This is a genomic window from Halorubrum hochsteinianum, assembly GCF_023702125.1.
Classification (GTDB): Archaea; Halobacteriota; Halobacteria; order Halobacteriales; family Haloferacaceae; genus Halorubrum; species Halorubrum hochsteinianum.
In genome coordinates, this window is record NZ_CP098415.1 from 1115700 (window position 1) to 1171134 (window position 55435).

The following is a 55435-nucleotide window of genomic DNA, read 5'->3' on the forward strand; positions in this document are numbered from 1 at the left end:
GCGGCGACGACGCGGTCACCGTCGACGACGTCGACCTCGCCGAGGGGGACGGCCGCAACGGGATCCCCGTCACCTACGCCCGCGACGCGATCGCCGACCTGCTCGCGACGACCGCCGACCGGAGCCACCCCGACCTCCCGGTCGAGCGCGTGGTCACCCCGACGGACGTGCTCGCGGCGCTCGCCAACGGCCTCGCCGACGCCCCCGTCTTCTCGCGGGCGGAGGCCGCGGAGTTCGAGGGGCGGCGCGGGCCGGTCGCGTCGCGGATCCGCGAGCGGCAGCGCGAGGACGTGATCGACGCGATCCTCGCGGAGGAGACCGTCCCCGCCGAGACGGTCGCCGAGTACGTCGAACACGTGTACGCGTGGGACGACGCGGACCCGACGGCGCGCGGCCGCGACGACGAGCCGCCGGACCCGCTCGTCATGAAGGTGTTCGAGACGGAGACGCTCGGACGGTTCGACGAGGGCGACTACCGCGGGACCGAGCCGGGCCGCGACGTCGAGCGCTTCCGGCGCGAACGGGTCATCCGCGGGCTCACGCGCTACGCGTGGCGCAACCGCGACGACGCGTTCAGCGTCGACGAGATGGACCTCGGGGAGGTGCCCGAACTCGAGTCGGTGATCGACGCCAACGAGCTCGCCGACGTGAAGCGCCGGTTCCCCGACCTCGACCCGGCGGCGTGGCCGGACCCGCCCGACGACACCGAGACGGCGCGGGTGAAGGCGGCGGCGATCGACCGCCTGTGCGAGCGCGGCTACAGCCGCGCGTCCGCGGAGCTGACGAGCCGCGCCGTGATGGAGGACGTCCGCGAGGAGTGGGCCGAGGTCGGCGACCCGGCGAGCGACGGCGGGCGGCCGGGCGACGGCGGTCCGAACGGGGGTGAGAGCCCGTGGGACTGACCGAGGACCGCGAGCGGTTCCGGGAGGTCGGCGAGACGCGCCGCGAGGACCTCGCCGAGTTCATCAGTCACGGCGACCTCGGCGGCTCCGGCCCCGACCGGATCCGGATCCCGGTCAAGCTGATCGATCTGCCCGCGTTCGAGTACGATCAGCGCTCCGCGGGCGGCGTGGGGCAGGGGGGCGACGGACAGCCGCAGCCCGGCCAGCCGGTCGACCCCGAACCGGGGGACGGCGACGAGGAGGGCGACCCCGGCGAGGAGGGCGGCGACCACGAGTACTACGAGATGGACCCCGAGGAGTTCGCCAAGGAGCTCGACGAGGCGCTCGGCCTCGACCTCGAACCGAAGGGGAAGCGGGTGGTCGAGGAGGTGGAGGGCGACTTCACCGACACCGCCCGCTCGGGGCCGCGGGGCACCCTCGACGTCGACGAGTTCTTCAAGCGCGGGCTGAAGCGACACCTCGCGACGGACTTCGACGAGGCGTACGTCCTGGAGGGGCTGTTCGTCGACGGTGCCGACGTCGACGACGTGTTCGCGTGGGCGCGCGGCGACGGGGTCCCCGTCTCCCGGGCGTGGATCGCGGACGCGGCCGCGACGCTCGAAGCCGAGCGGGGCGAGCCCGTGACCGCGCTCGACCGCTGGGCGAGCTTCGACGCGCTCGCCGACGGGGTCGAGCGCGACTCCGTCACGCGCCGGATCCGCGAGGAGGGGCTCGACAGCGTCCCGTTCCGGCGCGAGGACGAGCGGTTCCGCCACCCGGAGGTGATCGAGGAGCGCGAGCGCAACGTGGTCGTGATCAACGTCCGCGACGCCTCCGGCTCGATGCGCGAGACGAAGCGGGAGCTGGTCGAGCGGGTGTTCACCCCGATGGACTGGTACCTGACTGGGAAGTACGACGCCGCCGAGTTCCGGTACGTCGTCCACGACGCCGAGGCGTGGGAGGTGGACCGCGAGGAGTTCTTCGGGATCCAGTCCGGCGGCGGAACCCGGATCTCCAGCGCGTACGAACTCGTCGCGGAGATCCTGGAGGAGTACCCGTACAGCGAGTGGAACCGATACGTGTTCGCCGCGGGCGACTCCGAGAACGCGGGCAGCGACACGACCGAGTCGGTGATCCCGCTGATGGAGTCGATCGACGCCAACCTTCAGGCGTACGTCGAGACCCAGCCCGGCGGCGGCGCGGCAAACGCCCGCCACGCCGACGAGGTCGAGGCCGCCTTCGACGACGGCGACGGCGTGGCCGTCGCGCGCGTCTCGGAGCCCGACGACGTCACCGACGCGATCTACGAGATCCTCAGCACCGAGTCGAACGCCGAGTCGGACGGAGCGGGGGCCGGCGGCGCGGGCGGGGCCCCCCGCGGGCGGACCGACGGGGGTGACCGCCGATGAGGGACGACCGCGTCGAGGCGAAGCGCGAGGCCGAGGCCCTCGACGAGCCGGCGCGCGAGGCCCGCGACCTGGCCGAGCGGCTCGGGTTGGAGCCGTACCCGGTGCGGTACTGGGTGGTCGACCACGACCAGATGAACGAGCTGATCGCCTACGGCGGCTTCCAGCGCCGCTACCCGCACTGGCGGTGGGGGATGAACTACGAGCGACAGCGCAAGAAGGACCGACACGGGCTGGGGAAGGCGTTCGAGATCGTCAACAACGACGACCCGGCCCACGCGTTCCTCCAGGAGTCGAACGCGCCCGCGGACCAGAAGGCCGTCATCACCCACGTCGAGGCGCACGCGGACTTCTTCGCGAACAACGAGTGGTTCGGGCTGTACGCGGACCGCGGCGAGGACGGGCCGAACGCCGCGGCGCGGCTGGAGCGCAACGCGGACCGGATCGCGTCGATCGCGTCGCGGACGGACGTCGACCGCGACGAGGTGGAGCGACTGATCGACGCCGTGAGCGCCTTGGAGGACACGATCGACCAGCACAGCCCGGTCGACGCCGCGCGGTCGGTCGAGGAGCCGGGCGTCGCGGACGACGTGAGCGGCGACGACGACCCGCTCGCGGCGATCGAAGAGCGGATCGACGACCTCGACCTCTCCGAGGAGGTTCGCCGCGACGTGTTCGACGACGAGTGGCTCGAAGCGCGGGGCGAGGGGGTCGAGCCGGAGGACCCCCGCCCCGACGTGCTCGCGTTCCTGCGCGACCACGGCAAGCGATACGACCCCGAGAGCGGCAAGGCGGTCGACCGCGAGCCGTGGGAGACGACCGTCATCGACGCGATCCGCGAGGAGGCGTACTACTTCGCCGGACAGAAGCAGACGAAGGTGATGAACGAGGGGTGGGCGACGTACTGGGAGTCGGTGATGATGGGCGGCGAGGGGTTCGCCGGTCCCGACGAGTTCCTCACCTACGCCGACCACATGTCGCGGGTGCTCGGCTCGCCCGGCCTCAACCCCTACAAGCTCGGCTTCGAGCTGTGGACTCACGTCGAACTCCGCGCGGCGCGGCGGGACGTGATTGACAAGCTGCTCCGCGTCGAAGGGGTGACGGCCGAGAACTTCCACTCGCGGATCGACCTCGACCGCGTCGCGGAGCTGCTCGAACCGCACCCGGCGATCGCCGCTGCCGGGCCGGCGACGCTCGACGCGCTGGCCGACCTCGCCGCCGACGGCGACCCGCGGGTCGACGCCGAGGCGGTCGACCGCGCGCTGTCCGCCCGGGGCGGCGACCCGAACGCCGATCCGGACCCGGACGGCGAGGACGGCCCGGACATCGAGCGCTACCCGTGGAAGCTGCTCACGCGCGAAGGGCTCGCAGAGCGCCACTACGTCCTCTCGCGGCCCGAACACCGCGGCGCGCTGCGGAACGTCTCCCGGGAGTCGCTGGCCGAGCGGGCGCGGTACCTGTTCGACGTCGACCGCTACGAGACGGTCGAGGCGGCGATCGAGGACGTCGACCGCGCGGCCGGCTGGGACCGGATGGTCGACGTCCGCGAGAGCCACAACGACGTGACGTTCATCGACGCGTTCCTCACCGACGAGTTCGTCCGAGAGGGGAACTACTTCACCTACGAGTACAGCCGGGCCGCAGACGAGTACCGCGTCGCGAGCGTCGACGCCGACGACGTCCGCAAGAAGCTGCTCCTCCGGTTCACGAACTTCGGGAAGCCGACGGTCGTCGTGTTGGACGGCAACTTCCGGAACCGGGGGGAACTGCTCTTGGGCCACCGGTACAACGGCGTCGCGCTCGACGAGGAGGCGGCGAAGGAGACGCTGAAGCGCGCGTTCGAACTGTGGGGCCGTCCGGTCAACCTCGCGACGATCCGCGTCGAGTACGGCGACGGTGCCGTCCGGCGCGCGAAGCGGCGGGGGGAGGAGCCCGAGGGCACCGAGGTCGGCGTGCGCTTCCAGTACGACGGCGGCGAGGTGACCGAACACGACCTCGACGACGACGTCGAGGCGCGGATCGCGGCCGACGAGGTCGACTACGACACGAAGCCCGACGACTGGCTGGCGTGAGCCGACGCGGAGCCCGCTTTCGGCTCAGGCGAGGTCGGCGACCATCGCCGACACGGCGTCGACCTCGTCCTCGTTGATCCCGTGGCCCATCCCCGGGTAGATCCGCTCGTCCACGTCGCCGCCGAGCGCCTCCAACACTTCGGTCGTCTCGTGGACCCGCTCCTCGGGGATGTGCGGATCGGTGTCGCTACAGCCGACGAACGCGGGCGTCCCGGCGAGGGGACCCTCGTCGCCGTCGGTCGACGCCGCCCCGTCCGCCGCGTCCGCGAGGTAGTCGTCGACGTCGACCGACTCCCCGATCAGGCCGCCGCTGAAGACGGCCAGCCCGCCGTACCGCGCCGGATTCCGCGCGACGAACTCGCTCGCGAGGCACGCGCCCTGCGAGAATCCGCCGACGAGGACGCGGTCGCGGCCGATCCCGGCGTCGACCGCGCGGTCGACCGCCGCGCCGACCGCCCGCAGTCCGGAGGTACGACCCGGCTCGTTGTCCGCGACCGGAGAGAGGAAGGAGTTCGGATACCAGGTGTTGCCGGCGGCCGCGGGCGCGAGGATCGCGACGTTGCGGTCGTCGGCGAGTTGCTCGCCGAGATCGACGACGCTGCGGGCGGTCGCGCCGCGACCGTGGACGAGCACGAGCGCGGCGTCGGCGTCGTCGAGGGGCGTCCCGCCGGTGACCAGCGGCTCGTCGCCGTGCGGGTCGTCGCCGTCGTGTCCGGGGGCTCGACCGGCCATCTCAGACACCGACGCCCGCGTCGGCGTCGGGCAGGTCGTGTTTGTTCACCGGGATGCCGAGCTCTTCGAGCGCGGCCTCCATGTGGCGGTCCTGCGCGAAGTCGGCCCCGTCCTCCTCCCGGAGGCGCTGGGCGGTCGCGAGCACCTCGCCCTTGCGGCCGTCGGGGATCTCGTACTTGTCCGCCGACAGCTCGATGACGAGGCCGTTGTTGTCCTGGGTGTAGATGGAGTGGAAGATGCCGCGGTCGAACACGTTGTACCCCTTCCCGGCCTCCTCGAGGGCCGCCATGATGTCCTCGTACTCGTCCGGTTCGACGCCGAAACACAGGTGGTGGACCGCGCCGGTGCTGACGCGCTGCCCGCGGGCGGACGCGCGCTCGTCGCTCACGAAGACGGTGAGGATCCGGTCGTCGCCGGTGTCGAAGAAGAGGTGGGTCTGCGAGGGGTCGTCGAGGTTCGGCTGCCGCAACACGAGCGGCATCCCGAGCAGGTCGCGGTAGAAGGCGAGCGTGTCCTCCTCGTTGCTCCCCCAGACCGTGATGTGATCGGTTCCGCTGGTGTGGAACGGTGCGTCCGGACGCTCCGGCGTGACCGGAGCCGGGTTCTCGTCGCTCATACCGATCCGAAGGCGACCGAGCCGTATAAAATCGAGAGGGACGGGACCGTGACCGGCTAACACCGGTGTTGTCGGTCCGCGAGTCGGCCGTCGGCCGAGAGTCGACGGCCGCCGTACCGACGGGGTTTAGCGAGACGGGGCTCGACCGGGGGTATGGAACTCGTGTCCGTCGCGAGCCTGTTGTTACACACCGGTACGGAACACCCGGACGCGCTGTGGATCGCGCTCACCGGCGTCGTCGCGTTCGCGCTCGGCGTCGCCGTCGGCGTCTACGGCCGATCGATGCCGCGCCCCGTCGGAGACGGAGACGGCGAATAGGCGGCAGAGCCGGGGCCCGGACCGAAACCGTCAGCGATCGCTCGGGCCCGGGTCAGCCCCCGTACTCCGCCCGGAACCGATCGATGAGCCACCGCGTCGCGCGCTTGCGGTGCCCGTCCGGCACGTAGACGAACGGGATGGGGCTGTCGAACGCCCGCTCGCCGTACAGCCCCCAGTCGCCGGCCGAGCGCGTCGTCCCGCCGTAGGCTATCGGGATGTCGGCCAGTTCGGAGGGCTCGTACTCGGGCACGTACGACCGCTCGATCCACACGTCGTGGACCGGGACGCCCAGTTCGTCGGCGAGGCCGCGTTCGAGGCGGTCGTCGCCGGAGACGAGCCACTCGCCGAACGCCTCGCGGTCGACGTCGACCCGGTCCGCGTAGGCGATCCGGTGTTTCCAGCAGGTCGTCGGGAACCGCCGCGCCCGGTACCGGTCGTACAGGGTCGCGAACGTGGTGTCGGGCCGGTCGCGCGCGAGCCGGCGCAGCCGCTCGGCGACGGTGTTGTCGTCGATCTCGCCGTCGATCACGCCGTCTATCGTCACTGGCGGATCGCCCGTCAGCGCGGCCGCCCGCTCCGTGAGGTCGCGGAGCAGCGCGTTCGCGTACACCGACTTATGGTGTTGGGTCACCCACATGTACAGCGCGATCCGACCTTCGAGGTAGTTGCCGAGCGTCGAGAGCGCCTTCTCGGAGAGCGCCAGCCCCTCGTCGGGGTGGGCGGTGTAGGCGTCGACCATGCGGTCGGTGTCGAAGTTCAGCACGTTCGCGCCCGTCATCCAGTTGTCCCGGGAGATGTAGTCGAGCCGATCGACGTCGACCGGCGAGTGGAGCAGCTGCGCGCCCAGCCCATGCTGCCACGGTCCTCCGCGTTCGTACACCAGACTGTACCCCAAGACGTACGCGCACACCTCCTCCGGGTCGACCGACAGCGACCGCAGCGCGTCGTCGAAGCGGTCGAGGATCAACAGACAGCTCACGAGTTCGTGCGGACTCGCCTCGCGGACCGGCGCGTCGCCCAGTCCGGCCTCTCGGAGCGACGCGACGAAACCGCGGTCCGCGAGCCGGTCCCGTAGCTCCGCCGGGTCGAAGAAGCGCTCGCAGACGTGCGAGAAGGGCGGATGACCCACGTCGTGGAGCAGACACGCGCACTCCAGCGTCGACTGTATCTCGTCTAACGTCTCCGCCGACGTCTCCCGAGTGAAGTACGGCTCCTCGCGGAGGTTCTCGAAGACGCGACGGCCGAGATGGTACACCCCGAGGCTGTGCTCGAACCGCGTGTGGTTGGCGGCGGGATAGACGAGATGGGTCGCCGAGAGCTGTTTGACGTACCGAAGCCGCTGGAACGCCGACGTGTCGATCACGCGATCGACGAGCGGGTCGGCGAGTTCGATGTACCCGTGAACGGGGTCTTTGATCTGTGTTGTCATCTGCGTACGAGTGTCACCGCCGCCAGACCGGCGGTGCGACGCCGAGCGCCCGCACGGCGAACGGGTAGCCGAAAGCGATGGCCAGAACGAGCGCCATCGACGCTGCGAATCCAAACCCGCCGACCGTGCGGTCGACGACCGCCAGCGCGACGAACATGGCGACGAACATCACCGCCCAGTGAGGGGCGAGCTGTCGCACTTTCTCCGTTGTCGGACTCATGATCGAGATAGCGGTCCCGCCGGGTAGTGGCTGTCGATGAGAAATCGGTGGCGAACGGGGCCGACCGCGGTGTCCGGTCGACGATCAGTACCGCGAGGGCATGAACGCCGCCCCGGCGAGCATGATCGACGACAGAACCGAGAGGATCAACACGCGCGAGAGGCCGGTGTTATACTGGTTGAACTCCTCTATCTCGGCCGTCTGGGACTCGTACGCCTCGATGTCCGTCGTCAGCTGAAGCGTCGACGCGTCCGGGAAGTGGGCGACGTACTCCGTGCCGTCGACGGTCACCGTCGAGTGCTGTTCGATCTCGACCGTCTCCGTCTGCGTGGTTTCCCACACGACGACGGCCCCGTCCGCAGTCACGTCGTCGACGGTGACCGCGTTCCCGCCGTACTGGAGCGTGTCCCCGGGCGCGTACGACCGCTCCTCGGGTTCGGGGAAGTACTCGTCAGCCGGGACCGACGTCGTCTCGCCGGACTCGTCGGTCACCAGAACGAACTCCTCGCCGTCCTCGGACGTGACCGTCTGGTTGTCGGCCGAGTCGTCGGCCTCGAGGATAGCCTGCCGGTCGAGCACCTCGACGAGCGTGAACTCCGAGGGGCTCTCACCGGTTATCTCGACCCCCCACTGGCGGTCGTCGACCGACACCGTCGAGCCGTTCGTCCACGTCTCCGACGTCTCCGCCGTGAACTCCCGTTCGAGCGTGCCGGTGATCACGGTCGTCGCTCCGCCGCCGTGGCCACCGCCTCCCTCCTCGCTCTCGGAGACGCTCACGGCGTACGATTCGCCACCGATCTGGACGGTGTCACCGTCGGCGGCGTCTACCTCCGGGTTCTCGAACGCGATTTCCGGACTATCGGCCGTCGCGGTCAGCGCGCCCGCCACGCCCGCGACGGCGAGGAACAGCGCGACGAACACGGCCACAGCGCGTCGTTGCATAGTTCACGCATGGGTCACCCGGTGTTTAACGGTTACTAAGCGGGGCAGTTCGCGAGTGGGACTCGACGTTCCGCCTCGAACGACAACAGAAAGCCAAGGGCCGGATTTGAACCGGCGTTGGGCGGCTCTGCAGGCCGCTGCGTCTGACCGGACTCTGCCACCTTGGCACCAGCCGAACGTACCGCTGTCGAGCGTTTAAGCTTAGCGGTCGCGTGCGAGACCGCGAGCGCGGGGCTCGCGAGTGCGTGAAATGAAATGAAAACAGCCCGCGGGCATTACGCCCGCGGGCTGAAAGTGAGAGCGGTTCGCTCTCGTATGAATGGCGAGGCGGCGACTCGTGGTTCCCAGAGGATCGCTCACTCCAGTACTTCACGATACGCTGGTGGGCTTAACTTCCGTGTTCGGAATGGGTACGGGTGTTTCCCCACCGCTCTGGCCGCCTTCATGCCGACTCTCGGATTTGAACCGAGACCCTCCATGTCTCCGCGCGGAGACACAGAGAGACTCCTGTGTCGGTGTGGTCCGATACCAACCGTGTATAATCGTGCGATCCAGTTACCGCCTGAACTCATGCGAGTCGTGGCGCGTCAGCGCCAATGAATGTGGCTCGGTCTGTTAGTTCTCGTGGGCTTAACACCTCGTTGCCTCGGTGCGTACACCCCGAGTCTATCGAACTCGTCTTCTACGAGTGACCTCTGTGGTACCTCTTTTCCATGTGGGTTTCGAGCTTAGATGCGTTCAGCTCTTACCCCGTGTCGCGTGGCTACTCGGCAGCTGCCCTTCCGGACAACCGATACACCAGTGGCGACCAAACGTAGTTCCTCTCGTACTATACGTTCGTTCACGTCAGGTACCTCACACCCCCAATAGATAGCAGCCGACCTGTCTCACGACGGTCTAAACCCAGCTCACGACCTCCTTTAATAGGCGAACAACCTCACCCTTGCCCGCTTCTGCACGGGCAGGATGGAGGGAACCGACATCGAGGTAGCAAGCCACTCGGTCGATATGTGCTCTTGCGAGTGACGACTCTGTTATCCCTAAGGTAGCTTTTCTGTCATCTACGGGTCCCATTCCGGAACCTCGTAGGTTCGCTAGACCACGCTTTCGCGTCAGCGTTCCTCGTTGGGAAGAACACTGTCAGACCATCTTTTGCTCTTGCGCTCTTCGCCGGATTCCCGACCCGGCTGAGATGATCTTCGGGCGCGCTCGATATCTTTTCGAGCGCGTACCGCCCCAGTCAAACTGCCCGGCTACCGGTGTACTCCTCCCGGAGTGAGAGTCGCAGTCACCGACGGGTAGTATTTCAATGTTGACTCGGTGGCGCGCTAGCGCGCGTACCTGTGTAGTGTCTCCTACCTATGCTGCACATCGGCGACCACGTCTCAGCGACAGCCTGCAGTAAAGCTCTATAGGGTCTTCGCTTCCCCTTGGGGGTCTCCAGACTCCGCACTGGAACGTACAGTTCACCGGGTCCAACGTTGGGACAGTGGCGCTCTCGTTTATCCATTCATGCAAGCCGCTACTGAAGCGGCAAGGTACTACGCTACCTTAAGAGGGTCATAGTTACCCCCGCCGTTGACGGGTCCTTCGTCCTCTTGTACGAGGTGTTCAGATACCCGCACTGGGCAGGATTCAGTGACCGTACGAGTCCTTGCGGATTTGCGGTCACCTGTGTTGTTACTAGACAGTCGGAGCGCCCGAGTCACTGCGACCTGCTCTGTAGAGAGCAGGCATCCCTTCTTCCGAAGGTACGGGACTAACTTGCCGAATTCCCTAACGTCGGTTCTCCCGACAGGCCTTGCCTTGCGCTGGCAGAGCACCTGTGTCGGATCTCGGTACGGACATCGTGCTTGCCTTTTCACGGGCCCTATGTACGGCTGACTTTCGCTGTTTCGCGTTTCGCTCGCTTCGTGCCGTGACGGCGTCCACGAGTTTCCACGATTCGACCGGGCGAATGCCCGGCTCAGCGTTCCACACGGCGTCGGCGTTTACTGCATAATGGCGCTGGAATATTAACCAGCTTCCCGTCGGTGTAGTCAAGTTGTGGTACACCTTAGGACCGGCTAACCCTCGGCTGAACGGCAGTGCCGAGGAACCCTTGCTCTTCAGGCCGTCGAGGTTCTCACCCGACTATCGCTGCTACTGTGACCAGGATTGTCGTTACTGGACGGTCCACACGAGCTCTCGCCCGGGCTTCCGTCCGACCAGTACGCCAACCTACGCGGTTGCCCTTGTCAAGGGCACGGCCAGGTCTCGGTGGTAGATTTGAGCCCCGATCATTTTGGGCGCCTCAAACCTCGGCCGGTAAGCTGTTACGCTTTTCTTAGCGGGTAGCTGCTTCTAAGCTCACCTCCCGGCTGTTTAGGGCTTGAGACCACCTTCGAATCGCACTTAATCTACACTTTGGGACCTTAACCCGGCTCTGGGTTGTTCCCCTCACGGTACACAGGCTTACCCCGCGCACCGGACTCCCTTCGTCTACAGCGCCTGCGGGTTTGGAGTTCGACAGGATGGCCGACTCCTCTCGGAGGCGGGTCATCCAATCGGTAGCTCTACCCCGCGGGCTACCTCGGAAGAGGTCATGCTTCGACATGTTTCGGTTGGAACCAGCTGTTGCCAGGCTCGATGGGCCTTTCACCCCTACACACGAGTCACGAGAGGGTATTGTAGAACACCAACTCTAACAGGCCTCCACGTGGCTTTCGCCACGCTTCACCTTGCTCGCGCGTAGATCGCCTGGTTTCGGGTCGCACCCAATTGACTCCCCGCGCTTGAACACGGTGGCCCTCGCAATGCTGCGGCCGTATCGGTTTCCCTGCGCCTTCCCCGGTTCACGGGTTAGACTCGCCAATCAAGTGCACTCCCTGGGTCGTTTTTCAAAACGCACGACACGACGCCGGCTCGATTCTCTTCCTACTGGAGGATCGCTCCTCGGTCGTTTTGAGAATCGCCTTGTACGCCCTGTCGCTCGATCGCCAGCTGATTTCAGGCCCTATTGCACCGCCCTTTTCGGGGTGCTTTTCAGCGTTCGCTCACGCTACTTGTTCGCTATCGGTCTCGAGGAGTGTTTAGCCTTCTCAGGGGATGCCTGAGATGTTCACAGAGGATATCCGACCCCTGCTACTCTGGATTTGACGCCATCCGTACTGACTCATCTTACGGGGTTGTCACCCTGTTTCACGCTCCGTTCCAGGAGACTTCAGATGAGTTGTCGAGATTTGGTTGTCAACCCGAACACCACATTGGTCCGAAGACCTTCGGTTTGGGCTGTGTCGCGTTTACTCGCGGTTACTGACGACATCGCGTTTGCGTTCTTTTCCTACCCTTACTGAGATGTTTCAATTCAGGGTGTTCCCTATTGCGCGTGGCAATTGTTGAACGGATTCCGATTGGGAGATCTCGTGTTCTTTCCCTCCATGCGGGTCCCACGAGCTTTTCGCAGCTTGGCACGTCCGTCGTCGGCTCTCGAGCCGAGCCATTCACCAGCTGGCACAGTAGCCAGTAGTGTGTCAACATGCTCTCGAAGGAGAGCGTGTTGACGGTGTCAGAAACACTCGTCAGAGTGTTCCGACTGTATATGGTTCACTGACGTTCCACGAACTCGGATGAGTTCAGTGGACGTCTGGATCGCACGTATACACGGTTGTCATTGAATCGCCCCGGGTGTGACGGGGCGTTCGTCGAACCCTTCCCATCCGCGGTTTCCCGGGATGGTGCATCGGTCGTCGTGTTCTGTCCGAGTCGCGTCTCCCACTTAAGGGGACGGATTCGGACCGAACGGACATGGACTCACTGGGATTCGAACCCAGGGCATCCTCCTTGCAAGGGAGGCACTCTACCGCTGAGCTATGAGCCCACCTTCCCTGGTGGGAAGGTTTGGTGTCTCGCGTGTTGTGTGAGCCGTGGTCGTTCTGAGGTGTCCAAGCCGGTGGGTGGCGGACGGTACACAGTCCAATGCGAATGAGTAGTGACCGTTCTGGTGAACGGTCTAAGGTGAGCCTCCCGTGTGGGAGGTCTCGGGTCGGTGGAGGTGATCCAGCCGCAGATTCCCCTACGGCTACCTTGTTACGACTTAAGCCCCCTTGCGAAGCCCAGATTCGACGCGCGTGGCGCGCCTCATCCGGACCTCACTCGGGTGCTTTGACGGGCGGTGTGTGCAAGGAGCAGGGACGTATTCACCGCGCGCTTGTGACACGCGATTACTACCGAATCCAGCTTCATGTGGGCGAGTTGCAGCCCACAATCCGAACTACGATCGAGTTTCTGAGATTACCGTCTCCTTTCGGAGTTTGGAACCTTTGTCTCGACCATTGTAGCCCCGCGTGTTGCCCAGCACATTCGGGGCATACTGACCTACCGTTGCCCGTTCCTTCCTCCGTGTAGCCACGGCGGTCCTCCTACTGTCCCCAGCTATCTCGCGATACTGCTGGCAAGTAAGAGTGCGGGTCTCGCTCGTTGCCTGACTTAACAGGACGCCTCACGGTACGAGCTGACGGCGGCCATGCACCTCCTCTCCTGAGACTCGAACAAGGACATCAACCTGGTCGTCATTATCACAGTCGATGCTGGAGAGATCCGGCGTTGAGTCCAATTAAACCGCAGGCTCCTCCGGTTTATAGTGCTCCCCCGCCAATTCCTTTAAGTTTCATCCTTGCGGACGTACTTCCCAGGCGGTCTGCTTAGCGGCTTCCCTACGGCACAGCACCCACTCGTAGTGTGGAGCCACACCTAGCAGACATTGTTTACGGCCAGGACTACCCGGGTAATCTAATCCGGTTCGAGACCCTGGCTTTCGTCCTCTCACTGTCGGATCCGTTCTCGCGACGTGCTTTCGCCATCGGCGGTCCGTCCAGGATTACGGGATTTCACTCCTACCCCGGACGTACCCGTCGCGCCTTCCGGTCCCAAGCCACGCAGTTTCTACCGGCGCCCACCTGTTGGGCAGGTGGATTTCCCGATGGACTTGCGTGGCCAGCTACGGACGCTTTAGGCCCAATAAGATCGGCCATCACTTGGGCTGCCGGTATTACCGCGGCGGCTGGCACCGGTCTTGCCCAGCCCTTATTCTGGTACCGCCTTAGGGTACCGAAAAGCACAGGCGCTATGCCTGTGCACTTGGGATCCCCCTATCGCACTGTCGTACAGTGTAAAGGTTTCGCGCCTGCTGCGCCCCGTAGGGCCCGGAATCTTGTCTCAGATTCCGTCTCTGGGTTCTCACTCTCATGACCCATACCGATTATTGGCACGGTGGGCCGTTACCCCACCGTCTACCTAATCGGCCGCAGCCACATCCTTCGGCGCCGGAGCGTTTGGCATACCACTCATTCCAGTGGTGGTATGGTATGTACTATTAGCCTCAGTTTCCCGAGGGTATTGTGCTCCGAAGGGTAGTTTGGCCACGTGTTACTGAGCTATTCGCCACGAGTATGAACTCGTACGACTAGCATGGCTAAATCGGATCCCAATAGCAATGGCCTCCGGCAGGATCAACCGGAATGAATATCCTTCAGGCCTGATTCCCGGCCTGAAGGGGGTGTTGGCGGGTGTCAACTTCGTGGAAGCGAAGATTGACACACCATTGCATTGGTCTGTGTGGTGTCCGGGGCCAGCCAGCAGCTTGGATGGCACCGAACGACCACGGCTCACATCAGATCACCGCTTACGCCGGAGCGCAGGGGGCGTGATCCTCATCCTTCGCGGACCTGAACGTACCGGACGACGGGTCATAAACCCATCGAAACGGTACGGGTCCAGCGAAACCGGGCCGAGTTGAACGGCCCGAGTCCGCGTTGCGTTCTTCGCATTTCTTCAAATGCCGGGGTTATACTTAACCCCGTCGAACCATCTGCGCCACGTCATGCGGTTTCATGCCGACCTCGTCGGTCGTCTCTCCCGTTCGGGGTCAAGGAGGAACCGTGGTCCGAGACGGCGTCTCCGCGGTGATCCGAGTCCGTTCGGCCTGCGGCTAAAACGAGAAGTTGGAATCGGCGCGCCCGGAGAGGACTACTCCTCGTCGAGGTACTCGATGCCCTGCTTCGAGACGTTGGCCTTGGTGATGTCGTCGAGGTCGTTGAGCCAGAAGTCGTCCTCCGCCTCGTCGACCTCCGGAGCGCTGTCCTTCCAGGCCCACCCCTCGTACTCGTGGACCTTTCGAGTCCCTTTCTCGCGGAGCCGGAGCGTCGTCCGTTCCGCCTCGTCCTCGGAGGGTGCGGGGTCCAGCGTCCGGGCGGCCTTGAGTGCCGCCTGACGCGGCATATTTCCCGAGAACTCGCTCGGCTCCGATCCGTCTTCCTCCCGAAGGGCAAAGTTTCGCTTACCGTCTTCACGTACCATGGTTTTGCCTCCATGAGACACCAGCACACAGCGTGTAATAAATATATCGGGGAAATGAAAGCTGTGCGGCACAATATTTATATACGATACCGGCTTCTGGTTGCGGTTTCGAGACGGAGACGGGCGCGACGGCGTTGAAATTCGGCCGAGTCGCACCGAGAGTCGGACACGCGCGCGAAGACGGGTCCGGGGGATCGGGGCGGTGTTCAGATAAGGTTTGAAAGGTGAGGCGGTGCGTTTTCAAAGTGATCTATGCCCGAAAACGACCGCCTCAGCGGCTGTTTAGACGAGATCAACTTAGAGTTTGTGGAGCGAGAGGCAACACCGAAACTGTTGATGAAGCTCAGTATTCAGCTCCATTTGTCTGGACTGTCGCTTTCGAATACTGTTTCATTTCTTGAGGTATTCGGTGTTGATCGAGTTCGATCCACCGTTCATAACTGGGTACACAAAGCCGATCTACAGCCGGAAGCTGGTCGGAGCCCGAATCACGTTGCGGTTGACGAGACTGTGATTCAGCTCGATGATGAACAATACTGGCTGTACGCTGCTGTCGATCCTCAGTCAAACGATTTGCTACATACAAAGCTTGAGCCAACAAGAACGAACGTGATCGCAGATCAGTTCTTCACGGAACTCCGCGACAAACACGACGTAGATGACGCGATCTTTCTCGTTGATGGTGCGGTTCCACTCCACCGAGCTTGTGACAAACACGGCCTCGATTTCAGATACGAACGACATGGAAATCGAAACAGCGTCGAACGTGTTTTTCGTGAGATAAAACGCAGAACTACCAGTTTCTCAAACTGTTTTAGCAACGCCAAAGCAGAAACAGCAAACGAGTGGCTCAGATCGTTCGCCTTCGCATGGAATCAGCTTATCTGAACACTGCCGGGGATCGGGTAAACAACACTTATGTGTCTGCTATGGCGAAGTGCGACAAGCACACCCGCGATGGTCCGTAAAAAGAAGCTCAGCCCCAGTGGCGCGAAGGACGACGAGGGGGAGTATCACAACGTCCACGTGAACCTCCACGAGGACGAGCTCGCCGTCGCCGGCATGGACATCGGTGACGAGGTGTTCGTCCGGGTCCGAGACGGCAAGATAATCATCCAGAAGGCGGACGCGAATCCGGACCAGCTCGAACACGACTTCTGACCCGAACGCGGGACTACGCCTTGAAGACGCGTCCGGGCGGCCGCGTCGGTCGCTGTCGGCGGATTGATTGTCGCTCGTGACGAGACCCAGACGATGGGCGCGTACGACCTGTTGAAACCGGCGCTGTTCCGGCTTCCGCCGGAGACGGCACACGGACTGGTTCATCGACTGCTCGGCGGCGTCCAAGGGACGCCGGTCGGGTCGGCGCTCGCCGCCCGGTACGCGGTCGACGACGATCGGCTCGCGGTCGACGCGTTCGGGTCGGCGTTCCCGAATCCGGTGGGCGTTGCCGCCGGGTTCGACAAGAACGCGGAGGTGCCCCGGGCGCTGGCGTCCCTCGGGTTCGGACACGTCGAGATCGGCGGCGTCACCGCCGAGCGCCAGCCGGGGAACCCGCGCCCGCGACTGTTCCGACTGCCGGAGGACGAGGCGCTCGTCAACCGGATGGGGTTCAACAACGAGGGCGCGGACAGGGTCGGGGAACGCCTCGACCGCGACCCCCTCCCGGACGTCCCCGTCGGGATCAACATCGGGAAGTCCAAGTCGACGCCGCTGGCCGAGGCCCCGGACGACTACCTCTACACGTACGAGCGCGTCGCGGACGCGGGCGACTACTTCGTCGTCAACGTCTCCAGTCCCAACACGCCCGGACTCCGCGAACTCCAGAACCGCGAGGCGTTGGAGCGCATCCTCGGAACGCTCGACGACGCGGGTGCCGACCCGCTCCTCGTGAAGCTCTCCCCCGACCTCCCCGAGCCGGCCGTCGCGGACGCGCTCGCGGTGGTCGACGACCTCGACCTCGACGGGGTCATCGCGACCAACACGACGACGTCGCGCCCGGACTCGCTGCGAGGCCACAACCGGGCCGAGCGCGGCGGGCTCTCGGGGAAGCCGATCGAGTCGCTCGCGACCGAGCGGGTGCGGTTCGTCGCGGAGCGGACCGACGTTCCGGTGATCGGCGTCGGGGGCGTCTCCGACGCCGCGGGGGCGTACGAGAAGATACGGGCGGGTGCCTCGCTGGTTCAGGCGTACACGGGGCTCGTCTACGAGGGGCCGGGACTCGCGCGCGACATCAACGAGGGACTCCTAGAGCTGCTCGACCGCGACGGGTTCGACTCCGTCGAAGACGCGGTCGGCGCAGACCTGTGACCGAGTCGGGAATCGAAAGGAGAGACGAGGTTACGCCTCGTTTCGAACGATGACGACGACATCGTCCGCCTGAAGCAGTTCGCCCTCGCCCTGATACTGTCGCTCTTCTTCGATCTCGAACTCGTCGTCGACGAGCGTGACGCCCGCGACGCGGAGCTCGTCGCCGTCGATCTCGTAGTCGCCCTGCGCCAGCGCGGCCTCGATATCGCCGACCTGATCGCCGTACTTCGGACCGACGGTGGCGTAGTCGAGGTCGATTCCGGTGATCACCGTCTCGACGGGGGCGTCGCCGTCGGGGTGGACCGCGAGGTCGTCGACGTGCATGACCCCGGTGATGTCGTCCTCGAACCCGCGCACGTCCGCGTACACCTCGACGGCGTCTAGGGGGGCGGTGAGCGGGAGCTGGTTCTCGCTTTTGTACTTCCGGAGCGCGCCGACGACGGCGGTCGCCGCGGTCCCGGCGTCGCGGTCGGCCTCGATCCCCAGCGGCTCGGGCCAGTCGGCGAGGTGAACGGAGTCGGCCGCGCCGTCGGCGAGGCTGATTCCGCCGTGAGCGTCCGGCACGGCGTCGGCGTACATGTCGTGCCACAGCTCCTCCGTGACGTGCGCGAGGAGGGGCGCGAATAGCTTCAGGAACCGGCGGTGGGCGGTCCGGAGCGTGTACGCGGCCGCGTCGTCCTCGCGCTGTTTCGCGATCTCGAGGTAGTCGTCACAGAACGTGTTCCAGAAGAAGCTCCGGAGCTCGTCCCGGGCCTTCGAGAACGCCCGGTCCTCGAGCAGGTCGGTGAGCCGCTCGACTTCGGCGTCGAGTTCGGCCAGGAGCCAGCGGTCGAGTTCGCGGAGGTCGTCGTCCGGCTCGGCCGGGAACGGGTCCGGGGCGAGCGACTCGACGAGCTTCGAGGCGTTCCACAGCTTCCGGATCAGCTTCTCGCCCGCGCGGAGGTCCTTCTCCTTGAACGGGAAGTCGTCGCCGACCGCGGTCCCGGCGGCCCAGTAGCGCGTGGCGTCGACCGGGAACTCCTCTAACACGGTCTCGGGTTCGACGACGTTGCCGACGGACTTCGACATCTTCTCGCGGTTCTCGTCTAAGACGTGCCCGTTGATCATCGTCTCCTCGAAGGGGACCTCGCCGGTGTGCTCGTAGCACTTGACGAGCGTGTGGAACAGCCAGAAGCTGATGATGTCGTGGCCCTGCGGCCGGAGGTCGAACCGGTACAGCTCCGGGTGCTCCATCGTGAACTCCCCGGCTTCGTCGTCCCAGTCCCAGCCGGCGTTGATGAGAGGGGTCAGGCTGGAGGTGGCCCACGTGTCGAACACGTCGTCCTCGGGCTCGAACCCGTCGTGGCCGCACTCGGGGCAGGCGTCGACCGGCGGGTCGTCGGAGAGCGGGTCGACGGGGAGGTCCGCCTTCTCGGCGATGATCTCCTCGCCGCAGTCCTCGCAGTACCACACCGGGAACGGGATGCCCGAGGAGCGCTGGCGGGAGATGAGCCAGTCCCACTGGAGCCCCTCGACCCAGTGCTCGTAGCGGGTGAACATCTTCTCGGGCGACCACTCCATCTCCCGGCCGACGTCGAGGTACTCGTCGGTCTTGTCGAGCATCTCGACGTACCACTGCTCGGTGACGAGGAACTCGACGCTCGTCCCGCAGCGCTCGTGGACGTTGACGGTGTGGGTGATGTCGCGGCGGTCGAGCAGCGCGCCCGCCTCGTCGAGATCCTCGACGATCGCCTCGCCGGCCTCCGAGGAGTGGAGCCCCTCGTACCCCTCGGCGACCTCGGTCATGTGGCCCGACTCGTCGATGGCGACCCGGAGGTCCAGGTCGTGGACCTGGTACCACTCGATGTCGTTCTGGTCCCCGAACGTACAGCACATCACGACCCCGGAGCCCGTCTCCATGTCGACGCGCTCGTCGGCGATGATCGGCACCTCGTGGCCGAACAGCGGGACCTCGGCGGACTCGCCGACGAGGGCTCGGTTCTCGTCGTCGTCCGGGTGGACGAAGACGGCGACGCACGCCGGGAGCAGTTCCGGGCGCGTCGTCGAGATGACGAACTCCTCCGGGACCTCGTCGCTCGCGTCGCCGCCGGCGACCTCGAAGGCGATGTCGTTGAAGTGGCTGGCCTGCTCGTCGTCCTCGGTCTCGACCTGCGAGATGGCGGTCTCGCACTCGGGACACCAGATCGCCGGGGCCTTCTCGCGGTACTCGCGGCCCTGGTCGTACAGGTCGACGAACGAGAGCTGAGAGACGCGCTGGACGCGCGGCTCGATCGTCTGGTAGGTGTGGTCCCAGTCGACGGAGACGCCGAGCGACTGGACGTTCTCGGTGAACTGCTCCTCGTAGTCCGCGCAGACCTCCCGGCACTTCGCCTGGAACTCGCGGCGCTCGAAGTCCTGATGGCGGATATCGAGTTCGTCCTCCGTCAGGCGCTCGGAGGCGATCCCGTTGTCGTCGTAGCCGAACGGGAAGAACGTCGCGCCGCCGTTCATCCGCTCGAAGCGGGCGACGAAGTCCTGGAGCGTGAACCCGTAGAGGTGGCCCATGTGGAGGCTTCCCGATACCGTCGGCGGCGGGGTGTCGATGGAGAAGACCGTGTTCGGATCGACCGGATCGTCGTCGGGGTAGGCGTACGTCTCCTCGTCGACCCATCGCCGCTGCCACCGCGGCTCGACGGCGTCGGGGTCGTACTCACCACTGGGCATTTCGGTCACACGTTCCGCCGGTTCCCCCTTAACGGACTCGGTTGTCGGGGGACGCGGCCCGTAGGCGGCGTCGGACGCGTGCGGATCGGACGGGGAGGGCGGATGCGGTGGCGGGGTCGGACCCGGTCACGCCCGGTCGTCGAGGTCGTGTTCGGCGGCCATCTTCGACGCCTCTGACGCGAACCGCTCGACCTCGTCCGCCGGGCTCTCGCCGAGGGCGGTCTCCTCGACCTCCCGGCCGGCGGTGACTCCGTCCCCGGTGACGAGGCGCTGTTCGGCCAGTTCCTTCGTGTGCATCCGCTCGCCGTCCTCCGTGGCGTAGGTGAGTCGAACGAGCCCCTTCGAGTCGAACTGCCGGTCGACGAGCCAGACGGTGGTCATCGTCGGCAGGATCGACCGCGAGCGAATTAAACCGGGCGATCGACGGGAGTGGCCGCCTCGCGACGCGACGCCAGCTCCGCGTCCGCCCACTCGACCGCGTCCGGCGAGTCGTTCACCACCATCCCGGTTGCGTCTCCGGTCTGTCGGAACGTGATCCCCGCGTGGTCCCCCTCCGGGCCCTCGATCACCCACAGCGCGTACGGGATCGGTCCCGCGCTGCGGTACAGCGAGAAGGAGTCGCGCGAGACGAGCGACGCGACCGGCGTGTCCGAGAGCGCGGAGAGTGCCTCGACCACCTCCGGCTCGGCTATCACCTCCACGTCGAGGCCCTCGCGGTCGAGCGCCCGGTTCAGGATGAACACGTCCGACTTGAGCACGGTCGGGGCCAGCCCACGCATCGCCGTCGCCCGTTCGAGCAGTTCGCTGCTCGCCGTCGCCGCCTCGGACGGCGCGTGCGGGTCCGCGACGCTCACGGTAGCTCCGGCGAGGAACGCCGACGGGAGCGACGCGTCGCGCGGGAGCTCGTTCAGCAGCGGGGCCGCCCGCTCGACCGTCCGCGTCGCGGCCGCGTAGCGGTCGCGCTCGGCGAGCGCGAAGCGGCCGGCCGCGGTGAGCGAGTAGGTGCCGTTGCGCGACTCGACGCAGTCGACGTCCTCCAGATCGGCGATCGCGCGGTCGACGGTCGAGCGCGAACTCGACAGCCTGTCGACGAGTTCCGGCTTGCTCGCGGGCGCGTCGGCGAGGGCCCGGAACACGTCCGCGCGCTTGTGGAGGGCCGACCGGAGCGCGTCTCCGTCCGATTCCATGCGGGAGGAACGCGCGGCCGATGTAAAAACCGCCCGGGGGCGAGCGACGGAGGGCGTCGGCGTCAGCGGGCGGTTTCACTACGGTCGGGGGGTGATATACCCTCACCGTCCGGGAGATATCCCGGCGTGCGGGGAGCGTCGCGTGGCTCGGTCTCCGGTCGGGTCGGCGGGGACCCCGCACGGCTTTGTGTCCGCTGTGCGTACCCGCGGTATGCGCGTCGAATTCGACCGAGACACCTGCGTCGGGATGTACCAGTGCGTCGCCGAGTGGGACGCCTTCGAGAAAGACCTGAACGACGGGAAGGCCGACTTGCGGGGGAGCGAGGAGGAAGGCGAGGACCTGTTCGTCGTCGAGGTGCCCGACGGCGAGGAGTTGGACGCGAAGTTCGCGGCCCGGAGCTGTCCGGTCGACGCCATCGAAGTGTACGACGACGACGGCGAGCGGGTGGTCTAAGATCGGGTTACAGCCGGCGCAGAGACCACCGAAGCCCCAGTCGCTCGGCTGTACGATGCTGTTTCTGTTTGTAAAAGGCCGATCGACACGGACACCACCGAAGCCCCAGTCGCGAGGACTCGCGACTGCCCCTTCGACTCCCGCCCGACCGCGACCGCACCTCACGCCTCCCCAGCCTCGTCGGTCGCCTTCGCGTTGCTCCGGCGACCGACTCCCTCGCGCGGCGCTGTCGCCGGCGCTGCGCGCCGGCTTCCAGAGGGACCTTCGGTCCCTCGCGGCTCGGCCGCAAAGCGGCCTCGCAGGCGCGCCGACGTGGAAGGGCAAAGAAAAACGGTCGCCGCCGAGGTTCGCTTATAACCGCTCGGCCAGATCCTCGGCGAAGTAGGTGATTATTACGTCCGCGCCAGCGCGCTTGAGCGACAGCAGCGACTCGTAGGCGGTCGCCTCCAAGTCGAGCCACCCCTTCTCCGCGGCGGCGTGGAGCATCGCGTACTCGCCCGAGACGTTGTACGCCGCAATCGGGCGGTCGAACTCCCGGCGGAGGTCCCCGACGATGTCGAGGTAGGGGAGACCGGGCTTCACCATCAGCACGTCAGCGCCCTGCTCGGCGTCGAGGCGCGCCTCCCGGAGCGCCTCGCGGCGGTTCGCCGGGTCCATCTGGTAGTGTCGGCGGTCGCCGAACGCGGGCGCGCCGTCGGCCGCGTCGCGGAAGGGGCCGTAGAAGGCGGACTCGTACTTCGCGGCGTAGCTCACGATCGCCACGTCCTCGTGGCCCGCCTCGTCGAGCGCCTCGCGGATCGCGCCGACCTGCCCGTCGGTCATCGCCGAGGGGGCGACCACGTCCGCGCCGGCGTCGGCCTGCGAGACCGCGGTGCGCGCGAGCAGGTCGAGCGTCTCGTCGTTCTTCACCGTGAGCGTCGGGTCCGCCTCGGCGGTCTCCTCGATCACGCCGCAGTGCCCGTGGTCGGTGTACTCGCAGAGGCAGACGTCGCCGATCACCGTCGCGTCCGTCTCCGCGTCGATCCGTCGGATCGCGCGCTGGACGACGCCGTCGTCGGCGTACGCCCGGCTCCCGGTCGGGTCCTTCGATTCGGGGACGCCGAAGAGGATCACGGTCTCGACGCCGGTCTCGGTTATCTCCTCGACCCGGTCGGCCGCCCGTTCGACCGGGACCCGCTCGTGGCCCGGCATCGTCTCGATCGGGACGCGCTCGTCGGTCGTCGCGTCCACGAAGACGGGGGCGACCAGGTCGGACGCCGAGAGGTCGGTCTCGGCGACGAGCGGACGAACGCCGTCGGTCCGGAGTCGGCGCGGCCGGTCCGTGAGGTCCATGTGGGGCCGTTGGCCCCGCGCGGTCTTTTAGCGTTCGTCTCGGGGCAAGGCGTTCGGCGGCCGAGTGCCACCGGGGGACGAAGGTTCGACGCGGAAGGGGGTCAGGCGTGAAGGGGAGAAGGATCCGACGCGGGGGGACCGGATCGCCCCGGCTACTCGGAGGACTCGATGTCGATTCGATCGCGGAGCTCCGCCAGCTCGTCCGACTCCGCGAGCTCCTCGACCCGCTGTTTGAAGTGCGACTCGCAGAGACCGACGACCACGCCGCGCTGCTCGGCCTCGTACGTGGCCTCCCGGTCGCAGTAGTGACACCGCATACGCGCCACTCCGGCCGGCGCGGGCTTAATCCTGTTCGTCGGGCGGCGCGGCGGCGGCGTCCCCCTCGGCCGGGACCGGTTCCGGGAGGCGCTCGCGGACCGGCTCGAACGCCGATTCCGTCAGCCCGGCCACGCCGAGGGTCCGTTCGTGCGCGTCGGTGCCGCCGGTCCTGAGCAGGTCGGCATCGGCGGCGAGACGGTCGATCCGGGCGTCGTCGACCGCGCGGCCGTAGGGGTAGAAGCGCTCGACGGCGTCAATCCCGGCCGACTCGCGGGCGACCGAGAGCGCCTCGTCGACGCGCTCGTACCGGAACGGGTGCGCCAGCCCGACGAGCGCGCACGCGTCCGCGAGGAGGTCGAGCCCCTCGTCGAGCGGCGTCACCTCGCGCGCGACGTAACACGGCCCGTCGTCACCGATCAGCTCGTCGAACGCCCCGGCGTAGTCGTAGGGCGCGTCGGACTCGTCGATCGCCCGGGCGATGTGCGGCCGTCCGAGCCCGGCGCGGGGTTCGAGGTCGAGGTCGACACCGAGTCGCTCTTCCGCCCGATCGAGGATCGCGGCCCCGCGCTCCCGGCGGTCGCGCTGGAGGCGGTCGATCTCCGCGTCGAGCGCGTCCGTGTGTTCGACCCCGTAGCCGAGCAGGTCGAGGCGTTCGAAGCCGGCGTCGACGCGGAGTTCGATCCCGCGCACGATCCGGACGCCGTCGCGCTCGACGACGGGGGCGTCGAGGCGCGGGTGGATCCGGTCGTGGTCGGTGACCGCCACCCAGTCGACGCCGGCCTCGCGGGCGGCCGCCGGCACCTCGTCGAGAGTGAGCGTCCCGTCGGAGACGGTCGTGTGCGCGTGGAGGTCTGCGACGACGGACTCCGCGGCGTCGGCGGTATCGCCGGCGTCGGCGGAGTCGACGGATCGAGTAGAATCGCCGGAATCAGCGGTCATGAACGCGATTAGCTGGGCCCGTCACTAAGCGACGGCGGTTCGGGACGGGGCCGGAATCGGACGGGTATAAGGGTGTATAAGGTATCCCCTCCGACTAAGGTCGTACATGGACAATCATTAAGAACCATCGGCGACTTTCATCTGTTGATGCGCTTGAACGGCGTCGACGACCGACTCGAACGGCACCAGTACCCGACCACCTCTGAGGAGATCATCGCGGCTCACGGAAACGCGACCGTAGAGCTCGCGAACGGGTCCGAGCGGCTCGGCGACGTCTTGGAGCGGTTCGGCGATCAGACGTTCGAGGACGCAGAGGACGTGTTCACCACCCTCCGAGCCGGCGTCTGTCACCGGGGGGTCGGTCGCCGGTTCTACTCGGACCGCGACCCGACCACCGACGCGGAGGACGGGCCCTCGCCGGTCTCGTTCTGACGCGGCGAACCGACCGACCGCGACGAATTTTTCCGAGGCTCAGTAGCGGAAGAACACCGATCCGCGAGGAGCGTCCCTGTTCCGCGAGGAGCGTCTCCGTTCCCGGAGAGCGGTGCGGCTACGACACCGGGTCGACGACGCCGGTGAGATCGAGCGGGACCGACCCCTTCCTGTACCCCGCTATCGACCCGCCGGGGTCGGCGCGGTACACGACCGCGGGCTTGTGACGGACCGCGGGCTCGGCCGCGCGCACCGCCGCCCACTCCTCGGCCGGGAACGACGAGCAGTCGACGAACAAGGTGACGCCGCCGGCGTGGGCCGCGAGCTGTCCGCTGGTCTTCGTCTCGACGGTGTCGCGGACGGCGGCGACGGGGTCGTTCGCCGAGCGCCCCGCCGTCGGCTGCGGGCGGGTCACCTCGACGAGATGGCCGGTCCCCGTGTCGGGCTCCGTCGCGCGGAAGTCGATGGAGTGGCCCGTCGTCACCTCGATTTCGGGGGTCACGCCGTAGCCCGCCTCGGTGAGGATCCGGGCCGCGGTGAACTCGGCGATGGCGGCGCTCATCCGGACGAGGTCCGGGGAGGCCGACGTGCCGAGCTTCCCGGCCATCGTCTCGCGGTAGTCGTCGAGGACGCCCGGGCGGAGCGTCTCCTCGACGAACCCCGTGCCGGCCTCGCGAGTCGCGTCCGGGAACCCGGCCGCGTGGTCGCGGAAGAACGCCCGGCTCGTCTCCGCGCCGTCCTTCGAGCAGAACACCGGGAGGAAGTACCACGAGACGTGCGGGTAGTCGGCCAGCCACGGCTCGTCGTCGTGGAGCCCGGCGAGCAGCTCCCGCTGTGCCCACCGCGAGACCGGATAGGGGGCCTCGTCGAACCCGTACTTCTCCGTCCGCCAGAGCTCGCTCGGCGTCTCGGTGTTGCCCAGCCAGTAGCCGGCGGGGCCGCCGTCGGCACCGGCCGGGGGATCCGCGTCGTCGTCGGTCCAGCAGAACAGCGCGAACGACCCGTCGTCCATGTCGAACCGGCGCGCCTCGTGGTCGGGCGGCGGCGCGAACCACGGGTCGCCGGCCGTCGCTCCGAGGTTCTCGTCGAGGGGGCGCTCGATCTGAGACCGGACCCGGTCCGCGGTCCACCGACCGGGGGAGCGTCTGAATCGGAGGGGTTGTGCCACGGACGTTTGGTATCACGCCGCGAGGTTAATCGATTCCGGTGACCGAGACCGAACGTTCACGGTTTATGATACCTTTGCCGACAGATATATTACAGGAACAAGCTAAGTGTGGTCGTACCATGTCAATGGGTGCCTATGACGAGGCCGAACACGAGCGTCGCGAGAAGAAGACCAGCGAAGTCGACGCGGACTTCGACGCGGAGCGCCCCGAGTACTCCGGCTCCCTGACCTACGACTCGGGCGACTCCACGGAGGCACTCCTCGACAAGTTCGAAGAGCTTCAGGGCGAGTGACGCGGCCGCGGCGACGCCGCGCCTTCTGACTCCGTTCTCGAACGCCCCAGTGGCAACGCTCGCGAGCGACGAGCGGCGGCCGCGACGAGTTGGATCCCGGCGGGCCGGTCGGTGTCAGGTCAGCCAGATCGCCGCGGAACAGACGACCGCGACCGCGATGACGTGGCCGACGACCGCGCCGAGCAGCACGGGCTCGGTGAGCAGGAACGGGACCAGGGCGAGTTGGACGACCGAGAAGCCGATGTTCTCGGCGTCGAGCCGTCGGACCGTCGCCCGCTCCTCGGGCGAGAGGTCGACGTGGACCGCGCGCCACAGCGCGACGACGGCGCTCCACCACGAGGTGCCGATCCGGTAGGTGAGGTCCCAGAGGACGAGCAGGGTGAGGTAGACCACGGGGAGCGGCGGGTCCGACCCGAAGAGCCGGTCGATGAGCGTCGGTCCCGGGGTCCCGCCCCACGCGAACAGGTACGTCACCAGCGCGATGAACGCCAGCACGCCCAGCACGATCTCGATGCTCGACCCGAACAGCAGCCGCTTGTGTTCGGGCGGCGTCCCGAGCAGTCGGTTCTTCGCGCCCAGCCGGTGCATCTCGACGCTGCCGACCGCCGCGACGACGACGGCGACCGTGCCGGCGGCCACGGCGTCCCACGTCCCGTAGTACCAGCCGAGCCCCAGCACGCCCGCCTCGAAGATCACGAACTGGAGCGCGACCGCCAGCGTCCGCGAGATCCCGAGTCCCGGGATCCCGCCGACGAGGCTCTCGTACACCCACGTCTCGCCGTAGTCGCGGCTCACGGCGAGACCCCGGGGAGCGCGCTCAGCCGCGACGCCTCCGCGTTCCGCGACTCGGTCAGCGCCCGCGCGACGCCGAGTTCGAAGGGGGTCAACTCGATCGGCACGAGCTCGCGAATGCGGTCGTCCTCGACGATCACGGTGTTGCGGAGCCCCTCCACCAGCGACCGGGCGAGGTAGGGGTTCACGTCGGTGACGAGCCTGAGCCAGCGGGCCGACAGCTCCGGGCTCAGCACGGGCACCCTGACGATCCGGAGCCCGCCGCCGAGCTGGCGTCTCGTGCGGCGGAGGATCTCGGCGTAGGTCAACACCTCCGGACCGCCGATCTCGAACGTCTCGCCCGCGGTCTCGGGGACGTCGATGACGCCCGCGAGGTACGCGACTACGTCGGCGATCGCGATCGGCTGGCACAGCGTGTCGACCCACTTCGGGGTGACCATCACCGGGAGCCGCCGCGCCAGCCCGGCGACCACCTCGAAGCTGGCGCTGCCGCCGCCGATGATGATCGCGGCCCGGAGCGTCGTGAGCGCCGGGTCGCCGTCCCCCAGAATCTGCTCCACCTCCCGGCGCGACCGGAGGTGTTCGGAGAGTTCGTCGCGGTCTTCGCCGAGCCCGCCGAGGTAGACGATCCGGTCGACCCCCGCGGCCGACGCCGCCTCGGCGAAGTTGGTCGCGCAGTTGCGGTCGCGCTCCTCGTAGCCCGGGCCGCCGTCCATCGAGTGGACGAGGTAGTACGCGGCGTCGACCGGCTCCCCGTCGAGTTCGAACGCGGGCGGCAGCGTGTCCGGTTCCAGCAGGTCGCCCTCGACGACGGCGACGCCGTCGGGCGCTGCGTAGCCGTCGGCGTCGCGGACGAGCGCGACCACGTCGTGGCCGCGGTCGAGGAGCGTCGGGACGAGCCGGCTCCCGACGAAGCCGGTCGCGCCGGTGACGAGCACTCGCATACCGACTTATCGGGCGGCGCGACCATAAGCCCGGTCCCGCGGGGGCGACGCGAGACGCCGCGAGATCCCCACCGGACCGATCGCTAGAAGTGGCCCCGGGTTCCTCGTCCGGTATGCGCGCTGGCGAGTTCGAACCGGTTCGGGGCGTCAACGACCTGTACGTCCACGACACCGGCATGTTCGAGACCGACGAGTACGGCGCGGTGTACGTGTACGACGTGGAGCGACCGATCGTGATCGACACCGGGACGGGGGCGAACCGGGAGGCCCTCTTCGAGACGATCGATGAGATCGGGATCGGTCGCGAGGAGTTGGCGTGGATCCTCCCGACCCACGCCCACCTCGACCACGCGGGCGGGGCGGGCTACCTCGCGGAGCGGTACCCGAACGCCGAGGTCCGGGTGCCAGAGAAGGGGGTCCGGCACCTCGTCGACCCCGGAGCGCTCGTCGCCGGCACCAAGTCGGCGGTCGAGGAGCAGTGGGCGCACTACGCGGAGCCGAAGCCGGTTCCCGACGACCGGATCGGGGGAGTGAGCGAGGGCGACCGGATCGATCTCGGCGACCGCGAGCTCGTCGTCCGCGACGCCCCCGGCCACGCCCCCCACCACGCCGTCTACCACGACCCCGACGCCGAGGTCGTGTTCGCCGCCGACGCCGCCGGGATCTACGTCCCCGAGGTCGACGCCGTCACCCCCACGTCGCCGCCGCCGCAGTTCGACCTCGAACAGTGCCTCGACGATATCCGGCTGATCGAGGACCTCGGCCCCGAGACCCTCTGTTTCGGCCACTTCGGGCCGCGGGAGTGCGACGCCGACCTGATCGGCGAGGCGAAGCGGGCGTACGTCGAGTGGGTCGAACGGGTCCGGCGGAAGCGCGCCGAACTCGACGACGACGAGGCGGTGGTCGAGCACTTCGAGGCGGCGAGCCGCGACATCGACTACTGGAACCCCGAGCGGGCCCGGGCGAACATGAGCCTGAACGTTCGGGGCGTGTTGACTTACCTCGATCACGTCGACGACGGGGAGTGAGCGGAGACCGTACGGAGCCGAGACCGGAGAGGCCGACGGAAACGCCCTAAAGCCCGCCGCACGTAGGCCCGACCAGATGGGCATCTTCGACACGATCCGGGCCGTCCTCGGGACGAGCGCCGAGACCGACGCGACCCGCGAGGCGGACCCCGAGGACCTCTTCGGGATGTCGACCGCCTACATGACGATGGAGGCCGACCTCGGCTACGACCACTGCGGGGAGGCCGCGCTGTGCTTCTCCGGGGTCGACAGCACGCGCTTCGACGACGCCGTCGAGACCGTCGAGGCCATCCTGGAGGCCGGCGAGATCGAGACCGGCACGGGGTTCCACCGCCACGAGGACGACCACGGCTACCAGTGGTTCGTCCTGGAGGACGACGACCCCGAGGACCTCGTGACGAGCGTCCACTTCGCGGCCGACCAGTTCATCGAGGAGGGGTTCGGCTCGCGGCTGCTCGCGGCCGTGTTCGGGTTCGAGAACGACGACGGGGCGGCCTACTGGATCTACTCGTTCCGGCGCGGCGCGTACTACCCGTTCGCGCCCAGCGGGACGAACGACCGGAACCAGCGGATCGAGTTCAAGCTCCAGTCAATCCTCGACGGGGAGCTCGGCTTGGAGGACGACGAGTCCTACTGGTACCCCCTGTGGCCCGACGCCCGCGGGAGCCATCCGTGGGAATAAGCGAGCGAGCGACGAGGAGGAGTAAAAATGAGTGACGAACCGGGAGTGGGGGCGGCCGAGGGACGGAACACCTTGAGAAAGCGCGTCCTGCGCGGGATCGCGGTCCAGACCGCCGTCGTCGCCGCCGCGGTCCACCTGCTGTGGGCGTGGCCGCGGCTCGGCTCGCCGCCGGACGCGCGCCCCTACCTCTTCGTCGCCGGGAGCGCGCTCGCCGTGGCGGTCGGCGTCGCGACGCTGCGGGCCGGCGAGTACCGGCGGCTGTACGCGCTCGGCGCGGGGACGCTCGGGACGTTCCTCGGCGGGTTCCTCGCGTGGCACGGCGCGGACGCGGCCGCGGCGCTCTCGGCCGATCCCCTCGCGATCGTCGCCGCCGTCGTCGAGCTGGTCGGGATCGCGGCGTTCCTCGCGCTGTTTCGTCTCGCGCCGCCGACGAGCGTCGTCGTCGAGCGCCGCGGGGCCGACGGGTCGGACGACAACGAGGACGAGGCGGCCGAGGCGCGCGAGGAGGGGACGGCGTGACCGACGCGTACCGAACGGTGGCCGGGCGCGCGACCGCGCGGTTCGAGGTCCAGGGTTCGGAGTTCCTCGGCCACGTCGCGCCCGTCGACACGGTCGAGGCGGCAGAGGCGTTCGTCGAGGCGGTCCGGGACGAGTACGCCGACGCGACGCACAACGTGCCCGCGTACCGCGTCCCGGCGGGCGAGCCGTCCGAGCGCGCGCCGGCGTCCGACCCGATGCTCAGGGAGTACTCGTCGGACGACGGCGAGCCGACCGGTTCGGCCGGGAAGCCGGCGCTGAACGTCCTCCAGCAGCGCGAGATCCGGAACGTCGCCGCGGTCGTGACCCGGTACTACGGGGGGACGAACCTCGGCGTCGGGGGGCTCGCGCGCGCCTACTCGCGCGCCGTGAAGGACGGCGTCGACGCGGCCGGCGTGATAGAGGAGCGCCCGCACCGCAGCCTCGTCGTCGAGACCGAGTACGACGACTCGGGGACGGTCCGGGGGGTGATCGAGTCGAGCGGCGTCGGGTTCGAGGCCGACTACGGGCGGCGGGTCCGGTTCGACCTCCGGGTGCCGGTCGAGGAGGTCGACGCGCTCCGCGAGCGGCTCAACGACGCGACGAGCGGGCGGGTGGAGATCGGGGAGTAGCGGCGCGCCGGGCGGCGGCGAGCGACCCCGGCCTACGAGAATTTCCGGACCGTCATGTCGAGCGTGTCGAGGTCGAGGATGGGGGCGTAGCCGGCGTCGGGGTCGATGTTGACGGACTTCTGGAAGTCGGTCTGGGCCTGCCAGCAGCCGGAGTTGACCGCGAGGACGTTGTGGTACTTCCCCCAGCCGAGCTTGTGGACGTGGCCGGTGTGGAACACGTCGGGCACGTCCTCCATGACGAGGTAGTCGCGCTCCTCGGGCGCGACGCGGGTGTGGCCGCCGAACTGCGGCGCGACGTGGCGCTTTTTGAGGAGCTGGTACATCGCCTTGTGCGGCTCGTCGTAGCTCGCCTTCTCCTCGGGCAGCTCCGCGATCACCTCGTCGAGCGAGACGCCGTGGTACATCAGCACCTCGACGCCCTCGACCGAGACCGTCGCCGGGTTCGAGACGATCCGGGCGTCGTGAACGTCCATAATCTCCCGGATCTCGTCGTTGAACCCGGGCTGGGGCTCCGCGAGCCGGACCGCGTCGTGGTTGCCCGGGATCATCACGATCTCGGTGTCCGCGGGGACCTCCTTGAGGTGTTCCGCGAACACCTCGTACTGCTCGTAGATGTCGACGATCTCCAGTTCCTCGTCCTGATCCGGGTAGACGCCGACGCCCTCGACCATGTCGCCCGCGAGCAACAGGTACTCGACCGGGTCGGCCTCGGACGTGTGGAGCCAGTCGGTGAACTCGTGCCACGCGTCGGCCATGAACTCGTCGCTGCCGACGTGGACGTCGGAGATGAGCGCGGCCTGAACGTGGCGGTCGGCCCCGCCCGGATTGTGAGTCCGGGGAACGTCGGGGAAGTGGAGCGAGTCGGCGAAGAGGATACCGGAGTCGTCGGCGAGGGTCCCCTCGACCGCGACGCACTCGTCCATCAGGATCTCGTCGACGACGTCGGCGAGGCCCTTGTCCTTCATCACGAGGGCGGGGAAGGTCCCGGTGGTGTCCTCCAGTTCGACGAGCCAGTGGCCGGACTTCGTGGAGCGCACGTCGTTGACTAAGCCGATCATGGCGGCGTCGCTGCCGCCGGGCATGTCCGCGATCGCCTCGGCGGGGCGGTGGTTGACGCGGCCGCGGAGGATCTTCGAGAGGCGCTCGTAACGGTCGCGGAACGTCGTGACGAAGTCGCCGTACTCGCCGGTTCCCGTGCTGCGACCGGTCATGTCGTTGCCGACTTCGAGGTCGCGCAGGTCGGGGTCGCGGGAGCGGTCGGGGGGCGAGGCGTCGGCGGTAGAGGTGTCGGCAGCCGAGCCGTCGGGGGTAGAGGTGTCGGCAGCCGCGGCGTCGGCGGTCGTGGTCTCGGTTGTCGAAGCGTCGGAACGCGGGTCGTCCGTGACGGCCACCCCGTCGGTCGTCGCGGCCGCGGACCCCGCGTCGGTCCCCCCGGCTCCCCCGGTCGCAGACCCCTCCGTTTCAACTGGAGATTGTCCGTTCGCATCGGATGAGGCCGCGGATCTCTCGGTTTCGGCGGTGGCCTCGTGGACGTGGTCGGCGGTGATCCGGAGGGCCTCGTCCGGGGCGTGATCGACCGCGGCCGCGACGGCGGCGGCGGGGTCGGCCGCGCCCGCGAGGAGGGTGATCGCCTCCCGCTCCGCGTTGTAGCCGCGCTCGGCGAGGGCTTTCGCGATCCGCGCGTTCGACTCCAGCGGCACGCTACCCGAAAGGAGGGTCGCGGGCAAAACCGTTCCGGAGGCGTCGGGTCCGGTCGGGGGAGGGGCGCGAGCCTCGAAAAATCGGGGTCGGAGCCGCGTTCCCACCCAGAAGCTTATGAACGAAAGCCGCCAACGCCGTCGTAATGGACGAAGGGGATCGGTCGACGGACGCCGACGGGTCGGCCGGTCGAGACGAGCGAACGGAGGACGGAGCCGAAAAGGAGCTCGGCGGATCGAGCGGCGAAACGACCGACGAATCGGGAAGAGAAGCGTTAGGCGAATCGAAGGGAGGAGCACCCGACGAATCGGACGGCGAGGCCGCCGATGATGAGAGCGGATCCGGTCCCGCAGCGGGGGACGACTCCGACACCGATCCCGGTGTTTCGGGTCGAGAGCGGAGCGACGCGGAGTTCGGGGGCGGGCCCGTCGCCGGCGCGGACGGAACCGAAACCGATGGTGAATCCGTCGACGCCGAGGGAGCGGTCAACACCGAGGGAGCGGTCAACACCGAGGGAGCGGTCGACGCCGGCGCGTCCGCCGGGGAGGCCGGAGACCCCTCAGAGACCGATTATTCTCCCGAGTCAGGATACCCCTCCGAGCGGTCCGAGCGGGCGGCGGGGGGCGGGGAGGAGTCGCTTTTGTACCGGTTCCGTCACGACCGCGACGGCGCGCTGATGTGGATCCGGGAGATGCTTTCCAGCGTGGCGGTGGTCCTGCTGGTCGGCCTGCTGCTGTTCGGGGTCAGCGGCATCTGGCCGCCGATGGTCGCCGTCGAGTCGGGGAGCATGGAGCCGAACATGGAGGTCGGCGACCTCGTGTTCGTCACCGAACCCGGTCGGCTCGCGCCGGACGCCGCGGACAACGACGTCGGCGTCGTCACCCACGAGACGGGGGAGTCGGTCGACTACCGGACGTTCGGGTCCTACGGGTCGGTGGTGATATACACCCCGCCGGGGCGGACCGGGTCGCCGATCATCCACCGGGCCATGTTCCACGTCACCGAGGGCGAGAACTGGTACGACCGCGCCGACGCGGAGTACCACAACGCCGTCGACTGCGAGTCGCTCGCGAACTGTCCGGCACCACACGACGGGTACGTCACGCTCGGGGACAACAACGGGGCTTACGATCAGGCCAGCGGGCTCTCGCCGCCCGTCAGGGCCGACTGGGTAGACGGGGTGGCTCGCCTCCGCGTCCCGTATCTCGGATACATCCGCCTGATCGCGACGGGACAGGTGGAGTTGAACGAGGCGATAGCGCAGACGGTGGGAGTCGGACTTCCGGCGTCGGAGGCGTCGCGAGCGGCGCAGACGGGCCTCGGGGTGTCGGATCTCGCGGCCAGACCTTCTTGACCTTCTCTTCGATGGCTTCGTTTCGACTGGACGAACGCGACCCGGTTCGCGGGACCCGACGGCGTCAGTTGTCGAACCGCGCCTGAACGAACGGCTGCGCGTTCTCGATGTCGCCGAGCCGGGAGTCGGAGAGGAGGACCGCCTCGGTCTCCTCGACGGGGACCGAGAGGCCCATCTCCTTCGTCCGGCCGTATCGGCCCTTCGAGACGACGACGGCGTTGACGATCCCGAGCATGTCGAGTTCGCTGATGAGGTCGGTGACGCGCCGCTGGGTCAGGACGTCGGCGTCGATCTCCTCGCAGAGCCGCTTGTAGATGTTGAACACCTCGCCGGTGTTGATGTTGTGGACGCCGTTCTTCTCGAGGAGGATGACGGCGAACAAGACGATCTTGCTCTGGGTCGGGAGGGTGCGGACGACCTCGACGACCCGGTCGAGTTCGATCTTGTCCTGCGCCTGTCGAACGTGTTTCTCCGCGACGATCTCCGCCTGCGACCGCTCCGCGAGCTCGCCCGCCGTGCGGAGGAGATCGAGCGCACGGCGGGCGTCCCCGTGCTCCTGTGCGGCGAACGCCGCGCAGAGCGGGATCACGTCGTCGGTGAGCGCGTCGGGTTTGAACGCGGTGTCGGCCCGGTGCTGGAGGATGTCTCTGAGCTGGTTGGCGTCGTACGGCGGGAAGACGATCTCCTCCTCGCCGAGGCTCGACTTGACGCGGGGATCGAGGAAGTCGGTGAACTTCAGGTCGTTCGAGATCCCCATGATCGAGATGCGCGAGCGGTCGAGCTCGGAGTTCATCCGCGAGAGGTTATAGAGGGTGTCGTCGCCGCTCTTCTCGACGAGCTTGTCGATCTCGTCGAGCATGATCACGACCACGCGCTCGTGGTAGTCCACCGCCTCGAAGAACGTCGAGTAGACGCGGTCGGTGGGCCATCCCGTCATCGGGACCTCCTCCATCTCCTCGGCGTCGGCTTCGAGTTCCTCGATGCGGGCGTCGAGCGCCTCGACCGAGTCGAGTCCGGTGCCCGCGAGGACGGCGGTCGCGTCGCCGGTCGGCCGGCCGTCGCCGTCCGTCGCGTCGTCTCGGAGCCCTTCGAGGCGGTCGAGTTCGTCGGCGATGACCGCCTGATTCTCCTCGATGAACGTGTTCGCGAGCTGAGCGAGCACCCGGTACTGGGTGTCCGTCACCTCGCAGTTGATGTACTCGACCTCGCAGGGGACGTCGTACTTCTGGGAGGTGGACTCGAGTTCCTGCGAGACGAACTTTGCCGACGCCGTCTTCCCGGTTCCCGTCTTTCCGTAGATGAGGATGTTCGACGGGGTCTCGCCGCGGAGCGCGGAGACCAGAATCGTCGCCATCCGGTTGATCTGGTCGTTCCGGTGCGGGAGCTCGTGCGGGGTGTACGAGGGGCGGAGGACCTCCTTGTTCTCGAAGATCGGTTCGCCGGAGAGGAGGTCGTCGAAGAGTCCCTGATTTTCGTCGTCGTCGAGGACGACGCCGTCGAGGTCGACGTCGGGGGACGAGCGGTCGCGCCCGCCGTTGTCGATCCCCGCCGTCTCCGATCCGGCTGCGGTTTCGGATCCGGTCGCCGTCTCCGATCCGGCTGCGGTTTCGGATCCGGTCGCCGTCTCCGATCCGGCTGCGGTTTCGGATCCGGTCGCCGTCTCCGATCCGGCTGCGGTTTCGGATCCGGTCGCCGTCTCCGATCCGGCTGCGGTTTCGGATCCGGTCGCCGTCTCCGATCCGGCTGCGGTTTCGGATCCGGTCGCCGTCTCCGATCCGGCTGCGGTTTCGGATCCGGTCGCCGTTTCGGGTCCGGTCGTCGATTCCGGTGCGCCGTCGGTCGGGAGCCTCGATCGAGTGGTCGTCTCGGTGTCGGGGTCCGTTACCTCCGAGTCCGACCCCACGTCGACGTCGAGGTCGGAACTGTCGTCGAGGGCGGGGTTCTCGTCGGAGTCGAAATCGAGGTCCCCGCCGGAGTTGTTGTCGGACCCAGACGGACCGTCGAGGTCGGAGGTATCTCCTCCGGAGCCGCCGGAGTCGAGAGCGTTCGGACCGGACTCGCTGCTATGGCCCGGCTCTGTCTGGTCGTCCGGGTCGGTCCCGTCGGCCGGATCAATGTCGTCGTCGTCAGCCCGCGGTGTGTGATCGCCTTCGTCCATGTGAACCCCTCCGTTTCAGGTGGAGACGGTCGGGGAAGTCGCGTTTCACGCCGTCTCCAGCCGAATATGCGGATATGTGGTCGAACTACCGACTGACCACGTCCAGTTGATACACTCGAAGCAGACGAAGAGATGGTACAAAAGTGTTGCTCTCCGGAGTTGAAACGGCCCTTTCGCGAGCGATCTCGCGTCGCGTCGGGAGTGTTTCGTGCCGAACGGCGGACGCTCGGGGCCGCAGACGGAAGAGTCGAATTCGACTGTGAAACGGAAGGACGGGGCGAGGGGAACCGGGGACGGCTTCCCGTGGAACGAGAACGCGTCGCGGCCGGACGCGGTCGGTTACCCGGTTCAGGTCGAGTTCCGGTCGAGTCCATGGACCCCGTATCGGAGAGCTCGCGCCGTGGCTCGACGCTGAGGCGTCGTCGGCCAGCCGGATCTCGTCGACGACTCGTGTCTCGGAAGCGGACTCTTTGATCTCACGTCATTTCTTTTCAGTGACACTACTGATCGGGACCCCCACACCCCTTCGTTTCGGGTGGAACGGGAGAAAGGTGGGGAGAGGGGTTAGCCGGGGTTAATATATCGGTGGTTTTAATACAAAAACCTACAAACAGTACCCTCGACAATCCCTCTGGTATTATATTAGTATCGTTGTAGTTGTTTTATTCAATTTTGCTTTGATATATACTGTTAGTACAACGACCGCCGTCCGGAGACGACCGACCACCCACACCCTGACCGGATCTCCACCCGAAACGAAGGGGTGGGGGAGGGGATCCACTCACGGCTCAACCGTGATATCCGTCCACAGGAACCGACGGTGTAGCCACGAACGGGTGGTGTAGCCACAGACCGATGGTACCACGAACCGATGGTACGGTCACGAACCGGTGGTACAGTCACGGACTGGCGACCCGACGGCGACTCGGTATATCATGGTCGACGCCGATAGTTTTACCACGTGGTAAACAAACGGTACGGACACCAATGAGACGAACGCGCACGTCAGCCGAGGTGATTCGGTGACCGACCCAAGCGGCTCCGGACCGACGAACACCGACGGCTCCGGACCGACGAACACCGACGGCCCCGGTACCGGCGATTCCACGGGCGGGTCCGCCGGCGGTCCCGCGAGCGGGGGGAAGATCCTCGAGGGCGTCACCGTCCTCGACCTCTCGACGTTCGTCACCGGCGGCTTCTGCTCGGCGATGCTGGCGAACCAGGGAGCGGAGGTCGTCAAGATCGAACAGCCCGGCTACGGCGACGCGGTCCGCCACTCGGGTCCGCCGTTCATCAAGGGCGAGTCGCCGTACTACTGGTCGCTGAGCTACGGGAAGAAGAGCCTCGAACTCGACCTGAAGAACGACGACGCAAAGGAGGCGCTGTACGAGCTGGTCGAGGAGGCCGACATCTTCATCCAGAACTTCCGCCCGGGGACCGCCGAGCGCCTCGACGTCGACTACGACACGCTCACCGACCACAACGAGGACCTGATCTATCTCGCCATCTCCGCGTTCGGGCAGACCGGCCCGTGGCGCGAGCGGTCCGGGTACGACCTCCTCATCCAGGGGATGAGCGGGATCATGAGCGTCACCGGCGAGGCGGACCGCCAGCCCGTCAAGGTCGGGCTTCCGATGACGGACCTCATCACCGCGATGTGGGCCGCCTTCGGCGCGACCACGGCGCTCTACCGCAGAGAGCAGACCGGCGAGGGCGAGTACATCGACCTCGGCATGCTCGAAGCCACCTTACCGTGGCTCACCAAGCAGGCGGGGATGGTGTTCGCGGGCGAGGAGACGAAGCGGATGGGAACGAAGGACCCCGTTCTCGCCCCGTACCAGACGTTCGAGACGAAGGACGGGTTCATCAACATCTGTATCCTCAACGAGAAGCTCTGGGGGGAGCTCTGCGAGGCGCTCGACCGACCGGACCTCCCGGAGGACGACCGCTTCGAGATGAACGCCGACCGCGTCGAGCACCTCGACGAACTGGAGGCCGAGATCGAGGCCACGCTCGCCGACAAGACGACCGACGAGTGGATCGAGGTCATCGCCGAGGACGCCGGCGTCCCGGCGGGTCCCGTCTACAGCGTCGAGGAGGCGCTCGACAACCCGCAGATCAACGCCCGCGGGACCGTCACCGAGATCGACCACCCCGAACTCGGCGAGGTCCCCGTCATCGAACACCCGCTCAAGTTCCGCAACGCCGAGAGCGGCTTCGAACTCCCCCCGCCGCTGCTGGGCGAACACAACCGCGAGGTGTTCCGCGACCGCGGCTACTCCGAGGAGGAGATCGACCGCCTCGCGGAACTCGGCGTGTTCGGCGACGCCGCGGACGACGGTGACGCCGCGGACAACGGTGACGCCGCGGACAACGGTGACGCAGCGGACGACAGTGACGCCGCCGACGCCACCGACCCTGCCGACGACCCGGACGGGAATGACGACTGACGTCCGCGTCAGCGGCGTGGGCATGACTCCGTTCGAGAGCGACTCCCGCGGCTCGCTCACCGATCTGGCCGCCACGGCCGCCGAACGCGCGCTCGCGGACGCCGGCGTCGACCCCTCCGAGGTCGACGCGCTCCACTTCGGCAACGCCCTCGCCGAGGCGCTCGACGAGAGCGCGGGCCTCGCGAACGCACTCGCGGCGGCGCTCGGCCTCGACGGCGCGTCCGCGGACCGGATCGAGAACACGAGCGCAACCGGCGCGAGCGCGTTCCACCGCGGCGTCGAGACCCTCGAAAGCGGGGCCGAGAGCGGGGACGCCGAGAGCGGCGACGTCGAGAGCGGCGACGTCGAGAGCGGCGGCGTCAAGCACGGCGACACCGACACCGTTCTCGTCGTCGGTGCCGAGCGGATGTCCGCGGGCGACACGCGCGACGTCACCGAGGCGATCAGCCGACTCGTCCACCGTCGGGAGTACGCGCAGGGGATCACGCTCCCCTCCCTCGGCGGCCTCGCGGCCGGCGCGTACCTCGACCGCCACGACGCGCCCCGCGAGGCGCTGGCCGCGGTCGCGGCGAAGAACCACGCCAACGCGGTCGACAATCCGGTCGCGCAGTTCCGCAAACCGATCGACGTCGGGGACGCGCTCGACTCGCCGGTGGTCGCCGCGCCGCTCCGGCTGTACGACTGCTGTCCGATGTCGGACGGGGCCGCCGCGGTCGTCCTGACGCGCTCCGACAGCGCCTCGCGGTCGGACCCCCGCGTCGCCGGCATCGCGAGCGCGACCGGGACCCACGCCGTCGCGGAGCGCCCCGACCCGCTCGCCATCGACTCCGTCAGCACCGCCGGCGAGCGCGTCTTCGACCGCGCCGGAATCGGTCCCGACGACGTCGACGTCGCCTGTATCCACGACGCGTTCACGGTCCTCGAACTGATCGAGCTCGAGGAGCTGGGCTTCTACGAGACCGGGACCGCGTGGGAGGCGACCCTCGACGGCGAGACCGCGCTCGACGGCGACCTCCCGGTCAACCCCGGCGGCGGGCTCAAGGCGCGCGGGCACCCGCTCGGCGCGACCGGGCTCTCGCAGATCGTCGAACTCGCGTGGCAACTGCGCGGCGACCTCCCCGAAAGCCGCCGCGTCGCGGGCGCGGAAACGGGGTTCGCGATCAACGTCGCCGGATTCGGAAACAACAGCGTCTGTACGGTGTTGCGCGCGTGACGGACTCGAACGACGACCCCTCGGCGGCACCGGTCCGCTCCCGAGAGCGCGACCTCCCCGCAGACCGCGCGTTCGTCTGCGACGACTGCGGGACGCGGTGGTACTACGACCGACGCCGCTGCCCGGACTGCGGCCGCTCGTCGGCGGACGCCGCGACGGTTCGACTCGAAACCGGGACCGTCGTCGCGACGACGACAGTCGAGACCACGCCGCCCGACGTCCGAGCGCCGAACCACCTCGCGCTGGTGCGGTTCGACGGGGTTCAGGTGACCGCGCAGGCGGCCGACGGCGACCTCGCTCCCGGAGACACCGTGCGGTTCGAAGGCTCCCACCGTCTCCGCGAGAGCCGCGACCGACGGGACCCGCGGCTCGTCGCGGTCGACGACGACTGAGCGGAATCCCGGATCGAGAGAAACGGACCGGAGCGTCGGAGAGGAAAACGGACCGGAACGGCTACTCCGTCCGTTCGAGCGACTCCAGAATGAACTCGTCTATCGCCTTCCGCGCCTCCTCGGGCGCGTCCTCGTGGCCGAGCGAGATCCGCCGCCCGCGGGCGGCGTGGATGACGTCGGTCACCAGCTGGCCCATCCGCTCGGCGTCGACGTCGCGGAAGACGCCCTCCTCGATGCCCTCCTCGACGACCTCGACGATGCTGCCGCGGATGCGCTCGTAGTGTTCGTTGAAGATATCGCGGTGCTCGCCGTCGTTTTGCGCCTGCGTGTACAGCTCGTGGTACACCTTCATGCGGTCCCAGTGGCTGAACTCATCGAACTCCGGCCCGAACAGGCACTGGTCGACGCGGGCGCGGAGCTCGGTCCGGGGGTCCGCGTCGCCGTCGACGACCACGCTGCCCTCGTACTGGTCGATGATGTGTTCGAGGAACGAGGACATGAGGTCGTACTTCCCGTCGAAGTGGTAGTGGATCACCTGCCGGGTGAGGTCCATCTCCTCGCCGATGTCGCGCATCCGGAGGTCCTTGTACCCGTGTTTACTCAGCGCGCGGAACGTCGCCTCCATGATCACCTCCTTCGTGTCCTTGGAGGACACCGTCTCGCCGGCGGCCCCGGAGTCCTCGCCGGAGCCGCCATCGGTGGGGTCGGCGTCGTCGGCCGGGGACTCGACGGACTCGCCCGCCGATCCGCCCTGTGATTCGCTCATACTGACACTCTACGTGTGAGGTACATAATACGCTCGCCCCTCGATCCCGATTCCGCACTTTACCGCCCGGTAAACTTTTAACCCCTTGGTCAAACCCTATTATCGAACATGACACAAACGATCGTGCGAAACGGGACCGTGGTCTCGCTTGACCCGGACGTGGGGACGCTCGACGAGGCCGACGTCCTGATCGAGGACGGGGAAATCGTCGAGGTGGGGACCGGACTCTCCGCGTCGAACGCCGAGGAGATCGACGCCAGCGGCCACATCGTCGTGCCCGGCTTCGTCGACTCGCACATCCACCTCGCCCAGACGCAGGTACGGGGAATCGCCGGGGACTGGTCGCTGATGAACGAGTACTTCGACCACATGCTCGGCAACATCACCGGGCTGTACCGGCCCGAGGACATGTACCTCGGCGGCCTCTTCGGTGCCTTCGAGAAGCTCCACACGGGGACGACGACGGCGCTCGACTGGTCGTACCCGAACACGCTCGAACACGGCGAACGCGCCATCGACGCGCTGAAGGACGCCGGGCTGCGCGCGGTGTACACCTACGGCCCGCCCGGCGACGACTCGGCGAAGTGGTGGTACGAGAGCGACGTAGGACTCCCCGAGGAGAACATCCGCCAGCTCCACGAGGAGCAGATCCGCGACGACGACCTGCTCAGTCTGGCGCTCGGCCTGCGCGGCCCCGACTTCTGTACCGACGACACCGCCCTCGGCGACTTAGAACTCGCGCGCGACTTGGGCGCGCTCTCGACGATCCACATGGGTGCCGCGCTGTGGCCGTCCTCGGAGTACGGCGGCGACTACCAGGGCTTCGGCTGCCTCGAAGACGAACTCGGTCCCGACGTGAACGTCGCGCACGGCAACCACTTCTCGCAGGAGGATATCGACCACGCCGTCGAGCAGGGGGTCTCCTTCTCGTCGACGCCGGAAGTCGAGATGCAGATGGGACACGGCATCCCCGTCACCGGCAAGGTGTTAGAGGCGGGCGGCCGGCCCGCGTGGGGCGTCGACGTCTGCTCGAACATCAGCGGCGACATGGGGAGCCAGATGCGGATCGGCATGCAGCTCCAGCGCATGTTCGACAACCAGGCGGTCCTGGAGGGCGACGAGGAGGTCACCGAGGTCTCCATCTCCGCGCGCGACACCCTCGAAATGGCCACCATCGAGGGCGCGAAGGCGCTCCAGCTTGACGACGAGATCGGGACGATCACGCCCGGCAAGCGCGCCGACCTCGTCTTGTTCGACGCGACCGACTTCATGACTGCCCCGTCGCACTCGCCGGTCGAGACCGTCGTGTTCCAGTCCGACCCCTCGCACATCGACACCGTCCTCGTCGACGGCGAGGTCGTCAAGCGCGACGGCGAACTGACGAACCCGAAGGTCCGCGAGGAGTTCGACCGGTTCGTCGCCTCCGGCGAGCGGCTGGTCGAGGAAGCCGGCATCGACGTGTAACGCCCGCGGAACCGACTCTACTACACTACTACACCTACTCCACATGCGAATCGGACAATACCGAACCACGAGCGACGAATCGCCCTGGGCCGGCGTCGCGACCGACGCCGGCGTGATCGACCTCTCGACCGCCGGCGCGGCCGCCGGCGTCGAGGTCGGCCCGAAGGCCTCCGACCTGCTGGCCGACTGGGAGTGGCGGCGCAAGGCCGACCTCGCGGTCGAGTACGCCGAGGAGACCGGCGTCGGCCTCCGCGACCCCGCCGACCTCGACCGCGCCGCCCCCGTCGACGACCCGCAGAAGGTCGTCTGCGTCGGACTGAACTACCGCGACCACGCCGGCGAGAGGGTGACAACCCGATCCCCGACGAGCCGGTCCTCTTCTCGAAGTTCCCCACGTCGGTCGTCGGTCCCGAGGACGCGGTGCGCTGGGACCCCGACTACACCGAGAAGGTCGACTACGAGGCCGAACTCGTCGCCGTCATCGGCGAGGAGACCCGCCGCGTCGACCCCGACGAGGCCATGGAGCACGTCGCCGGCTTCACCGTCGGCAACGACGTCTCAGCGCGCGACCTCCAGCACGGCGACGGCCAGTGGGTCCGCGGGAAGAGCCTCGACACGTTCGCCCCGACCGGTCCCGACCTCGTCACGACCGACGAGGTGGGCGACCCCCACGACCTGGACATCTTCGCCGAGATAAACGGCGAGCGGCTTCAGGAGTCCTCGACCGAGAACCTGATCTTCGGCGTCGACGACCTGATCTCGTTCTGTAGTCAGGCGTTCACGCTGAACCCGGGCGACCTCGTCTTTACCGGCACGCCGCCCGGCGTCGGCGTCTACCGCGAGCCCCCGGTGCTGCTCGGCGACGGCGATTCAGTTACTATCGGCGTCGAGGGCGTCGGCGAACTGACGAACGAGTTCGTTACTGAGTAATCGGCTCGCTGTCCGGTACTTCGGTGCGGTCCCTCGGAGACCGACTCGACACGAACAGTTCCGAAGCCCCAGTCGCGAGGACGCCGTACGCTCGCTGCGCTCCTCGCTCAGTCGCTACCGCTCCTTCGCTGTGGTGCTTGCGTCGCCTACGATATCCTCGCGACTGCCCCTTCGAGCCCCACCCCACCCGCACAGCAACCGCACCTCACGCCTCCCCAGCCTCGTCGGTCGCCTCCGCTTCGCTCCGGCGACCGACTCCCTCGCGCGGTGCTGTTCGCGGTCGCCGACGGCGACCGCTCACAGGCACGCGCCACCGCGATTTATTTAAATACGCTATTCGGCCAGTCCGAACACGTCGCGCGGGTTCTCGTACACGACGGTCCGGATGTCGTCGACGTCGATCCCGTACCGGTACAGCTCGAAGATCGCCCGCTTGACCGCGTACGGGTCCGTGCGCAGCACGTTCGCGGTGTCGGTGTCGATCATGATCCGCTCGGGGCCGTACTCGTCGATGGCGTTCGCCACGTCGGCGGCGTCGACCCCCACGAGCCACGAATGGCCGATGGTGTAGCTCAGGTAGCAGTCCGTCTCGGTCATCAGGTACTCGGTGTTGTTCGCGTCCGCGTGCGACGCGACGACTCGCTCCTCGGCGAGTCCGGCGTCCGCGGCGGCCTCGACGTCGCGTTTCACGGCTTCGAGCGCCGGGTTCTCGCCGTCGAGGACCGGATCCGTTCCGAGCCCGGCGTTCTTCTCGTACCCCGGAGTCACGCCGAGGTCGTCGCGGTACTCGCGCTTCGCCTCGGGGGTGGTGTTCGGCGTGTGGAGGAGGACGGGGAGGTCGTGGTCGGCGGCGAGTTCCATCTGCGCCTGCACGACCGCCTGCTGCTCGTCGACGTCCCAGCGCTCGACGTGCTGGCTCGGGGTGACGCCCGTCTCGCCGACGGCGACGACCTCGTCGAGCGCGCAGTAGTCGTCCATCGCGGCCAGCAGCTCGTCCGGGTCCTCGATTCGGACGCCGGTGTGGACCCCGAGGCTCAGCTTCGCCTCGAAGAAGTGGTTGCGCTCGATGGCGCGCCGGCGGTTGACCGCGTCGTCCCAGAGGAAGCGGATGTCGCTCGCCTCGACGGGCTTGTACGGGGTCCAGTGGTACCCCGACGACACCATCACCATCGACCGGCAGCCGGCGAGCGCGTAGCGCTCCCGGTCCTCCCACGAGAGCGTGTGCGCGTGGTTGTGCGGGTCGATCCACGGGACGTTCAACAGCTCCGTCGGGAGTTCGGGGTCCGATTCGTCGAGGTGCGCGGCGTCGGTCGGACGGACCGTGGCATGGGGCGCGGTCATGAACGCCCCGTCGTGGCCCGGCCACTTAGCGTTTTACAGGTTGGTAAAACTTTATTATGCGCCCGACTGACACACGGATATGACACTGTTGATCGGGACAGACTTCGGGCTGTACCGGACCGACGACGTCCCCTTCGAGCGCGACGACCTCGACCCCGTCCTCGACTGCGGGGTCGTCACCGCCGTGAAGTCGTGGGACCACACCGAGGGCGTGTTCGTCGCGTCCTCCGAGGGCGCGTACCGCTCGCTCGACGGCGGGGAGACGTGGACCGACCTCGACGTCCCGCTCGGCGACCGCTTCTGGCACGCCGGCCAGAGCGAGGTGTGGTCGATCCTCGCGACCGCGGACGGCGCGCTGTACGCCGGCACGAACGACCCGTACGTGTTCCGTTCGGTCGACGGCGGGGAGACGTGGACCGAACAGAAGGGGTTCCGCGAACTGCCCTCGCGGGGCCACTGGGAGTCGCCGATCGACCCCCACTACGCGCGCCTCCGCGCGCTGGAGGCGGTCCCCGGCCGCCCCGAGACCCTGATCGCGGGCGTCGAGGCCGGCGGGATCCACGTCAGCCGCGACGGCGGGCGGACGTGGACCGACCACCGCGACGCCATCGTCGACGACGTACATCAGGTCCTCCCGATTTCGGAGGACGTGTGGCTGGCGGCGACGGGGTACCTCGACCACGACCTCGAAAACCTCGGCCTCGGCCACGCGGTCGGCGAGGGCGGCCTCTGGCGGACCACCGACGCCGGCGAGTCGTGGGACCGACTCGACGTCGGCAGCGACTTCTCGTACATCCGCCGGGTGTTCGTCCACGACGGCCGGGTGATCTTCTGCGGCGGCGAGGAGGCCCCGCCGGCGTGGGTGAACGACGACCACGAGGTCGCGCTGTTCGAGTCGACGAACTTCGGCCGCGACTTCGAGCGCGTCTCCTTCCCCGGCGAACCCCACGAGATCATCGAGACGTGGGCGGTCCACGACGGCGACGTGGTCTGCGGCTCCGGGCTCTTCGACGTGCCGGACGAGCGTGACGACGTGGAGGGGCGGATCATGCGCCGCCTCGACGGCGACGGCGACGAGGGCCCGACCTACGAGACGGTCGGCCGCGTCGACGCGAACGTCAGCCGGATCGAGGTGGTGTGAATGGCGGACGAATCTCCTCCCTCCGACGAATCCGCCTCGGAGTCGGCGGCCGACGACGCCGGCCGCGACGCCCCCTCCCTGCTCGGGCGCTCGCTGTACGGCGGGGTGCTGGCGTACATGGCGTACGACGGGTTCAAGAGCAACGACAAGCGCGTCGCGGTCGCCGAGGAGAAGGGCGTCCCGATGCCCGACCACCTCGTTCCGTTCGTCACCGGGATGCTGTTCGTCGCCAACCTCGGCATCGTCCTCTGGCGGCTCCCGCGGGCGGCCGCGGGCGCGCTCGTGGTCTTCTTCCTCGGGACGACCCCCGCGATCCACGACTTCTGGACGATGGAGGGGAAAGAGCGGCAGGGCAACAAGATCAACTTCCTGAAGAACCTCGCGCTGCTCGGCGGCGCGATCGTCTTCCTCGACGCTGCGAGCGGGCGCGACGGCGAGGCGGGAAGCGACGAGGCGGGAAGCGACGAGGCGGGAAGCGACGAGGCGGGCGGCGAAGACGCCGACGGGGAGTGACGCCGCCGCGCCGAAACGCGACACCGCTCACCCATCGCGTCGTGGGGTTCTCCCAGATCGTTTCCGGTTCCTGATAGTACGCCGTCCGGATCCGGGAATTTCGGGTTCGTCCGGCGTCGACGCCGCGGATCGGCGGTGTCTGACGCAGTTCTTAAGTGACCGCGGCGTGGACTCTACCGTAATTCCCCGAACGGGCGTCGAGCGCTCGGAGTGAGCGCCGTCGAGACCGACGAACGCGGTGTTCGGGAAAACCACACACGGACTGGAGGTCAAGATGGGACTGCTCACGAATCTCAGAGACAGCATATCGCGGGTCACGGACGGCCTGTTCGCGGCCGACGAGCCCAAGCGGATCGGGATCTACGGACCGCCGAACGCCGGTAAAACGACCCTCGCAAACCGGATCGCACGCGACTGGACGGGTGACGCCGTCGGCCCAGAGAGCCACATCCCCCACGAGACTCGCCGGGCCCGCCGGAAGGAGGGCGTGGAGATCGAGCGCAACGGGCGGACGGTCACCATCGACATCGTCGACACCCCCGGGGTGACGACGAAGGTCGACTACAAGGAGTTCCTCGACCACGACATGGAGAAAGACGACGCCGTCCGCCGGTCGCGCGAGGCGACCGAGGGCGTCGCGGAGGCGATGCACTGGCTCCGCGAGGACGTCGACGGCGTCATCTACGTGCTCGACTCGACGACGGACCCGTTCACGCAGGTGAACACGATGCTGATCGGGATCATCGAGTCGCAGGACCTCCCCGCGCTCATCCTCGCCAACAAGACGGACCTGCCGGGAGCGGACGTCCAGCAGATCGCGAACGCCTTCCCGCAACACGAGACGATCCCGCTGTCCGCGCTGGAGGGCGACAACATGGACGAAGTGTACACCAAGATAGCGGAGTACTTCGGCTGATGCCCGGGCCCAAAGCCAACGTCGACGCCGCGGACGACGACCCGGACGACTCCGGCGACGGCGTCCGGATCGACATGATAAGCGGCGCGCGGATGGAGGGGCTCACGAGCATGGAGAAGATCCGGCTCATCCTCGACGGCGTCCGCGACGGCAACATCGTCATCCTCGAAGAGGGGCTCTCGCCCGACGAGGAGTCGAAGCTCATCGAGGTGACGATGACCGAGATCAGTCCCGACGACTTCACCGGGATCGAGATCGAGACCTACCCGAAGGCCGAGGCCGGCGACCAGAGCTTCCTCGACAAGCTGATGGGCCGCGAGTCGACCCAGAAGCTCACCGTGATCGGCCCGGCGAACCGGATCGAGACGCTGCACAAAGACGAGAACCTCATCAGCACGCTCGTCTCCCGCAAGTAGATGCCCCACCAGTGTACTTCCTGCGGGCGGACGTTCCCCGACGGATCCAAGGAGATGCTCTCGGGGTGTCCCGACTGCGGCGGGAACAAGTTCCAGTTCAAACCCGCCGGCGCGACCGAGGAGCCGACCGCGGGCGACGACGCCGGCTCCCCCGGTGCGTCCGCCGACCCGCCGCCCTCGACCCCCGAGGACCCGACGGGGCCGACGGCGGACGAAGGCACCTCCGACGGGCCCGCGACCGACCCGACGCCGGACGAGCGCGCAGCCGACCCCTCGCCCAGCGAGCCCGCGGACGCGACGCGGCCCGACCCCGCCGCGAGCGCCGACCGCTCCTCGGAGACCGACGGCACCGAACAGATCGCCGACCGGAGCGACGAGGACACCGCGCAGGCGAGCGCGCGCTCGGAGGTGGTCTCGCCCGACGAACTCGACCGCGCGAGCCGCGAGGTCGAGAACACCGAGGACCCGTCACCCGCAGAGGGGGAACAGCCCGGCATCGACGCCCTCCGCGACGAGCTCAACGACCAGTTCGAGAGCATCCGCATCGTCAGCCCCGGGCAGTACGAGCTGAACCTGATGGAGCTGTACGACAGACAGGAGTACATCATCTCCCTTCAGGAGGACGGCCGGTACGTTATCGAGATGCCCGACGCGTGGGGCATTCAAGACGAGTGACCGTTTCGGCCGTCCCCCGTCTCAGTCCGTGACTACCCACGATTCGGCCGGCGTGCCGCTTCGGGCGACCCTTGTCGAAGAGGATACTGTTATCCGGCTTCCTCCGCTACGGAGTCGCATGTTTACCGATCGCTTCCGCCGACCCGGCCGGGATTCCGGCCTCGACTCGGCCCGTTCCGACTCGCTCGCTCGCCCCCGACCGCCGACCGGCTCCCGACCGCTTCGGGCCCCCGACGAGGTATCCGCATGCGCGTGATCGCGAAGTTCGGCGGCACGAGCCTCGGCAGCGGCGACCGGATCGAGCGCGCGGCCGACTCGGTCGCGAGCGCCGTCGCGGCCGGTCACGAGATCGCGGTCGTCGCCAGCGCGATGGGGTCGACCACCGACGAACTCCTCGACGACATCACCTTCGAGACGGACGACGCCGACCGGGCGGAGATCGTCTCGATGGGCGAGCGCACCAGCGTCAGGATGCTGAAGGCCGCCCTCTCGGTCCGGGACGTCGAGGCCGTCTTCCTCGAACCGGGCCACCCCGACTGGCCCGTCATCACGGACGAGCGCGGCGAGGTCGACGTCGCGGAGACGAAGCGGCGGGCCCGAGAGATCGCCGAGCGGCTCGACGGCGTCGTCCCGATCATCACCGGGTTCCTCGCCGAGGACCACGACGGCAACGTCACCACGCTCGGCCGCGGCGGGTCGGACACGACCGCGGTCATGCTCGGCAACTACATGGACGCCGACGAGGTCGTTATCGTCACCGACGTGGAGGGCGTGATGACCGGCGACCCGCGGGTGGTCGAGGGCGCGCGCAACGTCGGCCAGATCACGGTCGACGAGCTGCGGAACCTCTCGTTCCGCGGCGCGGAGGTGGTCGCGCCGTCCGCGCTCTCGTACAAGGACGAGGGGTTGGACGTGCGGGTCGTCCACTACCAGCACGGCGACCTGCTCCGGGGCGGGACCCGGATCGAGGGCGAGTTCGAGAGCCTGATCGACATGCGCGAGGAGCCGCTCGCGTGCCTCACCATCGCGGGCCGCGCGATCCGGAACCGGCCGGGGATCCTCTCGGAGCTGTCCAACGCGCTCCGCGCCGAGGAGATCAACATCGACGCGGTCGCCTCCGGGATGGACTCGGTCACCTTCTACGTCGACGTCGACGTCGCCGAGACCGCCGAGGCGCTGCTCCACGAGTCGGTCGTCACCGACGAGGCGCTCTCCTCGGTCACCGTCGCCGACCCCATCGCGGTGATCCGCGTCACGGGCGGCGAGCTGCCGAACCAGTCGGGGGTCATCCAGGAGATCATCTCGCCCATCGCGGACGCCGGCATCAACATCATCGACCTGATCACGAGCGCGACCTCCGTCGCGGTGTTCGTCGACTGGGACGACCGCGAGCAGGCGCTCGAAATCGTTCAAGAGCGGTTCGACTGAGGCGACGGACCGTCCCGGTCTCGGCCGCTCACTCGCTTTCGCCCGGGTCGAACCGGTACCGCGTCGTCGACGCGCCGTCGATCCGCGGCCCGGAACCGATCGCCTCGAACCCGAGCGACGCGGCCGCCTTGCTCGCGGTTCCGTCGGTCGGGAGCACGGCCTCCACCGACATCCCCTCGCGGGTCGCGAACCCCACCGGCTCCTCGAACAACCGCCCGACAGCGTCGGGGGTCCCGTCGACGTTCGTCACGTGGACGACGCCGTCGCGCACGTCGAACGCGACGAACCCGGCCACCGCGTCGGCGGGGGTGTCCGCCCCGTCGTCGCGCTCGGCCGGCTCCTCCTCCGTCGTCGCGACGCGGACCGACCGGTCGTGGATCATGTCGCGGACGACGCCGCTCGGCCGCCCCGTCATCGACGCCACGGCCGTCGCGTCGGCCTCGACCGCGTCACGGACTCGCATACCATGGGACTCTCGCCCGGCGACATAAAGTCGCTGCCGCGCGGCCGGCGGCGACCGGTTGATTTTAACGACCGGCGGACCCAGAGACGCGCATGTCCAAGTCAACGAAGATCGTGGTCGGAACGGTCGGCGTCTCGGCCGTCCTCTCGGTGCTCATCATCCTCTCGTACGTCTTCGGCTGATGTTCTCGGCCCGGGCACTCGACGACGACCTCGCCGCGGTCCGCGACCGGTACGCGGCGGGGTCGCCCGTCCTCGACGTCGATTCGGACTTCGAGACGCTCCCGCCGGCCGCGGCGGAGGACCTCGGCGTCTTCGTCGACGCGCTCGACCCCGCGTCGTACCCCGCCGAGTGGCTCCCCGAGGCGGTCCCGGACCTGCTCCGGAAACACGCGGGGCCGGCGTTCACCGTCGGCCTCCCGGTCGACGGCACGGTCGTTCGGACAACCCAGACCGACCCGCCCGCCGTGCTCGTCAAGCGGCGCGCGGAGGGGACGCCCGACGACTTCCTCGCGTTCCTGATCGCCGAGCGGCTGGTCCGGATCGGCTGCGAGCCGGCCCCCGGAGCCGTCGGCGGCGACATCGGATCGACCGCCGGCGACGCGCCGCGCCTCCCCGAGACGTTCCTCCCCTTCTTCGGCGAGCGCTACCGCGACCTCGACGCGGCGATCCGCCACCCCGACCCGGAGACGGGGGCGTCGACGACCGGGTTCGGCCCGGCCGATGTCTTCCAGGTCGCGAACGCGCTGTTCGACGCGTGGGTCGGCCTCCACACCCGCGAGGAGTTCGCGTCGTGGGAGGGAGAGTTCCCTCGCCTGTTCGACGCGTGGGTCGACGCGGGCGAGCGGCTCTCCGGTCGGCTCGGCGACCTCTCGGGCGAGGTCGCCCGCGGCGACACCGACTTCCCGAGCGCGACGGAGTACGCCTGCTCGGCGGTCAGACACGACCTCGACCTCCCGGCCCCGTACGGCGCGCTCGACACGGCCGCCTACCGGGACCGCGGGGCGGCCTACGCCGTCGCGTGGGCGGAGAAGACGTTCGCGGCGCTCGTCGACGAAGCGGAGTGACGCGACGGGCGGGGCGCTCGGCGGAACCCCCGTTCAGAGCTCGACGGTGACGTTGCCCTCGCCGTCGAGGTCGATGACGCCGTCGAACAGCTCGCGGAACCGGTCGAGCGTCGCGACCTCGTGGACCTCCTCGGAGAGGTGGAAGATGCCGACCGCGTCGTGTGTATCGAGGAGGTCGAGGATCTCGGCCGCCGCCTCGTACACCGCGTCGTCGTCGGCATAGTAGGCCATCTCGGTGAGCGAGTCGACGGAGACGCGTCGCTTCCCCTCGTTCTCGGTGAGGAAGCGCTCCACGCGGTCGACGACGCCGTCGAGGTCGTCGGGCGCGGAGACGTAGTACACGTCGTCGGCGGTGCGGCGCGAGTAGCCGCGCTCGACCGAGAGCGTGTCGAGGATGGTCGCCTTCGTCTCGTCGACGTCGTAGTACTCCAGCTTCTGCTCGACCTCGCGCGCGGTGGTTCGGGTCGAGACGACGAGGAACGCGTCGGTGTCGGTCTTCAGGAAGTCCGTGTCGATCCGGTCCGTCTCGCCGATGCTCGGGTGGACGAGCAGGAGTCCGGTCCCGCCCGGTATCGTTTCCGGCCCGTTCTCGACGGCGAGGGAGTAGTCCATGGGATCGGCACTCGCCGGATCGACTTAACGGTGCGGGCCGGAGGGGGCCGAGACCGTCGGACGCGGCCGGGTCGCCGGATCGGGGTCGGTGACCTCCGGGCCCGATCGCCCGTCTGCGCTCGGTCGCCCGTCTGCGCTCGGTCGTTCGTCTGCGCTCGGTCGTTCGTCCGCGTTCGGTCGTTCGTCCGCACTCGACCGCCCTTACCGCCCCCTCCGTTTCATCTGGAGATCGTGACACGCGGGCGTCCGCCGACCGACGGGCCGGTCCGACCGGCGGACGCGGCGGCCGGTTTTTTTGCCCCGCCCGCCCTCGGTGCGGTCGATGCCCGGTCACGACTCCGCGCGCGAGATCTACCGGCAGGCGCTCCCGGTCATCGGGGTCAGCCTGATCGCCGGCCTGTTCGCGGGGACGGTCCTCGGCTCCGAGACCATGCGCGCGAACATCGCCGAAGTCCCCGGGCTCCTCCTGCTGCTGCCGGCGTTCCTCGCCACGCGCGGCGGCGTGTACGGCTCGCTCGGGGCTCGGCTCTCGACGGGGCTTCACCAGGGGATCATCGAGCCGCGGTTCCGGCTGGACCGCCGGCTCACGAACGCGATCGTCGCCTCCTTCCTCAACGGGATGACCGTCTCGGTGTTCATCGCGGTCGTCACCTACCTCACCCTCGTCCTGTTCGGCGACGGCGGGAGCCTCTTTCAGCTGGTCGGCGTGATGGTCGTCGCCGGCCTCCTCTCCGCCGTCCTCATGATCACGGTGTTGATCGTCGTCATCTTCGTCGGATACCGCCGGGGACTCGACCCCGACAACGTCATCGGCCCGGTCGTCACGACCCTCGGCGACGTGTTCGGGGTGTTCTTCCTCCTCGTCGGGGTGGCCGCGGTGAGGGCGGTGTCGTGACCGACCCGAGCCCCACGGCGATCGACGAGTGGTCTATCCGCCGGATCGTCCGGACGATGATCCCGCTTCTGGCCGCGCTGTCGGTGCTCCAGCTCGTCTCCGGGACCGTCCTGGAGACCTACGAGGAGGTCCTGTTGCGGTATCCGGCGCTTCTGGTGCTGGTGCCGGTTCAGATCGGGACGGCCGGCAACCTCGCGTCGATCACCTGCTCGCGGCTCACCACGCAGCTGTATCTCGGGACCTACGAGTTCAGTCCCTCGAACCCCGCGCTCCGGGCGAACGCGGTCGCGGTGTTCGGGCTCGCGGCGACCGTCTTCGGCGCGGTCGGCGTCGCCGCGTGGGCCATCGGCGTCGCGCTCGGCGGGTCGCTCGCGCTCGGGCTGGTACTGCTGATCTCGCTCGTCTCCGGCATGCTGCTCGCGGTCCTCGTCGTCGTCGCCAGCGTCGTCGCGGTCGAGGTGTCGTACCGCGTCGGTCTCAACCCCGACGACACGACGATCCCGGTGGTGACGAACCTCTGTGACATCGCCGGCGTGTTGATCCTCTTCGCGGTCGTCTCGGTCGTGTTGTGACGGCCTCGGGGACACCTGGTCCCGATCGGATCCCCTCAGAACACGCTGTCGGCGGTCGCCGCGCCGACGACGCTGAACACCGCGCCCACGGAGACCGCCTTGAGTGTGGTCGCCCACAGCTCTCTCCCGGCGACGCCCTGCTCGATGAGGAACGTATCCGGGGCGTCGAAGAGGACGGCGAGCAGGAGCACGGAGCCGAACGAGACGATCATCAGCGAGACGAACCGCGTGGGGACCCCGGCGATCTCGCTTTCCGCGTCCGGGTCGCGGTCGGTGTCCGCCCGGTACAGCGCGGCGTACCCGATCGCGGCGACGATCAGGGCGGTCACCACGCCCTGGCTCCAGTGCATCCCCGCGGCCAACACCCACACCTCCTCGGTGACGACGAACGGCCCCGCGAGCAGGAACCCCCCGACCGCCTGCTGGGCGGAGTCCGCCAGCCGGAACTTCGGTCGGCGGAGCGACTTCGGCCGCTTCATGTCCGCGACCGATGAGAGGGGCCGGTAAAACACCGCCGCTTTTCACCGTCCTCCGCGTCGCCTGCGACATGAGCGTTCGCGAGGAGTTCGACGAGTGGGCGGCGACCGGAAAGGACCGCGGGATGGAGGACCGGCACTGGCACACCGCGAAACACGTTCTGGCGCGGATGCCGGTCGAGGCCGGCGACGACGTGTTGGACCTCGGGACCGGCTCCGGCTACGCCCTTCGCGCGCTCCGCGAGCGGGGGATCGGCCGCGGGTACGGGCTCGACGGCGCGCCGGAGATGGCCCGGAACGCCCGCGGGTACACCGACGACGACGCGGTCGGGTTCGTGGTCGGCGACTTCGACGACCTCCCCCTCGCCGACGACTCGCTCGACCACGTGTTCTCGATGGAGGCGTTCTACTACGCGGCCGACCCGGTCAACACGCTCCGGGAGGTCCGCAGGGTGTTGCGGCCGGGCGGCACCTTCTACTGCGCGGTGAACTACTTCGCGGAGAGCGAGACGACCCACGCGTGGCAGGAGAACATCTCGGTCGACATGACGCTGTGGAGCCGCGACGAGTACCGCGAGGCGTTCCGCGAGGCCGGCCTGTACGTCGCCGAGCAGGACGCGATCCCGGACCGCGAGGTCGAGATACCGGACGAGGGCGATTTCCCGACCGAGGACTACGAGACGCGCGAGGCGATGGTGGACCGGTACCGGACGTGGGGGACGCTGTTGACCGTCGGCGTCGCTCCCTGACTCGGACCGATACGTCGCCGCTTACGAATCTGTCGTGACCGCCAGCACTGCCGAAACCCCAGTCGCTCGGCTGTACGCTGCTGATCTCGTCACGACCGCGACTGCCGAAGCCCCAGTCGCGAGGCGGGCGCACGCTCGCTGTGCTCCTCACTCGGTCGCTTCGCTCCCTCGTTGCGGTGCTTGCGTCACCTGCGCCCGCCTCGCGACTGCCCCTTCAAGTCCCGCCCCGCAACAGCACCGCACCTCACGCCTCCCCAGCCTCGTCGCTGGCGGTCTCCGCTTCGCTCCGACCGCCAGCGACTCCCTCGCACGCGCTCCTCGGCCGCGATGCGGCCTCGGAGGCGCGCGCCGACCGTCGGATTGTCGCCACCGTTCGTCGTTTAAAAACGCGCAGCGCGCCCTTCCGACGGTTTAAATCGCGTCGGGGACCAGACTCAGGTAATGGAACCGAGTTCGCTCTCCGGGCTCCCCGCGGGCGTCGGCGAGGCGCTCGAAGCGGAGGGCGTCGCGGAGCTGTACCCGCCCCAGCAGGCGGCCGTCGAGGCCGGGGTGCTGGACGGCGAGAGCCTCGTCGCGGCCGTCCCCACCGCGTCCGGCAAGACGCTGATCGCGGAGCTGGCGATGCTCTCCTCGATCCAGCGGGGCGGCAAGGCGTTATATATCGTTCCGCTGCGCGCGCTCGCCAGCGAGAAGAAGGCCGAGTTCGAGCGCTGGGAGGAGTTCGACGTGACGGTCGGGGTTTCGACCGGCAACTACGACTCCGACGGCGAGTGGCTCGCGAGCAGGGACATCATCGTCGCGACCTCGGAGAAGGTCGACTCGCTGATCCGCAACGGCGCGCCGTGGATCGACGACCTGACCTGCGTCGTCAGCGACGAGGTCCACCTCGTCGACGACTCCCACCGCGGCCCGACCCTCGAAGTCACCCTCGCGAAGCTCCGCAAGGTGAACCCCGGCCTCCAGACCGTCGCGCTCTCGGCGACGGTCGGCAACGCCGACGTCATCGCCGACTGGCTCGACGCCGAGCTCGTCGAGTCCGACTGGCGACCCATCGAGCTCCACACC

At 68.0% G+C, this 55435-nt stretch carries 53 protein-coding genes, 2 tRNA genes, 3 rRNA genes and 1 pseudogene (2 of these 59 only partly in view); 32 read left to right on the forward strand and 27 right to left on the reverse strand.

Going from position 1 to position 55435, the window contains the following annotated elements:
- The 3 genes in view from NAF06_RS05460 to NAF06_RS05470 are tightly spaced (each overlapping or abutting the next) and all read left to right on the forward strand, a layout consistent with a single transcriptional unit that may run on beyond the window.
- Positions 1–902, forward strand: the final stretch of a protein-coding gene (locus tag NAF06_RS05460) for a serine protein kinase PrkA (protein WP_008582955.1). 1501 nt of this gene lie to the left of the window's left edge; only the last 902 of its 2403 coding nucleotides appear in the window; its start codon lies off the left edge, out of view; its stop codon occupies positions 900–902.
- The gene (locus NAF06_RS05465) at positions 893–2290 is read left to right on the forward strand and encodes a DUF444 family protein (protein WP_008582957.1); all 1398 of its coding nucleotides are present in this window, start codon (positions 893–895) and stop codon (positions 2288–2290) included. Before NAF06_RS05460 ends, NAF06_RS05465 begins: the two co-directional genes overlap by 10 nt.
- Positions 2287–4359: a SpoVR family protein gene (locus NAF06_RS05470; RefSeq protein ID WP_008582959.1), complete on the forward strand. Its 2073-nt coding sequence runs from the start codon at positions 2287–2289 to the stop codon at positions 4357–4359. The genes NAF06_RS05465 and NAF06_RS05470 overlap by 4 nt, the downstream gene beginning before the upstream one ends.
- Positions 4360–4383: 24 nt before the next feature.
- Here the strand turns inward: NAF06_RS05470 and NAF06_RS05475 are convergent, their stop codons facing one another.
- Both NAF06_RS05475 and NAF06_RS05480 read right to left on the reverse strand, forming a co-directional pair.
- A complete protein-coding gene (locus NAF06_RS05475) occupies positions 4384–5091 on the reverse strand; it encodes an alpha/beta hydrolase (protein WP_008582962.1) in 708 nt (235 codons plus the stop codon).
- Between the two features lies 1 nt (position 5092).
- Complete coding sequence (locus NAF06_RS05480) at positions 5093–5707, reverse strand: VOC family protein (protein WP_008582964.1); 615 nt, start codon at positions 5705–5707, stop codon at positions 5093–5095.
- Between the two features lie 153 nt (positions 5708–5860).
- Here NAF06_RS05480 and NAF06_RS05485 point away from each other — a divergent pair, with 153 nt between their 5' ends.
- Positions 5861–6025, forward strand: a complete 165-nt coding sequence (locus NAF06_RS05485) for a hypothetical protein (protein ID WP_008582967.1) — start codon at positions 5861–5863, stop codon at positions 6023–6025.
- 52 nt (positions 6026–6077) lie between these two features.
- Here NAF06_RS05485 and NAF06_RS05490 read toward each other — a convergent pair whose 3' ends face one another.
- From NAF06_RS05490 to NAF06_RS05530, 9 genes are all read right to left on the reverse strand, one after another.
- Complete coding sequence (locus NAF06_RS05490; RefSeq protein ID WP_008582970.1) at positions 6078–7454, reverse strand: HD domain-containing protein; 1377 nt, start codon at positions 7452–7454, stop codon at positions 6078–6080.
- 13 nt (positions 7455–7467) lie between these two features.
- Positions 7468–7674, reverse strand: a complete 207-nt coding sequence (locus tag NAF06_RS05495; RefSeq protein WP_006629202.1) for a hypothetical protein — start codon at positions 7672–7674, stop codon at positions 7468–7470.
- Between the two features lie 84 nt (positions 7675–7758).
- Entirely contained in the window at positions 7759–8601 is an 843-nt protein-coding gene (locus NAF06_RS05500) for a hypothetical protein (RefSeq protein ID WP_008582975.1), read from the reverse strand.
- Between the two features lie 106 nt (positions 8602–8707).
- Positions 8708–8783 (reverse strand) — tRNA-Cys (locus NAF06_RS05505).
- A 155-nt stretch (positions 8784–8938) separates the two neighbouring features.
- A 5S ribosomal RNA gene (gene rrf, locus NAF06_RS05510) occupies positions 8939–9060 on the reverse strand.
- A 153-nt stretch (positions 9061–9213) separates the two neighbouring features.
- Positions 9214–12126, reverse strand: a 23S ribosomal RNA gene (locus NAF06_RS05515).
- Between the two features lie 277 nt (positions 12127–12403).
- A tRNA-Ala gene (locus tag NAF06_RS05520) sits at positions 12404–12475 on the reverse strand.
- 169 nt (positions 12476–12644) lie between these two features.
- Positions 12645–14116 (reverse strand): 16S ribosomal RNA (locus tag NAF06_RS05525).
- Together the 16S, 23S and 5S rRNA genes with 2 tRNA genes alongside form the textbook arrangement of a ribosomal RNA operon.
- A 506-nt stretch (positions 14117–14622) precedes the next feature.
- On the reverse strand, positions 14623–14952 hold the full coding sequence (locus tag NAF06_RS05530) for a non-histone chromosomal MC1 family protein (protein WP_049908460.1): 330 nt from the start codon (positions 14950–14952) through the stop codon (positions 14623–14625).
- Between the two features lie 252 nt (positions 14953–15204).
- Between NAF06_RS05530 and NAF06_RS05535 the strand changes: the two genes are divergently transcribed.
- From NAF06_RS05535 to NAF06_RS05545, 3 genes are all read left to right on the forward strand, one after another.
- Positions 15205–15840: an IS6 family transposase gene (locus tag NAF06_RS05535; protein ID WP_251106153.1), complete on the forward strand. Its 636-nt coding sequence runs from the start codon at positions 15205–15207 to the stop codon at positions 15838–15840.
- Positions 15841–15909: 69 nt separating this feature from the next.
- Positions 15910–16113 carry a hypothetical protein gene (locus NAF06_RS05540; RefSeq protein WP_006629199.1) on the forward strand — a complete coding sequence of 68 codons (204 nt, stop codon included), beginning with the start codon at positions 15910–15912 and terminating at the stop codon, positions 16111–16113.
- A gap of 93 nt (positions 16114–16206) precedes the next feature.
- Entirely contained in the window at positions 16207–17262 is a 1056-nt protein-coding gene (locus NAF06_RS05545; RefSeq protein WP_008585540.1) for a quinone-dependent dihydroorotate dehydrogenase, read from the forward strand.
- 30 nt (positions 17263–17292) lie between these two features.
- Here the strand turns inward: NAF06_RS05545 and NAF06_RS05550 are convergent, their stop codons facing one another.
- From NAF06_RS05550 to NAF06_RS05560, 3 genes are all read right to left on the reverse strand, one after another.
- Positions 17293–19965 carry a valine--tRNA ligase gene (locus NAF06_RS05550; RefSeq protein WP_008585538.1) on the reverse strand — a complete coding sequence of 891 codons (2673 nt, stop codon included), beginning with the start codon at positions 19963–19965 and terminating at the stop codon, positions 17293–17295.
- 126 nt (positions 19966–20091) lie between these two features.
- Positions 20092–20346, reverse strand: a complete 255-nt coding sequence (locus NAF06_RS05555) for a DUF7967 family protein (RefSeq protein WP_008585536.1) — start codon at positions 20344–20346, stop codon at positions 20092–20094.
- Between the two features lie 26 nt (positions 20347–20372).
- Complete coding sequence (locus tag NAF06_RS05560) at positions 20373–21152, reverse strand: helix-turn-helix transcriptional regulator (protein WP_008585534.1); 780 nt, start codon at positions 21150–21152, stop codon at positions 20373–20375.
- A gap of 211 nt (positions 21153–21363) precedes the next feature.
- On the opposite strand from NAF06_RS05560, the gene NAF06_RS05565 reads away from it, so the two are divergent.
- Positions 21364–21606, forward strand: coding sequence for a ferredoxin (locus tag NAF06_RS05565; protein ID WP_008585533.1), 243 nt, complete (start codon positions 21364–21366; stop codon positions 21604–21606).
- 351 nt (positions 21607–21957) lie between these two features.
- On the opposite strand, the gene hemB is transcribed toward NAF06_RS05565, so the two are convergent.
- From hemB to NAF06_RS05580, 3 genes are all read right to left on the reverse strand, one after another.
- Positions 21958–22938 carry a porphobilinogen synthase gene (gene hemB, locus NAF06_RS05570; protein WP_008585530.1) on the reverse strand — a complete coding sequence of 327 codons (981 nt, stop codon included), beginning with the start codon at positions 22936–22938 and terminating at the stop codon, positions 21958–21960.
- 152 nt (positions 22939–23090) lie between these two features.
- Positions 23091–23255, reverse strand: a complete 165-nt coding sequence (locus tag NAF06_RS05575) for a DUF6757 family protein (RefSeq protein ID WP_006114727.1) — start codon at positions 23253–23255, stop codon at positions 23091–23093.
- A 25-nt stretch (positions 23256–23280) separates the two neighbouring features.
- Entirely contained in the window at positions 23281–24195 is a 915-nt protein-coding gene (locus NAF06_RS05580) for a PHP domain-containing protein (RefSeq protein WP_008585527.1), read from the reverse strand.
- A gap of 147 nt (positions 24196–24342) precedes the next feature.
- Between NAF06_RS05580 and NAF06_RS05585 the strand changes: the two genes are divergently transcribed.
- Positions 24343–24627, forward strand: a complete 285-nt coding sequence (locus NAF06_RS05585; protein WP_008585525.1) for a DUF5789 family protein — start codon at positions 24343–24345, stop codon at positions 24625–24627.
- A gap of 118 nt (positions 24628–24745) precedes the next feature.
- Here NAF06_RS05585 and NAF06_RS05590 read toward each other — a convergent pair whose 3' ends face one another.
- A complete protein-coding gene (locus NAF06_RS05590) occupies positions 24746–25795 on the reverse strand; it encodes a DUF5784 family protein (RefSeq protein ID WP_008585522.1) in 1050 nt (349 codons plus the stop codon).
- A 125-nt stretch (positions 25796–25920) separates the two neighbouring features.
- Between NAF06_RS05590 and NAF06_RS05595 the strand changes: the two genes are divergently transcribed.
- Positions 25921–26088 carry a DUF5786 family protein gene (locus NAF06_RS05595; protein WP_006629189.1) on the forward strand — a complete coding sequence of 56 codons (168 nt, stop codon included), beginning with the start codon at positions 25921–25923 and terminating at the stop codon, positions 26086–26088.
- A 114-nt stretch (positions 26089–26202) separates the two neighbouring features.
- On the opposite strand, the gene NAF06_RS05600 is transcribed toward NAF06_RS05595, so the two are convergent.
- Both NAF06_RS05600 and NAF06_RS05605 read right to left on the reverse strand, forming a co-directional pair.
- Positions 26203–26883 carry a DUF7530 family protein gene (locus tag NAF06_RS05600; RefSeq protein WP_008585520.1) on the reverse strand — a complete coding sequence of 227 codons (681 nt, stop codon included), beginning with the start codon at positions 26881–26883 and terminating at the stop codon, positions 26203–26205.
- Positions 26880–27824, reverse strand: a complete 945-nt coding sequence (locus tag NAF06_RS05605; RefSeq protein ID WP_008585517.1) for an NAD(P)H-binding protein — start codon at positions 27822–27824, stop codon at positions 26880–26882. The genes NAF06_RS05600 and NAF06_RS05605 overlap by 4 nt, the downstream gene beginning before the upstream one ends.
- A gap of 113 nt (positions 27825–27937) precedes the next feature.
- Between NAF06_RS05605 and NAF06_RS05610 the strand changes: the two genes are divergently transcribed.
- From NAF06_RS05610 to NAF06_RS05625, 4 genes are all read left to right on the forward strand, one after another.
- Positions 27938–28852 carry an MBL fold metallo-hydrolase gene (locus NAF06_RS05610; protein WP_008585516.1) on the forward strand — a complete coding sequence of 305 codons (915 nt, stop codon included), beginning with the start codon at positions 27938–27940 and terminating at the stop codon, positions 28850–28852.
- A gap of 76 nt (positions 28853–28928) precedes the next feature.
- Complete coding sequence (gene pspAB / locus NAF06_RS05615) at positions 28929–29534, forward strand: PspA-associated protein PspAB (RefSeq protein WP_008585514.1); 606 nt, start codon at positions 28929–28931, stop codon at positions 29532–29534.
- A gap of 27 nt (positions 29535–29561) precedes the next feature.
- Positions 29562–30053, forward strand: coding sequence for a hypothetical protein (locus NAF06_RS05620; RefSeq protein WP_008585512.1), 492 nt, complete (start codon positions 29562–29564; stop codon positions 30051–30053).
- On the forward strand, positions 30050–30682 hold the full coding sequence (locus NAF06_RS05625) for an IMPACT family protein (protein ID WP_008585510.1): 633 nt from the start codon (positions 30050–30052) through the stop codon (positions 30680–30682). Before NAF06_RS05620 ends, NAF06_RS05625 begins: the two co-directional genes overlap by 4 nt.
- A gap of 32 nt (positions 30683–30714) precedes the next feature.
- On the opposite strand, the gene NAF06_RS05630 is transcribed toward NAF06_RS05625, so the two are convergent.
- Positions 30715–32382 carry a DNA-directed DNA polymerase II small subunit gene (locus NAF06_RS05630; RefSeq protein WP_008585508.1) on the reverse strand — a complete coding sequence of 556 codons (1668 nt, stop codon included), beginning with the start codon at positions 32380–32382 and terminating at the stop codon, positions 30715–30717.
- A gap of 143 nt (positions 32383–32525) precedes the next feature.
- On the opposite strand from NAF06_RS05630, the gene NAF06_RS05635 reads away from it, so the two are divergent.
- Positions 32526–33734 carry a S26 family signal peptidase gene (locus NAF06_RS05635; RefSeq protein WP_251106193.1) on the forward strand — a complete coding sequence of 403 codons (1209 nt, stop codon included), beginning with the start codon at positions 32526–32528 and terminating at the stop codon, positions 33732–33734.
- 64 nt (positions 33735–33798) lie between these two features.
- On the opposite strand, the gene NAF06_RS05640 is transcribed toward NAF06_RS05635, so the two are convergent.
- Positions 33799–35277 carry an AAA family ATPase gene (locus NAF06_RS05640; protein WP_080507162.1) on the reverse strand — a complete coding sequence of 493 codons (1479 nt, stop codon included), beginning with the start codon at positions 35275–35277 and terminating at the stop codon, positions 33799–33801.
- A gap of 1637 nt (positions 35278–36914) precedes the next feature.
- On the opposite strand from NAF06_RS05640, the gene NAF06_RS05645 reads away from it, so the two are divergent.
- The 3 genes from NAF06_RS05645 to NAF06_RS05655 are packed head-to-tail and all read left to right on the forward strand — an operon-like array spanning position 36915 to position 39947.
- Positions 36915–38342 carry a CaiB/BaiF CoA transferase family protein gene (locus tag NAF06_RS05645; protein WP_008585490.1) on the forward strand — a complete coding sequence of 476 codons (1428 nt, stop codon included), beginning with the start codon at positions 36915–36917 and terminating at the stop codon, positions 38340–38342.
- The gene (locus NAF06_RS05650) at positions 38332–39555 is read left to right on the forward strand and encodes a thiolase C-terminal domain-containing protein (RefSeq protein ID WP_008585488.1); all 1224 of its coding nucleotides are present in this window, start codon (positions 38332–38334) and stop codon (positions 39553–39555) included. Before NAF06_RS05645 ends, NAF06_RS05650 begins: the two co-directional genes overlap by 11 nt.
- On the forward strand, positions 39552–39947 hold the full coding sequence (locus NAF06_RS05655) for a PhlB family protein (RefSeq protein WP_008585486.1): 396 nt from the start codon (positions 39552–39554) through the stop codon (positions 39945–39947). Before NAF06_RS05650 ends, NAF06_RS05655 begins: the two co-directional genes overlap by 4 nt.
- A gap of 61 nt (positions 39948–40008) precedes the next feature.
- On the opposite strand, the gene NAF06_RS05660 is transcribed toward NAF06_RS05655, so the two are convergent.
- Positions 40009–40713, reverse strand: a complete 705-nt coding sequence (locus tag NAF06_RS05660) for a TetR/AcrR family transcriptional regulator (protein ID WP_008585485.1) — start codon at positions 40711–40713, stop codon at positions 40009–40011.
- A 108-nt stretch (positions 40714–40821) separates the two neighbouring features.
- Between NAF06_RS05660 and NAF06_RS05665 the strand changes: the two genes are divergently transcribed.
- Positions 40822–42177, forward strand: coding sequence for an amidohydrolase family protein (locus NAF06_RS05665; RefSeq protein ID WP_008585483.1), 1356 nt, complete (start codon positions 40822–40824; stop codon positions 42175–42177).
- Positions 42178–42220: 43 nt separating this feature from the next.
- Positions 42221–43107 (forward strand): annotated as a pseudogene (locus tag NAF06_RS15530) (fumarylacetoacetate hydrolase family protein).
- 333 nt (positions 43108–43440) lie between these two features.
- Here the strand turns inward: NAF06_RS15530 and NAF06_RS05680 are convergent.
- Complete coding sequence (locus NAF06_RS05680) at positions 43441–44448, reverse strand: TatD family hydrolase (RefSeq protein ID WP_008585478.1); 1008 nt, start codon at positions 44446–44448, stop codon at positions 43441–43443.
- Positions 44449–44527: 79 nt separating this feature from the next.
- Here NAF06_RS05680 and NAF06_RS05685 point away from each other — a divergent pair, with 79 nt between their 5' ends.
- From NAF06_RS05685 to NAF06_RS05710, 6 genes are all read left to right on the forward strand, one after another.
- Entirely contained in the window at positions 44528–45589 is a 1062-nt protein-coding gene (locus tag NAF06_RS05685) for a WD40/YVTN/BNR-like repeat-containing protein (RefSeq protein WP_008585476.1), read from the forward strand.
- Positions 45590–46102: a DoxX family protein gene (locus NAF06_RS05690; RefSeq protein ID WP_008585474.1), complete on the forward strand. Its 513-nt coding sequence runs from the start codon at positions 45590–45592 to the stop codon at positions 46100–46102.
- Between the two features lie 274 nt (positions 46103–46376).
- Positions 46377–47018 carry an Era-like GTP-binding protein gene (locus tag NAF06_RS05695; protein WP_006629168.1) on the forward strand — a complete coding sequence of 214 codons (642 nt, stop codon included), beginning with the start codon at positions 46377–46379 and terminating at the stop codon, positions 47016–47018.
- On the forward strand, positions 47018–47434 hold the full coding sequence (locus NAF06_RS05700; RefSeq protein ID WP_006629167.1) for a DUF2073 domain-containing protein: 417 nt from the start codon (positions 47018–47020) through the stop codon (positions 47432–47434). The genes NAF06_RS05695 and NAF06_RS05700 overlap by 1 nt, the downstream gene beginning before the upstream one ends.
- Positions 47435–48109, forward strand: coding sequence for an OapC/ArvC family zinc-ribbon domain-containing protein (locus tag NAF06_RS05705; protein WP_049908834.1), 675 nt, complete (start codon positions 47435–47437; stop codon positions 48107–48109).
- Between the two features lie 246 nt (positions 48110–48355).
- On the forward strand, positions 48356–49537 hold the full coding sequence (locus tag NAF06_RS05710) for an aspartate kinase (RefSeq protein WP_008585468.1): 1182 nt from the start codon (positions 48356–48358) through the stop codon (positions 49535–49537).
- A gap of 28 nt (positions 49538–49565) precedes the next feature.
- Here NAF06_RS05710 and NAF06_RS05715 read toward each other — a convergent pair whose 3' ends face one another.
- A complete protein-coding gene (locus NAF06_RS05715; RefSeq protein ID WP_008585466.1) occupies positions 49566–50000 on the reverse strand; it encodes a hypothetical protein in 435 nt (144 codons plus the stop codon).
- Positions 50001–50092: 92 nt separating this feature from the next.
- Between NAF06_RS05715 and NAF06_RS15560 the strand changes: the two genes are divergently transcribed.
- Positions 50093–50182 (forward strand): hypothetical protein, encoded by a 90-nt coding sequence (locus tag NAF06_RS15560; protein ID WP_425601824.1) that lies wholly within the window; start codon positions 50093–50095, stop codon positions 50180–50182.
- Complete coding sequence (locus NAF06_RS05720; protein ID WP_008585463.1) at positions 50182–51066, forward strand: DUF7089 family protein; 885 nt, start codon at positions 50182–50184, stop codon at positions 51064–51066. The genes NAF06_RS15560 and NAF06_RS05720 overlap by 1 nt, the downstream gene beginning before the upstream one ends.
- Before the next feature lie 33 nt (positions 51067–51099).
- Here the strand turns inward: NAF06_RS05720 and NAF06_RS05725 are convergent, their stop codons facing one another.
- The gene (locus NAF06_RS05725) at positions 51100–51678 is read right to left on the reverse strand and encodes a DUF7090 family protein (protein WP_008585461.1); all 579 of its coding nucleotides are present in this window, start codon (positions 51676–51678) and stop codon (positions 51100–51102) included.
- Positions 51679–52000: 322 nt separating this feature from the next.
- Between NAF06_RS05725 and NAF06_RS05730 the strand changes: the two genes are divergently transcribed.
- Both NAF06_RS05730 and NAF06_RS05735 read left to right on the forward strand, forming a co-directional pair.
- Complete coding sequence (locus tag NAF06_RS05730) at positions 52001–52573, forward strand: magnesium transporter (RefSeq protein WP_008585458.1); 573 nt, start codon at positions 52001–52003, stop codon at positions 52571–52573.
- Complete coding sequence (locus NAF06_RS05735; RefSeq protein ID WP_008585456.1) at positions 52570–53145, forward strand: magnesium transporter; 576 nt, start codon at positions 52570–52572, stop codon at positions 53143–53145. The genes NAF06_RS05730 and NAF06_RS05735 overlap by 4 nt, the downstream gene beginning before the upstream one ends.
- Positions 53146–53180: 35 nt before the next feature.
- Here the strand turns inward: NAF06_RS05735 and NAF06_RS05740 are convergent, their stop codons facing one another.
- Positions 53181–53624 carry a DUF2391 family protein gene (locus NAF06_RS05740; protein ID WP_008585454.1) on the reverse strand — a complete coding sequence of 148 codons (444 nt, stop codon included), beginning with the start codon at positions 53622–53624 and terminating at the stop codon, positions 53181–53183.
- A gap of 68 nt (positions 53625–53692) precedes the next feature.
- On the opposite strand from NAF06_RS05740, the gene NAF06_RS05745 reads away from it, so the two are divergent.
- Positions 53693–54370 carry a class I SAM-dependent methyltransferase gene (locus NAF06_RS05745; protein ID WP_008585452.1) on the forward strand — a complete coding sequence of 226 codons (678 nt, stop codon included), beginning with the start codon at positions 53693–53695 and terminating at the stop codon, positions 54368–54370.
- A 441-nt stretch (positions 54371–54811) separates the two neighbouring features.
- A protein-coding gene (locus NAF06_RS05750; RefSeq protein ID WP_008585450.1) for an ATP-dependent DNA helicase crosses the window boundary here: on the forward strand, positions 54812–55435 show its 5' portion. It continues 1830 nt past the right edge of the window; only the first 624 of its 2454 coding nucleotides appear in the window; its start codon is at positions 54812–54814; the stop codon falls past the right edge of the window.

Excerpts from the sequence above, each read along its gene's own strand:
- NAF06_RS05470 (WP_008582959.1), top strand. The coding sequence starts at position 2,287 with ATGAGGGACGACCGCGTCGAGGCGAAGCGCGAGGCCGAGGCCCTCGAC.
- NAF06_RS05475 (WP_008582962.1), bottom strand. The coding sequence starts at position 5,091 with ATGGCCGGTCGAGCCCCCGGACACGACGGCGACGACCCGCACGGCGAC.
- NAF06_RS05480 (WP_008582964.1), bottom strand. The coding sequence starts at position 5,707 with ATGAGCGACGAGAACCCGGCTCCGGTCACGCCGGAGCGTCCGGACGCA.
- NAF06_RS05485 (WP_008582967.1), top strand. The coding sequence starts at position 5,861 with ATGGAACTCGTGTCCGTCGCGAGCCTGTTGTTACACACCGGTACGGAA.
- NAF06_RS05490 (WP_008582970.1), bottom strand. The coding sequence starts at position 7,454 with ATGACAACACAGATCAAAGACCCCGTTCACGGGTACATCGAACTCGCC.
- NAF06_RS05495 (WP_006629202.1), bottom strand. The coding sequence starts at position 7,674 with ATGAGTCCGACAACGGAGAAAGTGCGACAGCTCGCCCCTCACTGGGCG.
- NAF06_RS05530 (WP_049908460.1), bottom strand. The coding sequence starts at position 14,952 with ATGGTACGTGAAGACGGTAAGCGAAACTTTGCCCTTCGGGAGGAAGAC.
- NAF06_RS05535 (WP_251106153.1), top strand. The coding sequence starts at position 15,205 with ATGCCCGAAAACGACCGCCTCAGCGGCTGTTTAGACGAGATCAACTTA.
- NAF06_RS05540 (WP_006629199.1), top strand. The coding sequence starts at position 15,910 with ATGGTCCGTAAAAAGAAGCTCAGCCCCAGTGGCGCGAAGGACGACGAG.
- NAF06_RS05545 (WP_008585540.1), top strand. The coding sequence starts at position 16,207 with ATGGGCGCGTACGACCTGTTGAAACCGGCGCTGTTCCGGCTTCCGCCG.
- NAF06_RS05550 (WP_008585538.1), bottom strand. The coding sequence starts at position 19,965 with ATGCCCAGTGGTGAGTACGACCCCGACGCCGTCGAGCCGCGGTGGCAG.
- NAF06_RS05555 (WP_008585536.1), bottom strand. The coding sequence starts at position 20,346 with ATGACCACCGTCTGGCTCGTCGACCGGCAGTTCGACTCGAAGGGGCTC.
- NAF06_RS05560 (WP_008585534.1), bottom strand. The coding sequence starts at position 21,152 with ATGGAATCGGACGGAGACGCGCTCCGGTCGGCCCTCCACAAGCGCGCG.
- NAF06_RS05565 (WP_008585533.1), top strand. The coding sequence starts at position 21,364 with ATGCGCGTCGAATTCGACCGAGACACCTGCGTCGGGATGTACCAGTGC.
- hemB (WP_008585530.1), bottom strand. The coding sequence starts at position 22,938 with ATGGACCTCACGGACCGGCCGCGCCGACTCCGGACCGACGGCGTTCGT.
- NAF06_RS05575 (WP_006114727.1), bottom strand. The coding sequence starts at position 23,255 with ATGCGGTGTCACTACTGCGACCGGGAGGCCACGTACGAGGCCGAGCAG.
- NAF06_RS05580 (WP_008585527.1), bottom strand. The coding sequence starts at position 24,195 with ATGACCGCTGATTCCGGCGATTCTACTCGATCCGTCGACTCCGCCGAC.
- NAF06_RS05585 (WP_008585525.1), top strand. The coding sequence starts at position 24,343 with ATGCGCTTGAACGGCGTCGACGACCGACTCGAACGGCACCAGTACCCG.
- NAF06_RS05595 (WP_006629189.1), top strand. The coding sequence starts at position 25,921 with ATGGGTGCCTATGACGAGGCCGAACACGAGCGTCGCGAGAAGAAGACC.
- NAF06_RS05605 (WP_008585517.1), bottom strand. The coding sequence starts at position 27,824 with ATGCGAGTGCTCGTCACCGGCGCGACCGGCTTCGTCGGGAGCCGGCTC.
- NAF06_RS05610 (WP_008585516.1), top strand. The coding sequence starts at position 27,938 with ATGCGCGCTGGCGAGTTCGAACCGGTTCGGGGCGTCAACGACCTGTAC.
- pspAB (WP_008585514.1), top strand. The coding sequence starts at position 28,929 with ATGGGCATCTTCGACACGATCCGGGCCGTCCTCGGGACGAGCGCCGAG.
- NAF06_RS05620 (WP_008585512.1), top strand. The coding sequence starts at position 29,562 with ATGAGTGACGAACCGGGAGTGGGGGCGGCCGAGGGACGGAACACCTTG.
- NAF06_RS05635 (WP_251106193.1), top strand. The coding sequence starts at position 32,526 with ATGGACGAAGGGGATCGGTCGACGGACGCCGACGGGTCGGCCGGTCGA.
- NAF06_RS05650 (WP_008585488.1), top strand. The coding sequence starts at position 38,332 with ATGACGACTGACGTCCGCGTCAGCGGCGTGGGCATGACTCCGTTCGAG.
- NAF06_RS05660 (WP_008585485.1), bottom strand. The coding sequence starts at position 40,713 with ATGAGCGAATCACAGGGCGGATCGGCGGGCGAGTCCGTCGAGTCCCCG.
- NAF06_RS05665 (WP_008585483.1), top strand. The coding sequence starts at position 40,822 with ATGACACAAACGATCGTGCGAAACGGGACCGTGGTCTCGCTTGACCCG.
- NAF06_RS05680 (WP_008585478.1), bottom strand. The coding sequence starts at position 44,448 with ATGACCGCGCCCCATGCCACGGTCCGTCCGACCGACGCCGCGCACCTC.
- NAF06_RS05685 (WP_008585476.1), top strand. The coding sequence starts at position 44,528 with ATGACACTGTTGATCGGGACAGACTTCGGGCTGTACCGGACCGACGAC.
- NAF06_RS05690 (WP_008585474.1), top strand. The coding sequence starts at position 45,590 with ATGGCGGACGAATCTCCTCCCTCCGACGAATCCGCCTCGGAGTCGGCG.
- NAF06_RS05695 (WP_006629168.1), top strand. The coding sequence starts at position 46,377 with ATGGGACTGCTCACGAATCTCAGAGACAGCATATCGCGGGTCACGGAC.
- NAF06_RS05700 (WP_006629167.1), top strand. The coding sequence starts at position 47,018 with ATGCCCGGGCCCAAAGCCAACGTCGACGCCGCGGACGACGACCCGGAC.
- NAF06_RS05705 (WP_049908834.1), top strand. The coding sequence starts at position 47,435 with ATGCCCCACCAGTGTACTTCCTGCGGGCGGACGTTCCCCGACGGATCC.
- NAF06_RS05710 (WP_008585468.1), top strand. The coding sequence starts at position 48,356 with ATGCGCGTGATCGCGAAGTTCGGCGGCACGAGCCTCGGCAGCGGCGAC.
- NAF06_RS05715 (WP_008585466.1), bottom strand. The coding sequence starts at position 50,000 with ATGCGAGTCCGTGACGCGGTCGAGGCCGACGCGACGGCCGTGGCGTCG.
- NAF06_RS15560 (WP_425601824.1), top strand. The coding sequence starts at position 50,093 with ATGTCCAAGTCAACGAAGATCGTGGTCGGAACGGTCGGCGTCTCGGCC.
- NAF06_RS05720 (WP_008585463.1), top strand. The coding sequence starts at position 50,182 with ATGTTCTCGGCCCGGGCACTCGACGACGACCTCGCCGCGGTCCGCGAC.
- NAF06_RS05725 (WP_008585461.1), bottom strand. The coding sequence starts at position 51,678 with ATGGACTACTCCCTCGCCGTCGAGAACGGGCCGGAAACGATACCGGGC.
- NAF06_RS05730 (WP_008585458.1), top strand. The coding sequence starts at position 52,001 with ATGCCCGGTCACGACTCCGCGCGCGAGATCTACCGGCAGGCGCTCCCG.
- NAF06_RS05740 (WP_008585454.1), bottom strand. The coding sequence starts at position 53,624 with ATGAAGCGGCCGAAGTCGCTCCGCCGACCGAAGTTCCGGCTGGCGGAC.
- NAF06_RS05745 (WP_008585452.1), top strand. The coding sequence starts at position 53,693 with ATGAGCGTTCGCGAGGAGTTCGACGAGTGGGCGGCGACCGGAAAGGAC.